Annotated in this window: 48 protein-coding genes; 36 read left to right on the plus strand and 12 right to left on the minus strand. The window is 64.5% G+C overall.

Annotated elements, in window-relative coordinates; translation table 11 throughout:
* Positions 1 to 407 precede the first annotated feature (407 nt).
* The 7 genes from A9762_RS15930 (at position 408) to A9762_RS15960 (ending at position 4,995) form a co-directional block, all read left to right on the plus strand.
* Positions 408 to 830 carry a DsrE family protein gene (locus tag A9762_RS15930; protein WP_069342998.1) on the plus strand — a complete coding sequence of 141 codons (423 nt, stop codon included), beginning with the start codon at positions 408 to 410 and terminating at the stop codon, positions 828 to 830.
* A gap of 155 nt (positions 831 to 985) precedes the next feature.
* Entirely contained in the window at positions 986 to 1,723 is a 738-nt protein-coding gene (locus A9762_RS15935; protein WP_069342999.1) for a tetratricopeptide repeat protein, read from the plus strand.
* Positions 1,724 to 1,899: 176 nt separating this feature from the next.
* Positions 1,900 to 3,111, plus strand: coding sequence for a PrgH/EprH family type III secretion apparatus protein (locus A9762_RS15940; RefSeq protein ID WP_170836254.1), 1,212 nt, complete (start codon positions 1,900 to 1,902; stop codon positions 3,109 to 3,111).
* An 18-nt stretch (positions 3,112 to 3,129) separates the two neighbouring features.
* Positions 3,130 to 3,390: a type III secretion system needle filament subunit SctF gene (gene sctF / locus A9762_RS15945; protein WP_069343001.1), complete on the plus strand. Its 261-nt coding sequence runs from the start codon at positions 3,130 to 3,132 to the stop codon at positions 3,388 to 3,390.
* Positions 3,391 to 3,461: 71 nt separating this feature from the next.
* Positions 3,462 to 3,767, plus strand: coding sequence for a type III secretion system inner rod subunit SctI (gene sctI, locus A9762_RS28565; RefSeq protein ID WP_069343002.1), 306 nt, complete (start codon positions 3,462 to 3,464; stop codon positions 3,765 to 3,767).
* Positions 3,764 to 4,531 (plus strand): EscJ/YscJ/HrcJ family type III secretion inner membrane ring protein, encoded by a 768-nt coding sequence (locus A9762_RS15955; protein WP_069343003.1) that lies wholly within the window; start codon positions 3,764 to 3,766, stop codon positions 4,529 to 4,531. The genes sctI and A9762_RS15955 overlap by 4 nt, the downstream gene beginning before the upstream one ends.
* 2 nt (positions 4,532 to 4,533) lie before the next feature.
* Positions 4,534 to 4,995 carry a hypothetical protein gene (locus A9762_RS15960; RefSeq protein WP_069343004.1) on the plus strand — a complete coding sequence of 154 codons (462 nt, stop codon included), beginning with the start codon at positions 4,534 to 4,536 and terminating at the stop codon, positions 4,993 to 4,995.
* On the opposite strand, the gene A9762_RS15965 is transcribed toward A9762_RS15960, so the two are convergent.
* The 7 genes from A9762_RS15965 to A9762_RS15995 all read right to left on the minus strand — a co-directional run bounded on the left by A9762_RS15965 (position 4,932) and on the right by A9762_RS15995 (position 13,871).
* Positions 4,932 to 6,188: a hypothetical protein gene (locus tag A9762_RS15965; RefSeq protein WP_069343005.1), complete on the minus strand. Its 1,257-nt coding sequence runs from the start codon at positions 6,186 to 6,188 to the stop codon at positions 4,932 to 4,934. The two genes, A9762_RS15960 and A9762_RS15965, sit on opposite strands and share 64 nt — an antisense overlap.
* Positions 6,189 to 6,359: 171 nt before the next feature.
* On the minus strand, positions 6,360 to 7,418 hold the full coding sequence (locus A9762_RS15970; RefSeq protein WP_069343006.1) for a hypothetical protein: 1,059 nt from the start codon (positions 7,416 to 7,418) through the stop codon (positions 6,360 to 6,362).
* A 264-nt stretch (positions 7,419 to 7,682) separates the two neighbouring features.
* The gene (rodA, locus tag A9762_RS15975; RefSeq protein WP_069343049.1) at positions 7,683 to 8,831 is read right to left on the minus strand and encodes a rod shape-determining protein RodA; all 1,149 of its coding nucleotides are present in this window, start codon (positions 8,829 to 8,831) and stop codon (positions 7,683 to 7,685) included.
* The gene (gene mrdA / locus A9762_RS15980) at positions 8,831 to 11,107 is read right to left on the minus strand and encodes a penicillin-binding protein 2 (RefSeq protein ID WP_083253979.1); all 2,277 of its coding nucleotides are present in this window, start codon (positions 11,105 to 11,107) and stop codon (positions 8,831 to 8,833) included. Before mrdA ends, rodA begins: the two co-directional genes overlap by 1 nt.
* A gap of 45 nt (positions 11,108 to 11,152) precedes the next feature.
* Positions 11,153 to 11,665: a rod shape-determining protein MreD gene (gene mreD, locus A9762_RS15985; protein WP_039394706.1), complete on the minus strand. Its 513-nt coding sequence runs from the start codon at positions 11,663 to 11,665 to the stop codon at positions 11,153 to 11,155.
* A 9-nt stretch (positions 11,666 to 11,674) separates the two neighbouring features.
* Positions 11,675 to 12,643, minus strand: coding sequence for a rod shape-determining protein MreC (gene mreC, locus A9762_RS15990; protein WP_069343007.1), 969 nt, complete (start codon positions 12,641 to 12,643; stop codon positions 11,675 to 11,677).
* A gap of 184 nt (positions 12,644 to 12,827) precedes the next feature.
* On the minus strand, positions 12,828 to 13,871 hold the full coding sequence (locus A9762_RS15995) for a rod shape-determining protein (protein WP_010805637.1): 1,044 nt from the start codon (positions 13,869 to 13,871) through the stop codon (positions 12,828 to 12,830).
* 551 nt (positions 13,872 to 14,422) lie between these two features.
* On the opposite strand from A9762_RS15995, the gene gatC reads away from it, so the two are divergent.
* The 14 genes from gatC (at position 14,423) to A9762_RS16065 (ending at position 33,405) form a co-directional block, all read left to right on the plus strand.
* Positions 14,423 to 14,722, plus strand: a complete 300-nt coding sequence (gene gatC, locus A9762_RS16000; protein ID WP_069343008.1) for an Asp-tRNA(Asn)/Glu-tRNA(Gln) amidotransferase subunit GatC — start codon at positions 14,423 to 14,425, stop codon at positions 14,720 to 14,722.
* A gap of 200 nt (positions 14,723 to 14,922) precedes the next feature.
* Complete coding sequence (gene gatA, locus A9762_RS16005) at positions 14,923 to 16,413, plus strand: Asp-tRNA(Asn)/Glu-tRNA(Gln) amidotransferase subunit GatA (RefSeq protein WP_139133254.1); 1,491 nt, start codon at positions 14,923 to 14,925, stop codon at positions 16,411 to 16,413.
* Between the two features lie 119 nt (positions 16,414 to 16,532).
* The gene (locus tag A9762_RS16010) at positions 16,533 to 16,961 is read left to right on the plus strand and encodes a hypothetical protein (RefSeq protein ID WP_240493592.1); all 429 of its coding nucleotides are present in this window, start codon (positions 16,533 to 16,535) and stop codon (positions 16,959 to 16,961) included.
* Between the two features lie 193 nt (positions 16,962 to 17,154).
* Complete coding sequence (gene gatB, locus A9762_RS16015) at positions 17,155 to 18,627, plus strand: Asp-tRNA(Asn)/Glu-tRNA(Gln) amidotransferase subunit GatB (RefSeq protein ID WP_069343009.1); 1,473 nt, start codon at positions 17,155 to 17,157, stop codon at positions 18,625 to 18,627.
* Positions 18,628 to 18,924: 297 nt separating this feature from the next.
* Positions 18,925 to 19,731: a polyphosphate kinase 2 family protein gene (locus A9762_RS16020; protein ID WP_069343010.1), complete on the plus strand. Its 807-nt coding sequence runs from the start codon at positions 18,925 to 18,927 to the stop codon at positions 19,729 to 19,731.
* A gap of 170 nt (positions 19,732 to 19,901) precedes the next feature.
* Complete coding sequence (locus tag A9762_RS16025; RefSeq protein ID WP_083253987.1) at positions 19,902 to 21,167, plus strand: efflux RND transporter periplasmic adaptor subunit; 1,266 nt, start codon at positions 19,902 to 19,904, stop codon at positions 21,165 to 21,167.
* Positions 21,164 to 24,331 carry an efflux RND transporter permease subunit gene (locus tag A9762_RS16030; protein WP_069343011.1) on the plus strand — a complete coding sequence of 1,056 codons (3,168 nt, stop codon included), beginning with the start codon at positions 21,164 to 21,166 and terminating at the stop codon, positions 24,329 to 24,331. Before A9762_RS16025 ends, A9762_RS16030 begins: the two co-directional genes overlap by 4 nt.
* Positions 24,332 to 24,807: 476 nt before the next feature.
* The gene (locus tag A9762_RS16035) at positions 24,808 to 25,428 is read left to right on the plus strand and encodes a type 4 pilus major pilin (RefSeq protein ID WP_069343012.1); all 621 of its coding nucleotides are present in this window, start codon (positions 24,808 to 24,810) and stop codon (positions 25,426 to 25,428) included.
* Between the two features lie 39 nt (positions 25,429 to 25,467).
* On the plus strand, positions 25,468 to 26,058 hold the full coding sequence (locus A9762_RS16040) for a toxin co-regulated pilus biosynthesis Q family protein (protein WP_083253980.1): 591 nt from the start codon (positions 25,468 to 25,470) through the stop codon (positions 26,056 to 26,058).
* 48 nt (positions 26,059 to 26,106) lie between these two features.
* Complete coding sequence (locus tag A9762_RS16045) at positions 26,107 to 27,852, plus strand: secretin N-terminal domain-containing protein (protein WP_083253981.1); 1,746 nt, start codon at positions 26,107 to 26,109, stop codon at positions 27,850 to 27,852.
* Between the two features lies 1 nt (position 27,853).
* Positions 27,854 to 29,209, plus strand: coding sequence for a type 4b pilus protein PilO2 (locus A9762_RS16050; RefSeq protein WP_069343015.1), 1,356 nt, complete (start codon positions 27,854 to 27,856; stop codon positions 29,207 to 29,209).
* 446 nt (positions 29,210 to 29,655) lie between these two features.
* Positions 29,656 to 31,380 (plus strand): GspE/PulE family protein, encoded by a 1,725-nt coding sequence (locus A9762_RS16055; RefSeq protein WP_069343016.1) that lies wholly within the window; start codon positions 29,656 to 29,658, stop codon positions 31,378 to 31,380.
* Between the two features lie 40 nt (positions 31,381 to 31,420).
* Complete coding sequence (locus tag A9762_RS16060) at positions 31,421 to 32,512, plus strand: type II secretion system F family protein (RefSeq protein WP_069343017.1); 1,092 nt, start codon at positions 31,421 to 31,423, stop codon at positions 32,510 to 32,512.
* A 2-nt stretch (positions 32,513 to 32,514) separates the two neighbouring features.
* Positions 32,515 to 33,405: an A24 family peptidase gene (locus tag A9762_RS16065; RefSeq protein ID WP_240493590.1), complete on the plus strand. Its 891-nt coding sequence runs from the start codon at positions 32,515 to 32,517 to the stop codon at positions 33,403 to 33,405.
* Here A9762_RS16065 and A9762_RS16070 read toward each other — a convergent pair.
* Positions 33,376 to 35,121 (minus strand): GMC family oxidoreductase, encoded by a 1,746-nt coding sequence (locus A9762_RS16070; protein WP_371443055.1) that lies wholly within the window; start codon positions 35,119 to 35,121, stop codon positions 33,376 to 33,378. The two genes, A9762_RS16065 and A9762_RS16070, sit on opposite strands and share 30 nt — an antisense overlap.
* Before the next feature lie 404 nt (positions 35,122 to 35,525).
* On the opposite strand from A9762_RS16070, the gene A9762_RS16075 reads away from it, so the two are divergent.
* Complete coding sequence (locus A9762_RS16075) at positions 35,526 to 37,190, plus strand: isovaleryl-CoA dehydrogenase (protein WP_069343018.1); 1,665 nt, start codon at positions 35,526 to 35,528, stop codon at positions 37,188 to 37,190.
* Between the two features lie 253 nt (positions 37,191 to 37,443).
* The gene (locus A9762_RS16080) at positions 37,444 to 38,844 is read left to right on the plus strand and encodes a coniferyl aldehyde dehydrogenase (protein ID WP_069343054.1); all 1,401 of its coding nucleotides are present in this window, start codon (positions 37,444 to 37,446) and stop codon (positions 38,842 to 38,844) included.
* A gap of 137 nt (positions 38,845 to 38,981) precedes the next feature.
* Here the strand turns inward: A9762_RS16080 and metK are convergent, their stop codons facing one another.
* The gene (gene metK / locus A9762_RS16085) at positions 38,982 to 40,160 is read right to left on the minus strand and encodes a methionine adenosyltransferase (RefSeq protein WP_069343019.1); all 1,179 of its coding nucleotides are present in this window, start codon (positions 40,158 to 40,160) and stop codon (positions 38,982 to 38,984) included.
* Between the two features lie 188 nt (positions 40,161 to 40,348).
* Here metK and A9762_RS16090 point away from each other — a divergent pair, with 188 nt between their 5' ends.
* From A9762_RS16090 to A9762_RS16110, 5 genes are all read left to right on the plus strand, one after another.
* Entirely contained in the window at positions 40,349 to 41,245 is an 897-nt protein-coding gene (locus A9762_RS16090) for a lipid A biosynthesis lauroyl acyltransferase (RefSeq protein WP_069343020.1), read from the plus strand.
* Positions 41,246 to 41,288: 43 nt separating this feature from the next.
* Positions 41,289 to 42,140 (plus strand): diaminopimelate epimerase, encoded by an 852-nt coding sequence (gene dapF, locus A9762_RS16095; protein WP_069343055.1) that lies wholly within the window; start codon positions 41,289 to 41,291, stop codon positions 42,138 to 42,140.
* A 163-nt stretch (positions 42,141 to 42,303) separates the two neighbouring features.
* Positions 42,304 to 42,972, plus strand: coding sequence for a DUF484 family protein (locus A9762_RS16100; protein WP_069343021.1), 669 nt, complete (start codon positions 42,304 to 42,306; stop codon positions 42,970 to 42,972).
* Between the two features lie 134 nt (positions 42,973 to 43,106).
* Positions 43,107 to 44,012, plus strand: a complete 906-nt coding sequence (gene xerC / locus A9762_RS16105) for a tyrosine recombinase XerC (protein ID WP_069343056.1) — start codon at positions 43,107 to 43,109, stop codon at positions 44,010 to 44,012.
* A gap of 199 nt (positions 44,013 to 44,211) precedes the next feature.
* Positions 44,212 to 45,426, plus strand: a complete 1,215-nt coding sequence (locus A9762_RS16110; RefSeq protein WP_069343022.1) for a class I SAM-dependent rRNA methyltransferase — start codon at positions 44,212 to 44,214, stop codon at positions 45,424 to 45,426.
* A 36-nt stretch (positions 45,427 to 45,462) separates the two neighbouring features.
* Here the strand turns inward: A9762_RS16110 and A9762_RS16115 are convergent, their stop codons facing one another.
* Positions 45,463 to 46,338, minus strand: a complete 876-nt coding sequence (locus A9762_RS16115; protein WP_069343023.1) for a DMT family transporter — start codon at positions 46,336 to 46,338, stop codon at positions 45,463 to 45,465.
* 249 nt (positions 46,339 to 46,587) lie between these two features.
* On the opposite strand from A9762_RS16115, the gene A9762_RS16120 reads away from it, so the two are divergent.
* The 7 genes from A9762_RS16120 (at position 46,588) to hslU (ending at position 54,696) form a co-directional block, all read left to right on the plus strand.
* Complete coding sequence (locus tag A9762_RS16120; RefSeq protein WP_069343024.1) at positions 46,588 to 47,082, plus strand: Fur family transcriptional regulator; 495 nt, start codon at positions 46,588 to 46,590, stop codon at positions 47,080 to 47,082.
* Positions 47,083 to 47,237: 155 nt separating this feature from the next.
* Complete coding sequence (locus A9762_RS16125; protein ID WP_069343025.1) at positions 47,238 to 48,317, plus strand: GTP-binding protein; 1,080 nt, start codon at positions 47,238 to 47,240, stop codon at positions 48,315 to 48,317.
* A 390-nt stretch (positions 48,318 to 48,707) separates the two neighbouring features.
* Positions 48,708 to 49,127 carry an RNA polymerase-binding protein DksA gene (gene dksA / locus A9762_RS16130; RefSeq protein WP_069343057.1) on the plus strand — a complete coding sequence of 140 codons (420 nt, stop codon included), beginning with the start codon at positions 48,708 to 48,710 and terminating at the stop codon, positions 49,125 to 49,127.
* A 222-nt stretch (positions 49,128 to 49,349) separates the two neighbouring features.
* On the plus strand, positions 49,350 to 49,847 hold the full coding sequence (locus A9762_RS16135; protein ID WP_069343026.1) for a hypothetical protein: 498 nt from the start codon (positions 49,350 to 49,352) through the stop codon (positions 49,845 to 49,847).
* Between the two features lie 194 nt (positions 49,848 to 50,041).
* Positions 50,042 to 52,306, plus strand: a complete 2,265-nt coding sequence (locus A9762_RS16140) for a TonB-dependent receptor (RefSeq protein ID WP_240493591.1) — start codon at positions 50,042 to 50,044, stop codon at positions 52,304 to 52,306.
* 327 nt (positions 52,307 to 52,633) lie between these two features.
* A complete protein-coding gene (hslV, locus tag A9762_RS16145) occupies positions 52,634 to 53,185 on the plus strand; it encodes an ATP-dependent protease subunit HslV (RefSeq protein WP_069343027.1) in 552 nt (183 codons plus the stop codon).
* Positions 53,186 to 53,337: 152 nt separating this feature from the next.
* Positions 53,338 to 54,696, plus strand: a complete 1,359-nt coding sequence (hslU, locus tag A9762_RS16150) for an ATP-dependent protease ATPase subunit HslU (protein ID WP_069343028.1) — start codon at positions 53,338 to 53,340, stop codon at positions 54,694 to 54,696.
* A 176-nt stretch (positions 54,697 to 54,872) separates the two neighbouring features.
* On the opposite strand, the gene A9762_RS16155 is transcribed toward hslU, so the two are convergent.
* Both A9762_RS16155 and A9762_RS16160 read right to left on the minus strand, forming a co-directional pair.
* Positions 54,873 to 55,415, minus strand: coding sequence for a response regulator transcription factor (locus tag A9762_RS16155; protein ID WP_039407290.1), 543 nt, complete (start codon positions 55,413 to 55,415; stop codon positions 54,873 to 54,875).
* Positions 55,412 to 56,680 carry an ATP-binding protein gene (locus A9762_RS16160; protein WP_069343029.1) on the minus strand — a complete coding sequence of 423 codons (1,269 nt, stop codon included), beginning with the start codon at positions 56,678 to 56,680 and terminating at the stop codon, positions 55,412 to 55,414. The genes A9762_RS16155 and A9762_RS16160 overlap by 4 nt, the downstream gene beginning before the upstream one ends.
* A 231-nt stretch (positions 56,681 to 56,911) precedes the next feature.
* On the opposite strand from A9762_RS16160, the gene A9762_RS16165 reads away from it, so the two are divergent.
* Complete coding sequence (locus A9762_RS16165; protein ID WP_069343030.1) at positions 56,912 to 57,412, plus strand: copper chaperone PCu(A)C; 501 nt, start codon at positions 56,912 to 56,914, stop codon at positions 57,410 to 57,412.
* Positions 57,413 to 57,671 lie beyond the last annotated feature (259 nt).

Genomic DNA, 57,671 nt, shown 5'->3' on the forward strand with positions numbered 1-57,671 from the left:
GGACGCCCTGGTCGTCCTTGTGGCGATCCACCCCCGCCATACGCCCCCCCAGGCTGCGAGCCTGAGGAACTGCCGTCGTGTGCGCCCCCGCCGTATGTGGCTCCCGACATGGCACAGGTGAACGGCTGGATGCTGCCGTCGCCCCCGCCGCGCTATTCGCGACCATCGCTCGACTGGTATCTACGCGTAGGGCATCCACGCTCGGATGTCTGAAACGATGCGTTTGCCCCGCATGGGGTCGACGCAGACCGTGGGAGGTTGACCCGGGCCGGCGGCGCTTTCGGGGCAGGAGACGGCAACGCAGCACGCTCGGCCGGACGACGCGCTATGATGCGGCTGGCGTGACATCACCGCTCCATCCGTCGATCCGAGACGAGACACCCGATAACACGAAGGGGGACCTACCTATGAAGACGCTGCTGCGCGGCCTGCTGACCGCATTCCTGTTCACCGTTTTCGCCGTACCGGCGACGTCGGCATTCGCGGAAGACAAGGTCGTGTATCACATCAACGACGCGGAGCATCAGGCGCTGGCCGGTCTGCGCAACATCCGCAACCAGCTCGATACCGTGCCGGACACCAAGATCGTGGTCGTGGCGCATTCGCAGGGGGTCGACTTCCTGATGGAGAGCTACAAGGACGCGGCGACAGTCGGGCCGCTCATCTCGGCGCTTCACGCGCGTGGCGTCAAGTTCGAGGTGTGTGAGATCACGCTCAAGCAGCGCAATCTGAAGAAGGACCAGTTCGTGCTCGACGCCGACTTCACGCCGTCGGGCGTGGTGGAACTCACGCGTCTGCAACAAAAGGGCTACGCCTACATCAAGCCGTAAGCCCGGCACTTGCTGTGCATCGAAACCCCGGCCCGCGCCGGGGTTTTTGCATTTTGGGAGATGGGCGTGGCGTTCCGGGCATGGCCATGCCCGGTCCCGGCAAGGCCTTTTTGTTTGGCGCACAATAGGCGCAAGCCCGTTCCCGGAGATGTTCCATGCGACACGTCGTCCTACCGTCTTCCGCCCTGCGCCGGTTGCTCGCCGGTACCGCCCTCGTGCTCACCGGGGTGGCGTGCGCACCGATCCCTTACGCCGTGGCCGCCGCGCAGGCGCCGGCACAGGCGCTGACCGATCAGGCCGTCCATCACTACGAAGCCGGACAGCAGACACAGGCGCTTGAGGAGTTCCGCCGGGCGGCCGAACAGGGCAACCGGCTTGCGCAATTCGATTACGCCATGATGCTGCTCAACGGCGAAGGCGTGAATGCCGACCCGGACGGCGCGGTGCACTGGCTGGAACGGGCCGCCAGCGCGGGCATGACGCAAGCGCAGTACGTCTACGCCAAGATGTTCGACGACGGTTACGTCGTCGGCAAATCGATCCCGCAGGCGAACCTCTGGTACGAGAAGGCGGCGAAGCAGGGCCATGTACAGGCGCAGGCGGCTATCGCCAACGAGTACTTCATCGGACGCGGCGTTCCGAAGGACTACAAGACGGCGTTCAGCTGGTACGAGAAAGCCGCGCGCGGCGGCGATCTGCCGTCGCAGTACATCGTGGCGAGCTACTACGAACGCGGCTACGGCGTCGTCACGCCCGACCTCGAGCGCGCCCGCCTGTGGTACGGGAAGGCGGCTGCCCAGGGCGATGTCGCAGCACAGGGCAAGCTCGACGCCATGAACCGCGAGCGCGCCCAACGCACCGCACCCGACAGCAGCCAGGCACCGGTGAAGTAGCCTAACGGCCGCTGCAAATCATGATCACCCTCATTTCTATTGCGAAGAATCCCATCATGAATCGCCGATAGCCGGTCGGTATTCTCAACCTCAACGAATTCATTGTTGAGGAGCGCGAACGACGAACATTGCCAGGGCCGATGGAAGCGCCGGCATTGCACGCTCGCGAAGAGATGATGGAAGCAGACACCCGCCCCGCAGAGACCGACAGCCACGCGAGCGGCGCCGTGTTGCGTCTGCTGACGGGGCCGATGCGTGGCTGCGAGTTCTCCCTCTCGTCTGGCATCACGCTCTTCATCGTCGGTCCGAGCGACCCCGCCTTCGATCGCGGTTGGCAAACGGAAATGCCGCCCAACGCCATCTACGTTCCCATGGATGGCGACGGTGGCGACAACTTCGAAGTGCTGGTCGACGACGCCGGACGCGAGGGGCTGTTCATTCGTGTCCTCAACGAAGGGGCGGGCGCCGAAGTTGCCATCGACGCCACGCAGATCGCGCGTATGGGCGACGTGCGTGTCGGGGTGAAGCGCATCGACGAAGCCTGGTCCGACGACGTGCAGCGCAGCCTGTGCGCCGATGCGCGTCTGGACGACACCATCCATCCCGCAGCACGACAACGCCGTCGCTGGACACGCGCACTCGTGTCGTGCGCCGCGCTCTTGCTCCTCATCGGCGGCGTCTACTACTACCGGCAGTCGGAGCCACAGCGGCAGGCACAGGGCGTCTCGGAGTACCTCGAATCGCTCGGCGGACGTGCCACCGTCTTGCCCGGTAACGACGGCCGCATCTACGTGCTGACCGAAGATCGCGAAGAGCGCAATGCGTTGTCGCGCGCGCTGGGTGCCGATGTCGTCAAGCGCGAGCGGCTGGTGCTCATGGCGCTGGACGAAGAGAACGCGCGCATCACGCAGTGGATCGATGCGTCGCGCACCGACGTGCTGTATTTCAAGCTCTCGCTCGAAGATCCCGCGACGCCGGAGTTGTGGATCAACCGCAGGCAAAGCGGCATTTCCGAGATGGAGATGACCCGCTTCCGGGCGGCGCTGCTCGAGAAGATTCCCTATGCCCGGCGCGTGAGCATCACGCTGCACGACGAAAACGAGGCGAGCGGCGAAGCCGAAGACGCGCTCAAGCGCCAGATGGTGCCGTTCTTGCGCACCGATACGCCCGAAGGCGTGACGTTTCACATCAGCTCCGAACTTGACGACGTGCAGTTGCGCCGGCTGTACGGCTTCATGCAGACCTTCGAGAAGCGCTGGGGCAAGCGTCTCGTGCACTTCAACATCGATTTGAAAGACGACTGGACCGCGCAGCAATCGTATGCCTACGGCTCAGCTTCGTATGTGAAAGAAGGGCCACATCAGTGGCGATTCATCAACAGGCAATAACTCCGGAGACTTAGCGATATGGCCGACATCATTCCGAGCATCAGAAGTAGTAATGAGACGTACCTCGAGGAAACCTCCACCGGCTTCAACGGACCCGTGGACGCCCTGAAGCAGCGCATGGAAGACGCCCTGCAAAAGGTCAAGGACGATCCGACGGATTCGGCGTCGATGGCCTCATTTCAGGCGGCCATGGCGGCGTACACGTCGTTGCGTGCGGGACAGTCGAGCACCATCAAGTCGCTCAAGGATGCCGTGCAAGGGGTCGTTTCCAAGTTCTGACGACGCGGTCGTTGCTGCGCTGTCGTTGCCGCTGTCGTTGCCGTTATCGCCTGCCATTTCACGAGGTTGCCATGCTATTCGATCCATCGTTGTCGTCCATCCTGGCGTTGCAAAAGACGACGCCCCCCGTGCTCGCGGCCGAACCCGGCGTGGGCGAATCGCTGGAGTCGCGCTTCATGAACGCACTGGCGAACACCTCAGCAGAGTTCGAGGCCAAACGTGGCGACATCGTCAGTGCGGCAACGAACTTCGATCCCACCAGCGCGGAGAGTGCGATCGCGTTGCAGATGCGGCTCGCGGACTACGGCGTCGGTGTGTCGATGGTGGCGACGGCAGCACGCAAGACGGTCGGCGCCGTGGAGGCGTTACTGCGGTGAAACTCCGGAACGTCTTCCCTCTCGTCGTCGTGGTGCTTCTGACGGGCTGTCGCAAGTCCGAGACGCTGCTCAGCGCGCTCGACCAGCAGCAGGCCAACGAAGTGGCCGCGGTGCTGCTGCGCCACGATATCGAGACGCAGAAGATCGACGCAGGGAAGGCGGGATACACGATTACCGTCGACGCGGCAGATTTTCCGCAGGCGGTCGACTGGCTCAAGACCTACGATCTGCCACCGCGCCCGCGCATGGAGATTGCGCAGATGTTCCCGCCCGATTCGCTCGTGGCGTCGCCGCGCGCGGAACGCGCGCGACTCTACTCCGCCATCGAGCAGCGTCTGGAGCAGTCCGTTCGGCTGATGCAGGGCGTGCTCGCCGCGCGCGTGCACGTGAGTTATGACGTGGACGGTCAGAACGGGGAGCCGACGAAGACCAGTCCGCACATCTCGGCCGTGGTGGTGTACCAGAGCGGTGCGAACGGCACGGAACTGATCAACGACATCCGGCGATTTCTCAAGAACAGCGTGGACGATCTGCGCTACGAGAACATCTCCGTCGTGCTGTCGCAGCAACCGGCAACGCTCGGTGCGCGCGCGCCCATGCCGCTTGCGATGCCGCGCGCCGACGAGCGTCCGGTCTGGCCTTATCTGGCGATAGGCGGCGCGGCGCTATTCCTCCTGGCGGTCGCCGCGCTGGGGGCGCGCATGCGGGCGTCGCGCGCAGGGTGGCCACGACGGGCCAACGCGCCCGAGACGAAGGAGGGCTGACCATGTCGCTCAAGCCCACGCCCGGTCTGCACGAATCGCAGAGCGCCATCGCCGTGTGCTGGCGCACGATGATGTTCGACCCGGTGTCGTACATCCATGCGGCACGCTTCGTGTATCCGGCGCAGTTTGCGTCGCCGCGCCAGCGCGCCGTCATCAACGAGATGCTCATCGCAGGCTTCCGGCTCGACAGTCGTTGGCCGTTCGACCAGATCGGCATCGTGGAGCGGCCGTGGGTGCTGAACTGGCGATTGCTGCCCCAGGTGGCCTATCTGATGGGCTGTCAGGCACGCAAGGCGAGCCTGTGCCGGCGTGCGGCGCTGCTGCGGCTTCCCGAGTGGGCGTATGCGTATGCCAAGTTGCCCGTGCTCGACGCCACCCTGCACGCCGTGCGTCGCGCACGCTATCGATGCATCAACAAGGGCTTTCGCAAGTCGTCGGCAAATGCACCGATCACGTCCAGTTGATGATTGGTGCCAATGAGTTGCGGCGCGCCCGTGAGTCTGATGTCGGTGATGATCTCCTCTACGCTGAGATGTTCGTGTGCAGTGCGCGACATGGCGAAAGCCGCCAGCAGCACCCCTGCGATGCCCTCCGGGTCGTCGAACACGATGACGGGACAACCGACGGGCAGAGGGCTGTTGTGCTTCGCGCCGGCATCGTCGGGCGAGGGCATGTGGCGTAACGCGTTTTCAATGAATTGCAGGGTCTGCGTGACGTACAGACGATCGGACGACACCTCCGATGCGTGCCGGTAAGGCGCGTGTAGCACCGAGAACGTGACCTCGGTCTCGGACGAGCGAAGCGACGTGGAATACACGCTGAAATCGGTCACAAAGGTGGCCGCCGTGCTGGTGGTGACGTGTCGCCGACTCATGCGGATGGCCCCTTCGTGACGCTCGGCGCCGTGCGGCTCGCATTGCGCTGTGACGTGCACGACTACCGCCGGGCGCAGGCGCATCAGCAGCGCGAGGAAGCCTTCGACGGCACCGGACTGTGGCGTCTGGCACAGCACGGCGAGCGGTTGTCCGTCCACGTGGATGACGCTGGCCGGCAACAGCGTGCCATCGGGGCCATGCAGTGCCGTTTGTCGTGCGGCCCAGAGCTTGCGCTGCCGGCTCGTCGACAGCTCGCGGTGGTAGTGCTCGAGAAAGGGCGGGCTACGTTCCGTGATCAGCTTGTAGTGACCGGTCACGTTCTGCGCCGAGCCCATGCGCTGCTTGAGTTCGCACAGCGCGTCCTGTGTGCGTCCGCGCTCGAAGATGTCGACGGCGCACGTGTCGGGATTGCCGCGCCAGTCGAGCTGACGCTTGATACCTTGCAGCAGGCGGTTCTTGACACAAGTTGTGGCGTTGCGCAGCAGCCAGACGATCACAAAAGGCTGGTCGAGGCGCATGGCGCGCACGCCCGGACGCGAGGACTCGGGCCCTTTCGCCGGTGCGTTCGGATGCGAGGTGAGCGCCATATCGCGGGCACGACGCCACAAATGCGGATGCCGGTATGCACTCCATCCGATGAGCAGAACGAGATAGCCGTCGCGGTTCACGCCGACCGTCGTGCGGGCGGGATCGACCGCATGCCGGCAGATCAGACGATGGAGCTGTTCGGCCTCCTGGTTGGTCATGGTGGCGGCGTTGATCTGGGTGTGGATCGATGCCATGCGTTGAAATGCCTCCCGAGTCCAGAACGTTCGAAAGACAATGGTCATGTCCACTGCGTGATGCCGCTTGCAGGTTTGGCTCATCGTATACGTGCGACCCCGGCGCGGCCGTGAGACCGACGCTGGGTGTTACCTGACGTCCCTTGGCGGGGCACTCAGGCGGGGCACGGATCAACCCATTCTTCGAGTTCTGAGCATGGTCTGGATCAAGGCGTCATTTGCCCGACCGGACGCGCGCAACTCCTCGAGGATGCTCGATGCGCTGGAGGGCTGCGATGCGCTTTCCGCACGTTCCTCGTCCGGCGTCTTCGGCAGGGGTTTCGACATCAGCACGGTGTCCAGCGAATCCCGGCTTCTGGCAAAGGGCGGCGATTCCGACGCCCCTGACACGTTCGAGTCTTCCGATGCGGAGCGGCTGAAGATCGGTCGGTTCCCCGGCGGGAAATCGAAGATAAAGGCACGCGGTGGTTTGGGCGGTGCGCCCGTGGGCGAGGTAGTTCGCGGCTTTGGTACCGGTCGGGAGATGGTGGCGCTGTCCGGGACAAAATCCTCATGCATCTCGCGCGACTTGTCGACGCTTGCGACAAACGCGTCGCGATCCTGCTTGGGCGGGAGGGGGGGCGAGGGATCGTCAGCCGCCATCATGGCGTCGAACTCGCGTCGCAACTGTGCGGCCTGATGTTGCACACGATGATAGTTTTCCGAGGCGTCGGTATCGTAACCGTCGTCCGAGTCCCACCCGACGTCGCTGCCGCTGGGTGTCGGGAGGTTACCGTTGAGCATCGCGCTCAGCAGATAAGCGGGCAACTGGCGTCTCGACTGCTCTGGCGTCACGAGGCGTGAGGCCTCCAAGGGATGCGTCTCCGGTGTTGCGGATGACGTGCCGTTCGTCGGCTGCCCCGAATGCCTCGGCTGACCGGGCAACGACAGCCTCGTCAGTAAGGCCTGCACGGGCGCCCGGTCTGTGCGCAGATCCTTGAACTTGAACGCATCGATGATGGAACGTGGCGGCTGCGTGGACAGGTCATGCTGCTTGAGCAGACTTTGGGCGCGCTTGCACTGATGCGGGTGCAGTAAGAACGCTCTGCCTTTGAAGGTCACGAGTTGACCGTCTTTGGTGATGCCGATGCGTTTGCCCTCGGCGCCGAGCGCATTCGTGATCTGCTCCATGGGAAACGATGAGGTCACCGGTGATGAAGCCATGGATTGCAGCGTAGGGAGCATGCTCATTGCGAAGTCCTCCTTCGATGGTGTGCATGACGCTTACCGGACTCCGTCCTCCGATGACTGCGGCGAACTCGGCGAACGCACATGCGTGTCGTTTGAGCCTCGTTTTTATCGGATTCGGCCTGAGCGGAATCCCACCTTTCGCTCATTGAAATAGGCAAAAGCTTCGACTGAACGAAAAAACGGCAGGGCGATTGCCCTGCCGCTTTCGTGATGTCGTGATGTCGTGATGCCGATGGCGCGCGTTGGCGTGGCCGCTGCGATTCGCTAACTCTGCATGAGGCGCTTCTCGCGCGCCACGCTCATGAGAATGCCGACCCCGAGACCCAGCGTGACGAGCGCGGTGCCGCCGTAGCTCATGAACGGCAGCGGCACACCGACGACCGGCAGAATGCCGCTCACCATGCCCATGTTCACGAACGCGTAAGTGAAGAAGATCATGGTGACGGCCCCCGCGAGCAGGCGGCCGAACAGGGTCGCGCCGCTGGCGGCGATCATCAGCCCGCGCGCGACCAGCAGCAGATACAGCACGATCAGCACGCCTTCGCCGATCAGGCCGAACTCTTCTGCGAACACCGCGAAGATGAAGTCGGTATGCTTTTCCGGGATGAATTCGAGGTGAGCCTGCGTCCCTTTGAGCCAGCCCTTGCCGGTGGTGCCGCCCGAACCGATGGCGATCACCGACTGAATCGTGTGGAACCCCTTGCCGAGCGGATCGGAGGTCGGGTCCAGCAGCGTGCACACGCGGTGCTTCTGGTAATCGTGCAGGATGTGCCACTCGACGTCCGGCTGGCAAATCTTGTCTTCGAGCGCGAGGATCGTGCCGATGCCGATCACGCCGGCAATGAGCACCGGCAGAATCAGCTTCCACGACAGCCCGGCCAGATAGATGACGTAGAGGCCGGCGGCGGCCACCAGCAAACCGGTGCCGAGGTCGGGCTGCTTCGCGATCAGGCCCACGGGAATGCCCAGCAGGGCGATCGCGGCGAGATAGTCGAACCAGCGGATGTTGCCTTCACGCTTCTGGAAGTACCAGGCCAGCATGAGCGGCATGGCGATCTTCATGATCTCGGACGGCTGAATGACCATGCCGACGTTCAGCCAGCGCTTCGCGCCTTTTTTCGTCAGACCGAACATCGCCACCGCAATGAGCAACGCAACGCCTGCCGTGTAGAGCGGCACGGCGAACTTCATCAGCGTCTGCGTCGGCAACATGGCCAGCACCCACATCAGAATGAACGTCAGCACGATGTTGCGGATCTGGTCTTCCACACGGCCCGGCACGTCGATACTGGCGCTGTAGAGCGTGACCAGTCCCACGCACAGCAACAGGAAGACGATGAGCGCAAGCGGCTTGTCGAAGGCGGCGAACAGGCGTTTGACCTGCTCTTTCCACGTATGTTTGTCGAGCGCCATCATGGCGTTCCTCCTTGCGGGCTTCGTGCTCCCTGACCCTGAGCACGGATAGCGGCGCGATGGCGGGCCTCGTCGGCGACGGTCGGACTGACGGCCGGTTTGTTGGGCGGTGATGGAGGGGGAGACTGCGGCGAGGGTTTTGCCGGGTCGGCCGTCGCGGCAGAGGCTTTGCCCGGGACTGCCCGCGCCGTACCGACGGGCGCTGCCGACGTACCCGACGCCACGCGCGGCACCAGCGTGGTGGTGGGCGCGGTCGCCGTAGCGACGTTGCGGTCAAGCTCGGCGGCGCTGGCGGGCGGCGCGTCCGGCGTTGCGGAGACGGCCGACGCCGCCCCGGCACCCGAAGCCGCCGCCTGCAACGCGGCCGCTTCCGCAGCGCGTTCCTTCGGTTCGGTAATGAGGTAGTAATCGAGCAGGCTGCGCGCGACCGGTGCGGCCTGCGCACCGCCCCAACCGGCGTTCTCGACGATCAGCGCGATGGCGATCTTCGGGTCGTCGGCCGGTGCGAAGGCGATGAACAGCGCGTGGTCGCGCTTGAACTCGGGAATCGCGTTGTGGTTGTACTTCTCGTTCTTGCCGAGCGAGTACACCTGCGCGGTCCCCGTCTTGCCGCCGGCGTCGTACGGTGCACCGGCGAATGCCTGACGTCCCGTGCCCTCCTTGATGACGCCGACCATCGCACGTTTGACGAAGTCGATGTCCGCCTGCTTGTACGGCAGACGTGCGCTCTCGTGCGGCACGGTGAGCTGACGCGAGTGCGAGACCGGATCCTCGACCGCCTTCACCAGGTGAGGCTTCATCACCACGCCGTTGTTGGCGAGCGTGGCCGTGGCGTGGGCGAGTTGCAGAATCGTGAACGAGTTGTAGCCCTGACCGATACCCAGGCTGATCGTCTCGCCGTCGTACCACTTCTGCTGGGCCGGCTTCTTGTACGCCTTTCGCTTCCACTCGGTGGACGGCAGAATGCCGCGCGCCTCGCCTTCGATGTCGATGCCCGTCAACTGGCCGAAGCCGAGCGGCGCCATGAAGTCGTGGATCGCGTTCACGCCGAGATCGTGCGCGAGCATGTAGTAATACGTGTCGTTCGAGACCACGATCGAGCGGTACATGTCGATCCAGCCCTGACCGTTACGCACGTCGTTGCGGAACGTGTGGTTGCCCAGCGTGAACGAGCCCGTGTCCTGGAAGCCCCAGTTCGTCGTGCGCTTACCGAGTTCGAGCCCTGCGAGCGCCATGAACGGCTTGTACGTCGAGCCGATCGGATAGGTGCCGCGCAGCGGTCGATTGAGCAGCGGGCGGTCGGGCGAGTTATTCAGGGCGTCCCAGTTCTGCTGGTCGATGCCTTCGACGAACAGGTTCGGATCGAAGCTCGGCGCCGACACGAAGGCCAGCACGTCGCCCGTCTTCGGTTCGATGGCCACGACCGCGCCACGACGCCCCGCAAACGCCTGTTCGGCCACTTGCTGGAGCTTGATGTCGATGGACAGCACGAGGTTGTCGCCGGGGGTGGCCGGGGTGCGCGAGATCGTGCGCACCGGACGACCGCCGGCCGTCACTTCGATTTCCTCGAAACCGGTGATGCCGTGAAGCTGCGTTTCGTAGCTTTGCTCGACGCCGATCTTGCCGATGTAATCGGTGCCCTTGTAGTTGTTGGCATCGCGCCGGATGTCGTACTTCGCGCTGTCGCTGTCGTTCTCTTCGCTCATCGCGTCGATACGCTGACGGTCGCGCTGCGAGATCCGGCCGATGTAGCCGATCACGTGCGCGGCCGTCTCGCCGAGCGGATATTGACGGAACAGGCGCGCGTGCACGTCGACCCCCGGAAACCGGAAGCGCTGGGCGGTGAAGCGTGCGACTTCTTCATCCGTCAGTCGTGTGCGGATCGGCAGGCTCTCGAAGCTCTTGCTGTCGTCCATCAGCTTCTTGAAGCGGGCGCGATCGCGGGGCGTGATCTCGATCACGTCGGACAGATCGGTGACCAGATCTTCGAGCGGGCGACCGATCTTCGACGGCGTGATTTCGAGCGTGTAAGCGGAATAGTTGCGCGCCAGTACCACGCCGTTGCGATCCATGATCACGCCGCGATTGGGCACGATGGGGGCGAGCGAGACGCGGTTTTCGTCGGCTTGCAGGGCGTACTGGTTATGACGGAAGACTTGCAGATAGACGAAGCGCACCGCGAGCAGGCTGAAGCAGATCAGCACGAAAAGCGCGGCCGCCGTTACCCGCAGGTGAAACGTCTGTAGCTGTTGCTGGGGATTCTTGAACTCGGTCATGCTGGCATGGTGGGGCGCTTAGGTGCGATCCGACGGCAGTCGCCGTCAGATCGGACGCGTATCGTCGCGGTCGACGGCGCGTTTCTGGGGCGCCAGCAGCAAGATACTGATCACCGGCCAGAGCACGGCTTCCACGAAGCTGGCGGCGAGCGGCCACCAACCCGGAAACGCGGCACCTGTGGCCAGGCGAATGATGAACGGCACGACGTGCGCGAGCAGCAGCAGCGGCAGCACCGTCAGTGCCTGACCGAGCAGCGTGAAGAACAGCACGCGGCGGTGAATCATGATCGCGCCGTACGACAGCAGCGTGTAGGCGAGGGCGTGTTCGCCGAGCAGACCGGCGTTGTGCACGTCCATCAGCAACCCGACGAGAAACGCGACGCCCATGCCGACCTTGCGCGGCTGGTGGATGTTCCAGAACATCAGCACCAGCGCGACGAAGTCGGGCATGGCCGGGGCGTGTCCCCACGGCATGAGGTTCACCAGAAACGCCACCACGAGACTGAGCGCGATGAAGTACGGATTGACCGGCAGCAGGATGTATTGCGGTCGTGGCATGTGAGTTCCTTAATGACCCTTGCGGGCGCCCGGCGCGAGTTTCGGATCGGCGCGCGTGCCGCCCTTCGGCGCGGGCTTGCTGCCGCTGGCCGACGGATCGGAGGCGCGCGCGAGATCGGCGGCGGCGTCCGGATGCAGGGCGAGCGGCGTGGTGTATTGCAGGACCAGCACCTGACGCTGGCTGCGCAGATTCGCTACCGGCTGGCACAGGATGCGGGCGAAGGCGGTGTCCGAGACACGGTCGACCTTGGTGATGCGCGCCACCGGCAAGCCGGCGGGGTAGACGCCGTCCAGACCGCTGGTGGCAATCTCGTCGCCGACCTTCACGTCGGCCGAGAGCGGAATGAAGCGCAGGTCGAGCACGTCGCCGCGCAGCCCGCCGTAGATCACGCTGTGCACGCCGCTGCGGGTGACCTGCACCGGCACGGCCTGTTCCTTGTCGGTGAGCAGCGTGACTTCGCTTTGCATCAGGAAGACGCGCGAGACCTGACCGAGCAGGCCCTGTTCGGTGACGACGGGCGCACCGAGCTTGACGCCGTGCTTCGTGCCGCGATCGATGACCACACGCTGCGTGAACGGATCGCGCGTGTCGTATTCGATTTCTGCGGGAATGCTGGGTACGGACAGACGCTCGCGCAAGGCCAGCATCTGACGCAGATGTTCGTTCTCGGCCACGAGCTGGTTGTTGCGCTGGGCCTGAACGGAGAGTTCGAGATTACGCTCGCGCAGCGTGCCGTTTTCGGACGAGAGCTGCGATTCGGTCGAGAAGAACCCTGCCACGCCGAGAATGGCGTCGCGCGGCAACAGCATCATGCGTTGCACAGGATAGAGCGCGGTGCCGACAACGGCGCGCACCCGTTCCAGCGTGTTGTAGTGCGAGTCGACCACGAGCAGGCCGATGGCGAGCGCGACGAAACAGATCAGCCGGGCCAACGCCGACGGTCCCTGTTTGAACAGTGGCGGCGGACTGTACTGCATGGTGGGCCCTTCAGGGAAGCACGCGCAGCGAGACGCCGCGGTGCGCGAGTAGTGTCAGTCGGGCGCGACGCAGGGGCGCGAGGCCCGACTCCGTGCGCGAGGTCGTGCGGCGTGGCTGGCCGTCCCGGGCGAGGGGTGGAAGGGAATATCCCACCGCGCCGGACGACGAACCACGCACGTTGGCTTACTCGTAGGAGAAGATGCTGCCGAGCTTGTCCATACGCTCGAGCGCCATGCCCGAGCCGCGCACCACGCAGGTGAGCGGGTCTTCGGCGACGAGCACCGGCAGGCCGGTTTCTTCGGCAAGCAGACGGTCCAGATCGCGCAACAGCGCGCCACCGCCCGTGAGCATCATGCCGCGCTCGGCGATGTCTGCACCCAGTTCCGGCGGGGTCTGTTCAAGGGCGATCTTCACCGACGACACGATCTGGTTGAGCGGATCGGTCAGAGCTTCGAGGATTTCGTTGCTGGAGATGGTGAAGGCGCGCGGAATCCCTTCCGAGAGGTTACGGCCCTTGACTTCCATTTCCTTGACTTCGGAACCCGGGAAGGCCGAGCCGATTTCCTTCTTGATCGCTTCAGCGGTCTGTTCGCCGATGAGCATGCCGTAGTTGCGGCGGATGTAGTTGACGATCGCTTCGTCGAACTTGTCGCCGCCCACGCGCACCGAACCCTTGTAGACGATACCGCCCAGCGAGATCACGCCGACTTCGGTCGTGCCGCCGCCGATGTCGACGACCATCGAGCCCGTGGCTTCCGAGACCGGCAGGCCGGCACCGATGGCAGCGGCCATCGGCTCTTCGATCAGATACACCTGCGAGGCGCCGGCACCGTGTGCGGCTTCCTTGATGGCGCGACGCTCGACCTGGGTCGAACCGCACGGCACGCAAATGATGATGCGCGGCGACGGCGAGAACAGGCGCGACTCGTGAGCCATCTTGATGAACTGCTTGATCATCTGCTCGGTCACGGTGAAGTCGGCGATCACGCCGTCCTTCATCGGACGAATGGCTTCGATGTTGCCCGGGACCTTGCCGAGCATTTGCTTGGCTTCTTTACCGACGGCCTGAATCGTCTTCTTGCCGCTCGGGCCACCTTCCTGACGGATGGCGACCACCGAGGGTTCGTCGAGAACGACGCCCTTGCCGCGCATGTAGATCAGGGTGTTGGCCGTGCCCAGGTCGATGGCCAGGTCGTTGGAGAAATAGCTGCGAAGAAAACCGAACATGCAAAATCCTGTGTTTGCGTGAGGCCGCCCAATGCGAATTTGACTGGGACGGCTGCCTGTCGTCTGGGTTCCGGCCTGTTCGCAAAAAAATCGCCAGGCGCCACGCGGCGGCTCGCGAAACGTGCGGACAAACCGAGGAATGCGGTACTGGGCAGGAGGCGGGGCTGCCGTCAAAAATTCGTCGCGTCAGGGTCTTCCAATGGACTGCGCGATCGTCTGTCGCGCCCCCCGGACTGGCCGTGGCCCACCTGCGCGACAGCGGCGGAGGGTGCAAAAACACGCTCCGACGCAAATTTAATGCGCAATGATACCTTATAATTTCGCAGGTTTTGCAGGAAAAACGAGCACGTTGACGCCACATTCGACCCCCGCGGCAGTTTCGCCCGGACCCTTGCGGCATGGCGTGTCGGCCCTCCTGCGCGGCGCGGTGCACGGAGTAAAACGACGGACGGGTTCGGTCTCGTGCGCACATTCTCCGCACTCTGTCCCTAATTTTGGCGACAGACATGCATCCGGCTGCTCTCCAATGCGCATTTTTTCGGGATTTCTTCATGGCTTTGAATCTCTCCGACGTCAAACGCATCGCTCATCTCGCACGTCTCGAGCTGGCCGATGACGAGGCGGCTCACATGGAAAAGGAGCTCAACGGCTTCTTCGCGCTCGTCGAACAGATGCAGTCGGTCGACACGAATGGCGTTGCCCCGCTCGCGCACCCGATCGAACAGATTCAGGAAGTCGCTCAGCGCCTGCGCACCGACGCGGTGACCGAGCAGGTCGACCGCGAGGCGAATCAGCGCCCGGCGCCGGCCGTGCAGGACGGTCTCTACCTCGTGCCGAAGGTCATCGAGTGAGTCCGGCGTCGCGTGCGTGACGCCCCGCCAGCCCGGCGCCGCGCGACGCATCGCCCACGGTCCTTCGCTGCGGTTGTCGTACCGCACGGTCGAGACCGATGTGACCGCTTTCGTCATGACCGCCTGATTCGGTCGCCCTTGCGGTCGATTTTGCGATTTTTCATGCCGTTTTTCATGCGCTACCCAGTACAGCAGCCATCATGGAACAAGATCTGATTCACCTTCAGGATTTGCGCGCCGCGCTCGACGCCAAGCGCGTCTCGAGCGTCGAGCTGACGCAGCACTATCTGGACCGCATCGCCGGTGCCGCCGATCTGAACGCCTTCGTGCACGTCAATGCCGAGGCGAGCCTCGCGCAGGCCCGTGCCGCTGACGCGCGCATTGCCGCCGGCGACGGCGCCAACCAGCCGTTGCTCGGCATTCCCGTGGCGCACAAGGACGTGTTCGTCACGCGTGGCTGGCACAGCACCGCCGGCTCGCGCATGCTCAAGGGCTACGAGAGCCCGTTCGATGCGGCCGTCGTCGAGCGTCTGTCGAACGCCGGCATGGTCACGCTGGGCAAGACCAACATGGACGAGTTCGCCATGGGCTCGTCGAACGAAAACTCTTACTACGGTCCCGTGAAGAACCCCTGGGACAAGCTGGCTGTGCCGGGCGGATCGTCGGGTGGTTCGGCGGCGGCGGTGGCGGCGCGTCTCGCGCCGGTCGCGACCGGCACCGACACCGGCGGCTCGATCCGTCAGCCGGCCGCCTTCTGCGGTGTGACCGGCATCAAGCCGACGTATGGCCGCGTGTCGCGTTACGGCATGATCGCGTTCGCTTCGTCGCTCGATCAGGGCGGCCCGTTCGGTCACAGCGCGGCGGATTGCGCGTGGCTGCTTAACGGCATGGCCGGTTTCGACGCCCGCGATTCGACCAGTCTTGAGCGTGCAGACGAAGACTTCGCGCGCGGTCTGGGCAAGCCGCTCGACGGCGCCACGGCCGACAAGCCGCTGGCCGGCCTGCGCATCGGTCTGCCCGCCGAGTACTTCGGTGAAGGGCTCGACGCCGACGTGCGCGAATCCATCGACAACGCGCTGGCCGAGTTCGAGAAACTCGGCGCGGTGCGCGTGCCGGTGTCGCTGCCGAAGACGGAACTGTCGATCCCCGTGTACTACGTGCTGGCTCCGGCGGAAGCCTCGTCGAACCTGTCGCGTTTCGACGGCGTGCGCTTCGGCCACCGCGCGGCCGAATATCGCGATCTGCTCGACATGTACAAGAAGTCGCGCGCCGAAGGCTTCGGTACCGAGGTCAAGCGCCGCATTCTCGTGGGCACGTACGTGCTCTCGCACGGTTACTACGACGCCTACTACTTGCAGGCGCAGAAGATCCGCCGTCTGATCGCGCAGGACTTCCAGAACGCGTTTGCCCAGTGCGACGTCATCATGGGGCCGGTGGCGCCGTCGGTGGCGTGGAACCTCGGCGAGAAGAGCGCCGACCCGGTGCAGATGTATCTGGCCGACATCTACACGCTGTCGGTGAGCCTCGCCGGTCTGCCGGGCATGAGTCTGCCGGTCGGCCCGGGGCGCAACGCGCGTCCGGTCGGGCTGCAAATGATCGGCAACTACTTCGACGAAGCCCGCCTGCTGCAAGTGGCCGACGCGTTCCAGCGTGCGACCGACTGGCACAAGCGCGCACCGACGGGCGTCTGATCATGGACCGCCAGCGCGTTCAGCACGACACGCTCTCGCACGCCGCCGTCTCCACGGACGGCTCGCGCGACTCACGCGATACCGCGCCGACCTACCGTCGGTTGATGTCTCGCGCCTTGATGCTCGCCGGCATGGTGCTCACGCTCGCGTCGTGCTCCCTGCCGTTCTCGCGTCCCACGCCGATCGCTTACCGCGAAATCAATCTGTCGGGCTATTGCTCGCAGACGGATGAAGACGGCTTTCGCGAACAGGCGACGCTCAAGGTGCAGGGCAATCAGGTGCAGTCGCTGGACTGGCGTCTGTGGGTGGGCAGCCGTGGCAGTTGCCACTTCAATCTGGCGGATTTTCACCAGACGAAGTGGCGTCCGAGCATCGAGCTGCAAGCCAACAGCGGTAGCTGCAAGCTGCTGATCTGGCAGGACCCGGGTAACGTGACCATCGGGCATGCCAATTGCGAGGCGTACTGCTCGGCGGGCATCTACGAGAACGCGTGGCCGGTGAGCTTCGATCCGCAGTCGGGCGTTTGCGCTCGGGATACGCGCCGGTAAGCGCATATCGGCATATCGATGCGTATCGACCGACGTCGGACGGATATCGGGCTGGCATCGACGAACAGGAACAGACCGGGACGTCGCCTACGTGGCACGACCGGCAGCTAAGGCAAGGCCAGAGGCCATGCCGACACGTTGAGAAGGCAGGGCCATCGCGCCGTGCCGACAAGTTGAGACAAGGGTGAACCTTATGCAATGGGAAGTCGTTATTGGTCTGGAGACGCACGCACAGCTCTCCACCGCTTCCAAGATTTTCTCGGGCGCGTCGACGCAGTTCGGCGCAGCCCCCAACACGCAGGCCTGCCCGGTGGATCTGGCGCTGCCCGGCGTGCTGCCCGTGCTCAATCGCGGCGCCGTCGAGCGTGCGATCGAGTTCGGCCTGGCCATTGGCGCGACGATCGCACCGCGCAGCATCTTCGCGCGCAAGAATTACTTCTATCCGGATCTGCCCAAGGGCTATCAGATCAGCCAGTACGAGATCCCGGTGGTGCAGGGCGGCGCGCTGAAGATTCAGGTCGAAGCCGATGCCCGCACCGGCCGTGAAGCCTACGAGAAGGTCGTGACGCTCACGCGGGCTCACCTCGAAGAAGACGCAGGCAAGTCGCTGCACGAAGACTTCGCCGGCATGACCGGCATCGACCTGAACCGCGCCGGTACGCCGCTGCTGGAAATCGTGACGGAGCCTGAAATGCGCAGCGCGGCCGAGGCCGTGGCTTATGCGAAGGCACTGCACGGTCTGGTCGTCTGGCTCGGCATCTGCGACGGCAACATGCAGGAGGGCTCGTTCCGTTGCGACGCCAACGTGTCCGTGCGTCCGGTCGGTCAGAAGGCATTCGGCACGCGTGCCGAAATCAAGAACCTGAACTCGTTCCGCTTCCTCGAAGAGGCGATCCAGTACGAAGTGCGCCGTCAGATCGAACTGATCGAAGACGGCGGCACCGTGGTGCAGGAAACGCGTCTGTACGATCCGGACAAGAAGGAAACGCGTTCGATGCGCAGCAAGGAAGACGCGCACGACTACCGTTACTTCCCGGACCCGGATCTGATGCCGCTCGCGATCGACGCCGAATGGATCGAGCGCGTGCGTGCCGCCCTGCCGGAACTGCCGGCCGGCATGCAGGCCCGCTTCGTCGAGTCGTACGGTCTGTCGGATTACGACGCCGCCGTGCTCACGCAGTCGAAGGCGCAAGCCGCTTACTTCGAAGCCGTGGTCGCCAAGGCAGGCAAGGCCAGCGCCAAGCCCGCCGCGAACTGGATCATGGGCGAACTGTCGTCGCTGCTCAATCGCGAAGACATCGCCATCGACGCCAGCCCGGTCTCGAGCGCCCAGCTCGCCGGTCTGCTCGCGCGCATTGCCGACAACACGATTTCGAACAAGATCGCCAAGGAAGTCTTCCAGCTGATGTGGGAAGAGCGCGCCAGCGACGAAGGCGCCGCCGATCGCATCATCGAGGCGAAGGGTCTCAAGCAGATCACCGACACGGGCGCGATCGAGAAGATCATCGACGAAGTGCTGGCCGCCAACGCCAAGTCCGTCGAGGAGTTCCGTGCGGGCAAGGAGAAGGCGTTCAACGCGCTGGTCGGACAGGCGATGAAGGCCACGAAGGGCAAGGCCAACCCGGCGCAGGTCAACGAGCTGCTCAAGAAGAAGCTCGGTGCCTGATTCGGTGGCCGATGACGGGGGCCGGTCGCGATAGCTGCCGGTCACCGACAGACGCCAAAGGCGCGGTAGCCGAAGTTCGGCGCCGCGCCTTTTGTTTTGCGTCGGAAATTTCTTGATGGGGGCCTTCGCATTTGTGCGTTTTCCCAGAGCGTCGAGCATTTGCACGGATCCCGAAGCGCCCCTTGTCCGCCCCCCGCGCCGTTATCTCCCGGGGCGATTCGCTAATGCCGAGCGCTTTTTTTGTGCCGTACGCAAATTGCGCCATACTCCGAGTTGGTTTTCACGCAGGAGTCGGCGATGTTCGAGAAATACCGCGTCCCCCTTGGCAAGAAGCTGGACCTCTCGGCCTTCGATCCGGCCGACAAGCCGTTTTCCGGCGACAGTAAGGACGACGACAAGGCGCGTCTGACGGAACTCGCACTCAAGCTCGACGAGTTGCAGACGATCCTGCACGCCAACAGCCGCCATCGCGTGCTGCTCGTGCTCCAGGGCATGGACACCAGCGGCAAGGACGGCACCATTCGTGCCGTGTTCCAGAACGTCGATCCGCTCGGGATTCGCGTGGCCAATTTCAAGTCGCCCACGCCGATAGAGCTGGCGCGCGACTTCCTCTGGCGGGTGCACATGGTGGTGCCCGCAGCGGGCGAACTGGCGATCTTCAATCGCAGCCATTACGAAGACGTGCTCATCACGCGCGTGCACGACTGGATCGACGCCGACGAGTGCAAGCGCCGCTACACGCATATCAACAACTTCGAGCGGCTGCTCGCGGACAACAACACGCACATCATCAAGTGCTTCCTGCATATTTCGGCCGACGAGCAGCGCAAACGGCTTCAGGAACGCATCGACGATCCGGACAAACACTGGAAATTCGAGCTGGGCGACCTCAAGGAACGCAGCTTCTGGCCGCAATACACAAAGGCCTACGAGGCGGCCCTGTCGGCAACGTCGACGGAATATGCGCCGTGGTATATCGTGCCTTCCGACTCAAAACGTCACCGTAATCTGATGGTGGCAGAGTTGCTGGTGCAGGCGCTGACGGAACTGAATCTGTCCTATCCGCCTGCCAGACCCGAGTTGACGGGCATGAAGGTGGAGTGAAGCACGACATGAAGTGACGTGTCGCCGCGTGTAGAGATTGGTAACGACTTGAATGGACGTGAACGGCCGTGGCAACGATCCACGGTTGTTTTATCAGTAGAAACAGACGCGACCGGGCGAGCGGGGGCTTGGCCGGTGAGTTGGCGTCGCATGGGGAAACGGGGAAGAAGATGAGTGACGAGAACGCCCGCCGGCCGGTGCCGGGGGACGCGGCTGCCCGTGGGCAGGAGAGTGCAGCCAAACCGCTCGGCCATACCGCGCCGGGGTCGGGGCGCCGCCGCTGGGTGGTGGGTTTGCTGGCGATCGTGGTGATCGCAGGCGCGTTCGTGTGGCTGCGATCACGCGGTGCACAGGCGCCGGTCAAGACGGCCGCCGCGCCGTCGGTCACGGCCGCGACGGTCGAGGTGCGCGACGTGCCGGTGCGGCTCATCGCCAACGGCACGGTCACCGCCCGCCAGACCATCGACGTCCGCCCGCAGATCTCCAGCACGATCCGGCAGGTCCACATCAAGGAAGGGGACTTCGTCAAAGCCGGGCAACTGCTGTTCTCGCTCGATGCGCGCATGGACGAGGCCAACCTCAAGAAGGTGCAGGCGCAGCTGGCCAAGGACGAAGCCGATCTCGCCAACGCCCGTCGCACGCTGGCGCGTACCAAGCAATTGATTGCCGAGCACTTCGTCTCGCAAAGCGCGCTCGATACGGCGCAAAGCGGCGTGGACAGCCTTACCGCGCAAGTCGCCGCTGACCGCGCCGCGATTGCCGCGAGTCAGGTGGCCGTCGACTACAACCAGATCCGCGCGGGCATCGATGGCCGCACCGGCGCGATCAACGTGCATCCGGGCAGTCTCGTGACGCCGGGCGGCGCGGCGCTCGTGAGCATCACCCAGCTCGATCCCATCGACATCAGCTTCACGTTGCCCGAAGGCGCACTGGCCGAATTGCAGGCCGCGCGTGCCGGTGGTCCCGTCGCGGTCACCGCGACGCTCGGCACGACGGGCGTGAACGTCACCGGTCAGCTCAGCTTCATCGACAACGCCGTCGATTCCCAGACAGGCACGATCCGTCTGAAGGCGGCCTACGACAATCGCGACGCGAAGCTCTGGCCCGGCATGTACCTCAACGTCGCGGTGATCGGCCGAGTGCTCAAACAGGCCAGCGTGGTGCCGCCGCAGGCGGTGCAGACCGGCCCGGACGGCAAGTTCGTCTACGTGATCGGCAACGACGGCAAGGTCAGCGCGAAGCCGGTGAAGGTCGGCTACGTGGAAGCGAAGCTCGCGGTCGTCGAGGGTGTGGCCGCCGGGGCGAAGGTCGTGCAGGAAGGCGCGGAGAACCTGCGTCCGGGCAACACGGTGACGGTCGTGGCGTCGCGTGACGCCGCGAACGGCGCTACGGTCGCGTCCGCAGGTGATAAGGGCGATAGCGGGAAGGCCCCATGAACCTCTCAGAACTCTGTATCCGCCGGCCGGTCATGACGATCCTGCTGTGCGTGGCGGCCGTGGTTGCTGGCCTGATCGCGTACGGCCAGATTCCGATTTCCGCCCTGCCCAGCTATAACTCGCCGGTCATTCAGGTCACGGCCACGTTGCCGGGCGCGAGTCCGGAGACGATGGCCGCCTCGGTGGCCGCGCCGATGGAGAAGCAGTTCTCGACCATTGCCGGTGTGGCGGTCATCAGTTCGACCAATACGCAGGGCACCACGTCGATCATCATCGAATTCGACAGCGACCGCGATATCGACGCGGCGGCGGTCGACGTGCAGGCGGCGCTGTTCCGCGCGCAGCGCAAGCTGCCGGTGGAGATGACCACGCCGCCGTCGTACCGCAAGGTCAATCCGGCCGATGCGCCGATTCTGTTCCTCGCGATGAACTCGCCGTCGATGTCGCTCGCCGAACTCGACGACTACGCAGAAAACCTCGTCTCCCCCACGCTGTCCACGCTGCCCGGTGTGGCGCAGGTGCTGATCTTCGGGCAGAAGCGCTTCGCTGTGCGTGTGAAGGCGCGCCCCGATGCGCTCGCCGCGCGCAAGCTCACGCTCGACGACGTGGCGCGCGCGCTTGCGTCGGCCAACGCCAACAGCCCCGTGGGCACGCTCGACGGCAGCCGTCAGACGCTGACCATCGAAGCCAACCGGCAGATGACGAAGGCCGAGCAGTTCGCGAACCTCATCATCGCCAGCGTGAACGGCAACCCCGTGTACCTGCGCGACGTGGCCGACGTGCAGGACAGCGTCGAGTCCGTAAAGACGGGGAGCTGGGTCAACGGCGAGCGCTCGATCGTACTCGCGGTGCTGCGTCAGCCCAATGCGAACACGGTGGCGACGGTCGATCAGGTGAAGGCGGCACTGCCGCGTCTCGCGGAGCAAATGCCGCAGTCGATTCAGGTCAAGCTGCTCAACGACCGCTCGGTGTCGATCCGCGAGTCCATCGACGACGTGCAGTTCACGCTCGCGCTCACGGTGATTCTCGTCACGCTCGTGATCTTCCTGTTCCTGCGACGGCTGGCCGCCACGCTCATTCCGGTGATGTCGCTGCCGGTGTCGCTGATCGGCACCGTCGCGCTCATGAAGGGCATGGGCTACTCCATCGACAACATCTCGCTGCTGGGTATCACGCTCGCCGTGGGGCTGGTGGTCGACGACGCCATCGTGATGCTCGAAAACATCGTGCGTCACATCGAGAACGGCGTGCCGCCGCTGCGCGCCGCGCTCGTCGGCTCGCGCGAGATGGGTTTCACGATTCTCTCGATCTCGATTTCGCTGGTCGCCGTCTTCATCCCCATCTTCTTCATGCCGGGCGTGATCGGGCTGATGTTCCACGAGTTCGCCGTGGTGGTGTCGCTGGCGATTCTGGTGTCGGCTGCGGTGTCGCTCACGCTGATTCCGATGCTGTGCAGCCGCTATCTCAAGCACGAGCAGGACGAAGGCATGGGGCTGCGCGCCACGCAATGGTTCGAGGACGGCTTCGTGTGGGTGCAGAACGCCTACGTACGCAGCGTCGACTGGTGTCTGGCGCATCGCAAGTGGGTGATGGGGGCCGCAGGGGCGACGTTCATCGCCACGGGCGTGCTGTTCGCCACGATTCCGAAGGGCTTCTTCCCGAGCGAAGACATCGGTCAGGTGCAGGTGACGGCCGAGGGCGCGCAGGACATCTCGTTCACGGCAATGTCGGCGTTGCTGCGTCAGGCGGGCGACATCATCCGTGCGAACCCGGCGGTCGAGACCGTGATCGTGTCGGCCAGCGACAGCAATCAGGGCCGCATGTTCATCAACCTGAAACCGCACGGCCAGCGTGCGCACATGAGCGAGGTGCTCGAAGCGTTGCGGCGCGAGGTGAAGCAGGTGCCGGGGCTGAACGTCTACTTCAATCCGGTGCAGAACCTGCAACTGGGCGGCAAGCAGAGCAAGAGCCGTTACCAGTATGTGATGCAGAGCGTGAAGCCGGGCGAGATGCAGTTGTGGTCCGATCGTCTCATGACGATGATGCGCGCCGATCCGATCTTCCGCGACGTGACGACCGACGCACAGATGAAGGGCCTGCAAGCGCAACTCACCATCGACCGCGACAAGGCGAACACGCTGGGCGTGGCGATCGGCGACATTCGCAGTGCGCTCTACAGTGCGTTCGGGGAGCGTCAGGTCTCGACCATCTACACGCCGAGCGACAGCTATCAGGTGATCTTGCAGGCGGACGATAACGACCGCCGCGACGAAGGCGCGTTCGACAAGATCTATGTGCGTGGCAAGGGCGGGGCGCTGGTGCCGCTCTCGGCCGTAGCGACGGTCGAGCGCAAGATGGGGCCGGTTTCCGTGAACCATCAGGGCCAGTTGCAGGCGGTGACCCTGTCGTTCAACCTCGCGCCGGGTGCCGCGCTGGGCGATGCGTCGCAAAAGATCGTGGGCTTCCAGCATCAACTGGGCTTCCCGCCGAGCATCATCACGAGCTGGGGCGGCGACGCGGCCGCGTTCCAGAAATCGCAGGCCAGTCAGGTCGTGCTGCTCGTCGGCGCATTGCTGGTGATCTACGTGCTGCTCGGCGTGCTGTACGAGAGCTACATCCATCCGATCACGATTCTGGCGGGTCTGCCGTCGGCTGCGGTGGGCGCGCTCATCACGCTGCGTCTGTTCGGCATGGACCTCTCGCTCATCGCGGTGATCGGCATTCTCATGCTGATCGGTATCGTGAAGAAGAACGCCATCATGATGATCGACTTCGCGCTCGACGCGCAGCGCAACGGTGGCATGACACCGACGCAGGCGATTCGCCAGGCGTGCGCGCTGCGCTTTCGCCCCATCATGATGACCACGCTGGCGGCGCTCATGGGGGCCTTGCCCATCGCGCTCGGCCTCGGTGCGGGCGCTGAGCTGCGACAGCCGCTCGGTCTCGCGGTGGTGGGCGGGTTGCTGTTCTCGCAGGTGATCACGCTCTACATCACGCCCGTCATCTATCTCTATCTCGACCGCTTCGCCGGTAAGGGCCCGCTCGTGCTGCCCGGCGACAAGGCGGCGAACGACGGCGGCGAGCGTCGCGATGACGCAGGCGGGGCTCACGGCATGGAGCGCACCGCAGGCGTCGATGGACTCAAAACCGGTCACGTGCACTAAGCGGTGACTGTCTGCTCGCGCGGCATGTCCCCCGGCATGTCGCGCGTCTGAATGCCCCCCATCACAAGCGCATCCGCATCTGTCATCCGGAAGCCATGTCCTATGGCTTGTGAATCGGCTGATTCCTGACATTTCCGTGCGCCTTCAAGTGCCCTTGGATTGCGTTTAGTCGCATTCCTATTTTTGCGTTGAAGCAACCGTCGGCGTCCTGCCGTCCGGTTTCCAGACCCCGTCTTGCTCTGCCCTGCATTTCGCGATGTATTTCGCGACTGTCGACGCGCGTCCGTAGGTATCGGAAATGGCGCACCAATGGGCGATTTCTTGCTTGCGTCGAATGTCAATTTGCGAAAGACGTGCGCCGCACGCGACAACGCGAAGGCGCGCATTGGGGCATAAATCGCCCCTGTCGTCGCAAGCGAGGTCTCTCGCATCGCGGCGTCGTGACTTCCCATTCCTTCAAAACAACGGACTGACAAATGAACGTACGTACAGACGCGAGCGCAATCGCGCAACTCAAGAACAAGGTGGCCTTACGGATGAGCAAACGCCGTCAACGCGGGGTGACGCTGGTGGAGCTTTCGGTCGCTGTGGCGGTGATGGGGCTGATCATGGCCGGGGCGATGGTCGGTGTGCCGCGCCTGATGAATAACGTGAAGCTGTCGCAGGAGATGAAGGACTGGCAGATGTCGGCGCTGGCGGTGCAAAACGCCGTGGCGTCGGGTGCGCTGCCCGTGACGACCACGCCGCAGCAGATTCTGAATCTGGCCATCGCCGAGCCGTTCAATCGCTCGGCACCCGACAAGCTGCTCAATCGATTCGGCGGTGCGATCACGATCGAAGCGGTCGACGGCGCCAACTTTCCATCGAGTGGCGTCAAAGTGAAGTCGACCGGCTATCCGAGCGCGCAGTGCCAGGAGTTCGCCAACAAGATGCAAGGGCTGTTCGCCACCCTCAGCATCAACGGCACCACGATCAAAGACAAAGCCAAGGCATTGGACATGACCGAGATCCCGACGGCGTGTACCAAAACGGCAGGGGCCGGCGGCAACCAGGTGGACGCGGCGCAGGCCGACATGGAATTCACCATTGCCGGATGAACAGCATTCACGGGGATCTGAATTGAAGGCGGACAAGACATGACCCATCCAGGAATGCGTGTGGCATCGGTCGCTTTGCTGTTCGTGGCAGCGCTGCCGTTGGCCCGTGCGTCGAGCGCGCCACAGACCGACGTCACGTGGATGTTCGCGAGCCACAAGCCGTTGATGCACTCGGTCGGCGCTCGTGAGCCGGTAGACCCTGGCCCCGTGCCCGTTACCGCTCCGCTCGCTGCCGCTGCCGACGTACCGCCTGAAGCGCTGCGTCGGCAAGGTGTGGACGACGCACGGCGGCACGTGCAGGCGGCGTCAGTCCCGGTGCCGGCGCCGCTTGCGCCCACGCAGGTTCCGCCGGATCAGCCATCCCCGTCGAGCGCAGCGTTCGAACTTGCGCTGCAACCGTCGGACGGCCGCGTCTCGCAGGCCGTCCGACGCTACGCCGAACGCCATGGCTGGCAGTTGGCGTGGGAGATCGATCGCGACTTCCCCATCGAATATCCCGCCACGTTTCGCGGCGATTTCCTCGGCGTCGTCGAGCAGATCGTGCGTTCGCTGCAAAACACCGATGCGCCGATACGCGTGAAGGTCTACGAGGCCAATCGCGTGTTGCGTGTCGTGCACGCCACACAATAACCGGCGCCATGCTTCGCGCATGGCCACCGACATCGGAATCAGTCATCCATGAGAATGCGACTCGGCGTGTTGTGCGCCATCACGTTACTGACAGCGTGCGGCACGCCGGGCATGCTGTCGAAAACCGACGAGAATGTCACGCAGGCGCGCGAGACGGCACGCGTGGCGTCGGAGACCCATGCCGCACCTCCCATCGGCGCCATCGAACATGTCGAAGGTGCGTGGCTCTCCCGCAAGTCCGTCGCCGTCAACGCGACGGTCGCCCTGCCGGATTTCTTCAAGCGCGAGGTGCGTTTCTCGACGGGCACGCCGTTGCCGATGTCGGTGCTCCTCACGCAAGTCGCCAGAGGTAACGGCCTCACGATTCGTCTGGCCTCGGACGTGGGATGCGACACCGGCACCCCCGGTGGCCGTGGCGGTCCCGCGCTCACCCGCACGTTCCAGCTCAACTGCACGGACACCGGCGAGCCCGCGGTACCGCTGCAATATCACGGCTCGCTCTCCGGTCTGCTCGATACCATCGCGCATCGCTCCGGCACCCACTGGACGTATCGCGACGGCGTGGTGCAGTTCGCGCGCTTCGTCACGCGCACCTTCCAGATCAAGATGATGCCCGGCAGTTCGACGTACACGGCGTCTGTGGGCAAGGCCTCGAAGATGAAGGCCGACCGTGGCGCATCCGGGGGCAGTGGCGGGACGTCGGCGGGGGGCGTCGATCTGAACTTCAACGCCGACGCCAACGTCTCCGTCGAGTCGGAGCTCGACTACTGGACGGATCTCGTGAAGGCCGTCACCGACATGTTGTCGCCGGGCGGGCGCGTGACGCCGTCGGTCGTCACCAGTTCGCTGGTCGTGACCGATACGGCCGACGTGATGTCGCGCGTCGCGCAATACATCGATTCGGAGAACGCCGTGCTCGGGCGTCAGGTCAAGCTGCGCGTGCAGGTGTACTCCGTCACGCTGGACGAGAACTCGGCGGCGGGCATCGACTGGGATCTCGTCTACCGCTCGGCGAGCGGTTTCGTCGCCGGGCTGAGCGGCCCGGCGATGGGCGGCGCCCTCATGGCGCGCAAGGGCGGCCTGAGCGTCAGCAAGATTCCCAACGGTCGACTCGCTGGTTCTGCTGCGTTCATCAAGGCGCTCAGCAAGCAGGGGCGGGTGAGCACGGTGATCGATACCACGGTCGTCACGCTGAACAACCAGCCCGCACCGGTCGCCGTCACGCAGAATCGCGGTTTCATCGCGCAGACCAAGATGACGCCGGGCAACTACGGCGGGCAGACCGTGGTGACGGCGGAGCAGTCGGTGCTGACCACGGGTTTCGTGATGAATCTGCTGCCCACGCTGATGGACAACCGCAGCGTGATGTTGCAGGTGCAGATCGACATGTCCGACCTAAAGAAGCTCGACAAGATCAACCTGCGCACCGGCAAGGAAGCGCCCAGCGGCAGCGATTCGGGCAGAGGCAGCGGCGGGCCGGACTTCAAGGCGGACGTCGACGGCAAGGGGGCGAGTTTCGAGGTCGGCGGCAAAGATGGCGAGCACGGTGGCGGTGGCGATGGCGGCTTCGGGGCGGGCACGTTCATGCAGTTGCCCATTACGGCGTCGGTCCAGACGATGCAGCGCGCTTCGCTGAAGTCGGGCGACACGCTGGTGCTGAGCGGCTTTCGTCGCAAGGACGACAACACCGAGCGCGACGGTATCTTCAACTACGAAGGCGGTACGAAGGAGGCGAATCAGCACGTCAACGAAGTCGTGATCCTGATCTCGCCGGAACTGACCGAGGGCGTGTGACATGGCACGCGCACTGTCCAATCACCTCGTTGTCGGCGCGCAGTGGGAGACGTTGATCGGCCTCGAGAAGGAGATGGCCGAGATTCGCAGTCTTGCCCGCAGCCGCGACGCCTCTCACTTCGCGGTGACGGACGACGGCGCGGGCACGCGTACCGTCGGACTGATCGCGTTGTCCGAGGCCGACGCCGCAGACGCCACCCACGGGTACGCACTGGCCGCCGTGCTCGGTTCGCTCGTCGACGCGCCGAACGTCGCGTTCATCCATCCCGATCCGGACGATCCCGCCAGAGCGCTGTTCGTGACATTGCGCGATCACCGTCCCGAACTCGATCTGGAACTGCCTGCGTCGGCGTTGAAGCAACGTCTGGAGCAATGGACGGCGGAGGTCGGCGGACCGGTGAAGGTGGCCGGGGTGATGCGCATGGACCTGCCGCACGCGGACGTCGTTCTCACGCTCGACGATATCGCCGCTGCGGCGCTGCGCGAGGGGGTGGCGCAGGCGCGGTTGAAGCCGGTGCGCAGCGGATTACCCGGAATACCCGCGCGCCAGATGAAGATCGTCGCCGCGCTGATGGCGATGCTGGTCGTGGTTGGCGGCGCGGGGTATTGGGGATGGACGTGGTACGAGGACATGCAGCGCGAGAAGCTCGCCGCTGCGAATCGCGTCGATCCCGTCGATGCCTACAAGGCGGCGCTCAAGCGCGCGCTAGCGGCGGAATCGTTCTCGACGGGCGCGTCGTATGCGCGGCATCTGCAACGCACGATTACGCGTCTGCCGGCGAACGCGGGCGGTTGGCGTCCGGCGAGCATCGACTGCAAGGCGCGGCGCTGCGAGATCGAATGGCGGCGTCGCGAGGGCGGCACCTTCGATCTGCTGCTCTCTCAGCGTCCCGCGGCGCAGATCGTCGACCTCGATCACGCGAGGGAGGTCGTCACGTTACCCGAAGATGACGCGACGTCGGCCCGCACGGTGGCTGCATCGGTCGGCGCGACATCCCCGCACGATGCCTCGGAGGCGATCGAAGACGACGGCGATGCTCGCGTAACTCCCATCCCACGCAATCAATTTCTGCGCACGGCCGGCGCCCGTCTGCAAGCGCTCGGCGACTACGGCATGGACATCGCGCTGACGATGCCCACGCCGCTGGTGCCCGTGCCGCCGGGCGTGGCCACGCGCCCCGACGTACCGCTGCCGATCTCGAAAGGCGAATGGAAGATGGCGGGGCATCTGGCGTTCTACGACTCCGTCGCGGGCTTGATGATGCGTGCGGGCAACATGTCGCTGGGCGAGTTGAAGATCGTGGTGGACGACGGCAAGCCCGTCTTCTCTGCACAAGGAACCTACTATGTTCATTAAGTTTGTCCGCCGTGCCGTGTTGACGATGGCGGCATTGATTCCGGCAACGGCGCACGCAGAGGAGACGATCGACGCCTTTGCCCGCGCCCATCTCAAGGCGTCGCAGGAAGCGCAGGACGCAAAGCAGGCCGAGTCCAAAGCCGCGGGTGCGGGCAACGCACGCGGGCGTGCCGACACGAAGCCTCTGCCGACCGGCGAGCCGCCTGAGCTGCTGTTCATCTACGGCGTGGAAAACGCGACGGTGGCCTATCTGCGCGTCGACGGCCGCTTCGGACGCAACGTGACCCGGGGCGACAACGTCGGCGAGTGGAAGGTCGTCGACATCGGGGACGATTTCGTCGACCTTCAACAAGGGGCGAAGCGCAAGCGGCTGTTGTTGCCCAATGCCTTCGGGATTGCGCCATCGTCCGCTACGCAAACGAGTCAGCGTATGCCGAGGGCATCTCATGGCGAACGTTACCGAGCGGTTTCGCGCCGTTCTGGCGCGCTTCGGGCATCGCGCCAGAACACGTGCCGTGGTGCATCCCATCGCCGATCTGCGCGAATCGGACATTCAGACCCTCGGCTGGCGCCAGGACCTGGGCATCACGCTGGCCGGTGCGGAGCACGGCTCGCTCGTGCTGGTCGCCATGAAGCCGCGTCTCTACCTGGTGCTGCTCGAACACAACACGTTCGTGCGCACGCAAGGCTCGGACTTGCTCGATCGCTTCGACCGCGCGGTGCGGGCAAAGCATCGTCTTGATCTCGAAGGCATCTACGTGGGCACGACCGAGGAGATTCTACTGATGCAGTCGCGTCTGCAACAGCAGGGCGACGACAGCGATCGGTCCGGCGAACAACGCACCGGGGCGTATCGCAATTTCGATCTGATCATCGAGCGCGCGATCGAGGCGGGGGCATCGGACATCCACTTCGAGTTTCGTGAAGGGCGTCAGGTGCAGGTGCGCATGCGTATTCACGGCAAGTTGCGCATGACGGCGGACAGCGATCGTCTCGCGCGCGACTATCACGCCATGCTCGATGCCGTGTCTGCGGCTTATAACTCACGTGCCGATCCGAGTAGCCGCAGCCATAACCACTTCGACGAAGCACAGCATCAAAGTTGCTCGATCCCGCTTACGCTTCGCCAGCGCAAGTATCAGTTGCGTTTCCAGAGCGTGAAGGAGAATCGCGGTGTGGATGTCGTGCTGCGTCTGCTGATCAACGAAGCGACGGATGGTGACGTGCTAACGCTCACGCAGCTCGGTTACTCCGACGATCAGGTCGAGATTCTCGAAGACGCCGTGCATCGCAGCCCGGGGCTCACGATCATCGCAGGCGAGACCGGCTCCGGCAAGTCGACGACGTTGCGCACGCTGATGACCTACGAGCGCGATTCGGGCAAGAAATTCTTCTCCATCGAGGATCCGGTCGAATACATCCAGCCCCACATGACGCAGATTCCGATTCAGCGCCGTGCGGAGGACGGACCCAGCGACTCGCCGTTCGGCGCCGCCGCCAAGGTGCTGTTGCGGGGCGATCCGGACAAGCTGATGCCCGGGGAGATTCGCGATGCGGAGACCGGTTCGTTTGCCAAATCGATGACGGAGACGGGTCATCAGGTGCTGTCGACGGTGCACGCGTCGAGCGCGTTCGGTATCGTGACGCGTCTGGTCAGCGAGGAGATCGGCATGCCGCTCGCCGCCGTCACTTCGCCGAACTTTCTGACGGCCATCGTCTATCAGAAGCTGCTGCCGGTGCTGTGCGCGCATTGCAAGCGTCCCGCCCCCGAGGCGCTCGACGCGGCCACGCTGTCGGTGATCGGCACGCTCGGTATCGATACGTCCAGGGTCTGTGTCGAAGGCCCCGGCTGCGAGCGGTGTCGCGGGCGCGGCACCGGTGGGCAGACCGTCGTGGCGGAGGTGTGCGAGCTGACCGACGAGCTGCTCGACTTGCTGCGCGAAGGGCATTACTGGGAAGCCGAACGTCATTGGCGCGCATGCCATGACGGCGACCTGACCAGTCCTCACATGACCGGCAAATCCGCGATGGAGCACGCGATGTTCAAGATGTCGCAAGGCCTGGTCGATCCGCACGACGTCGAAGCCGCGTTCTGCAAGCTCAAAAAATTTCATTTCCGTCAGACGACGTCGCTCGTCGCACCTTCCCAGCGGCGTCTCGCCAGCGTGTGACGTTGCACTGATGCCCGCCTGACGTTCTGCACCCACTGCCATGATCGAAGCTGCCAACCGCCTGCTCGCCAAACTCTCTCCCGCGCGTGACCCCTATCCCGGATTGACGAAAGCCAAGCGCCGGTTTCGCAAGACCCGCGCCAAGTTCTACAGCGACTTCGCCGACGCCATCGAAGACGGCGCCAATCCGTTCGAACTGTTCTCGCGACGCTATGCCCGCGCCAAGGAGCGTCGCAATCCGATGGCGCCGCTCTACGCCGTATGGCGTGACCGCGCGAGTTCGAAGAATCTGCAAAAGTCGTGGGCGGGCACGATTCCCGAGGAAGACCTCGTCGTGATCGCCGCCGGCGAGAAGGGCGATCTGCCCGGCACGCTGCGTTTTCTCGCGCGCGTGGTCACGCTCCAGCAGCAAACCCGCGCGGCCATCGCCGGTGCGGTGGCGTTGCCGATCTTCATGTCCGTGCTGCTCGCGGCGATTCAGCTCGGCGTGGCGTACGGCATGATGCCGATCATGACGGAGATCATGCCGCCCGAGAAATTCCCGCTCGTCGGCGCAGGGCTTTACGTGATGTCCGGGTTCGTCGCGAGCTGGTGGCCGTTTCTCTACGGCGTGCCGGTCGCGCTCGTCGTCATGATGTCGCTGTCGTTCAGCCGGTGGACGGGGCCGATGCGTCGCCGTCTCGATAACTTCGGTCCGTACGCGGTGTATCGCGACGTGCGTGCGGGGGAATTTCTCGTCGCGCTGGCGGCGCTCACGAGCGCGAAGACGTCCGTGTTCGACGCCGTCTCGCTGTTGCTCGAGCGCGCGTCGCCGTGGCTGCGATGGCATCTGCTGCGCATGCGTGCGTCGCTCAAAAGCGAGCGCAGCATGATCAAGGCGATGGATACGGGCATCTTCAACGAGGAGGTGTTCGATCGTCTCGTCGAGTATTCCGGACGCACCAACTTCGACGCCGGCATTCGCAAGATCGGGTTGATGACGATCGAAGAAGTCGCAGAGCGCATCAAGACACGCTCCGCGACGCTGCGCTCGGTGCTGCTCGCGATGGTTGGCCTGACGATCATCTTCACCGTCGGCGGCATGCTGCAAATCGGTCACGCTGCCGGTGAGTACGCACAGTCGATGTTCTGACGATGACCGCGCTCGTCGATTTTCTGTGGATGGAGTTTCGTGCCTTGCCGCGCGAGGCCGTGGCGGCAGCGATGGCTGTGTTCGGGTTGTTCGTCGGCAGCTTTCTCAACGTGGTCGTCTATCGTCTGCCGCGCATGCTCGAAACGCAGTGGGCGCACGAGGTCGCGGCATGGTCGGGGCAGATGCCGCCGGTCACTCCGGTCTTCAACCTCGCATGGCCGCCGTCGCGTTGTCCGCAATGCGAGGCGCGTATCGCTGCCCATCACAATCTCCCGGTCTTCAGCTATCTGTGGTTGCGCGGTCGATGTGCCGCCTGTGGCACGGGCATCTCCATGCGCTATCCGCTCGTCGAGATGGTCGTGGGTGTGGTGTTCGCCGCCATCGCGTGGATATTCGTACCCACACACCAGTACGTGCCCATGCTCGCGTGGTGCGGCTTCGGTGCGACGGTGCTCGCGCTGGCGCTCATCGACATGGACACCCGGCTGCTGCCGGACTGGCTGACGCTGCCGCTGCTGTGGAGCGGTCTGCTGTGCAGCGTGATGCAGGTCACGTTGCCTGTCGACGAGGCGGTGCTCGGCGCAGCGCTGGGATACGGCGTGATGTGGACGATTGCGGTGGTGTACCGCGCACTCACGCAGCACGATGGCCTCGGCGGTGGCGACGCCAAGCTCGTCGCCGCGTGCGGGGCATGGCTCGGATGGATCGGGGTGCCGCTGATGCTGGCCTTCGGTGCCGTGGCCGCGACGCTCGCCTTCGCCATCTTCGGCATGGTGCGCGGCCGCGCGTTGCGCGAGCCGCTGCCGTTCGGTCCCTGGCTGGTGCTGGGGGCGCTGGCGAGTTTGTTGTGGGGCGAGCCGTTCCTAGACCTGTGGTTGCGCACGCGCGGCTGAGAGACTCGGTTCGGCGGAGGATTGCGCTCGCGCTTCCGTTAGCGGCGCCTCTGCCCGATGCTCGTCATCGGCACGTGCCCCGGTCCCGGGCGTCATCGACGAGGAGGACAGGGAAGCCGACGATGCAGAAGCGCTCGCCAGCATCAGATCCGCGGCCTTCTCACCGATCATCATCGATGGCGCATTGGTGTTGCCGCCGATGAGCGTCGGCATGATCGATGCATCCACCACACGCAGTCCCTCGACACCCCGCACGCGCAGTTCCGGATCCACCACCGATGCCGCATCGCTGCCCATCCGGCAAGTGCCCACCGGATGGTAGATGGTGTCGGCGCGCGCCCGGATCAACGCTGTGAGCGCTTCATCCGATTCGATCCCGCGACTGTGCAACTCGTGTCCGCCGAACTTTGCGAGCGACGGCGCGGCGAGTATGCGCCGTATCACGCGCGCGCCGCGCAGCAAGGTGTCGACATCCGCTTGCGCTTGCAGGAATGCGGGGTCGATGAGCGGCGCATCGCGCATGTCGGACGACGCGAGCGTGACACGTCCCCGGCTCTTGGGGCGCAGCACGCAGGCGTGCAACGAGAGGCCACGTCGCAGATGCAGACGTCGGTTGTGGTTGTCGCAAATGCCCACGAGAAAGTGCATCTGCAAGTCCGGTCGTGCGAGTGACGGATCGCTCTTCAGGAACCCGCCGGCCTCGGCTACATTGCTCGCGAACAGCCCGCGCCGGTCGCGCAGATAGTCGATCCCCTGCATGAGCAGATGCCACAACCCCGCCGGTGTGTAGCCGACGAGGTCGCGCTGGGCGACGTACTTGTTGATGATGAAGTCGATGTGGTCCTGCAAGTTTTCGCCAACGCCCGGTGCATCGACACGCACTTCCAGACCGTGCGCGCGCAGTTGTTCGGCCGGGCCGATGCCCGAGCACATCAACAACTGCGGCGAGTTGAAAGCGCCGGCGCTCAGCACGATTTCTGCACGTGCGCGGATGGTTTGAAGCGCGCCCTGACGTTGCAGCTTGATGCCCGTCGCACGCTTGCCGTCGAAGACGATGCGCTGCACGAGCGCGTCGGTGATCACATGCAGATTCGGGCGCGACTTGCCGTGCAGATAAGCGCGTGCGGCGTTCCATCGCTGGCCGTCTTTCTGCGTCACCTGATAGACGCCCGCGCCTTCGTAATGCTCGCCGTTGAAATCGTCGGTGACCGGAAATCCGGCTTCGCGCGCAGCGTCGACATAGTGCTGCGAGAACGGATTGACGGTGCGCAGATCCGCCACGTTGAGTGGCCCGCCCGTGCCATGCCACGCGTTCGCACCGCGTTCGTTGTTTTCGTTGCGACGGAAGTAGGGCAGCACGTCGTCCCATCCCCAGCCGGTACAACCGGCCTGTGCCCAGTCGTTGTAATCGTCGGGATGTCCGCGTGTGTAGATCATCGCGTTGATCGAACTGGAGCCGCCGAGTCCGCGTCCGCGTGGCTGATAGCCCTGACGTCCGCCAAGGCCCGCTTGCGGCACAGTGCGATAGCCGTAGTTGCGGCGCGACGCGAACGGCACCAGGGCGGCAAGACCGAGCGGCAGGCGCACCAGAAAGCTGTTGTCCGGCGGACCGGCTTCGATGAGCGCAATCGTGCTGCCCGGCAAGCCGTCGGCCAGACGCGCGGCGAGCGCGCAACCGGCCGAACCGCCGCCGACAATGACGTAGTCATAGTCCATGCTGTCATCCTCCCTTGGATGGCACTGCATTCACTGTGATGTTGCGGTGTTTTCGAATGCGTCCGCTGCGTCAGCTGTTTCGGCTTGTCGTTCTTGGCGATGCCGATGTCTCGTTCTTATCCTTCTTTGTGCACGCCCCGACTTCGTTGTGTCCCGAAGGGTGTCGGTGGCAGTGACTTTGCAGCGGCACTCATTGTAGGCAGACATTGCCCGCGTTCGGGGGTGAAGTGAAGCATTCCTCTAATTTGGATGACTTCGCGGACGTGGGCGCTATGATGAAATGATCGCCTTTAGGTAACCGTCCCATGCTTGGCATCGTGACGTTACCCGACCGGTGGACAGCCGGTACCCATGACGGCAGATGCGTGCCCAGCGGGCGACCGGACAAGAACACGGAGACACGGATGACCGAAGCCTGGCAGACGCACGACGTCACCAATCAGGTGCCGCCGCTCACGGATTACAACCTCTACGCGACCGACGCCGCCTTGCAGGCTGCCGTCGCCGCGTTCGATGCCGACTGGCATGCGAAGACGTTGCATCGGCAGGGCGCGCGTCTGGGCGAGGCGGAAGTGCAGCAATGGGCGCAGGACGCCAATCGTCATGAACCCGAGCTGCAATCCTTCGATTCGCGAGGCAATCGCGTCGACCGTGTCGAGTTTCACCCCGCATGGCATTCGCTCATGGCGCTTTTGCGCGGTGCACAACTGCAATCGCTGCCATGGGCGCATCCGCGCGGCGGGGCGTTCGCCGCGCGTACGGCATCGTACTTTTTGCATGCGCAGAACGAGGCCGGTGCGTTGTGCCCCACGACGATGACGTTCGCGAGCATTCCCGTGCTCGCCAAGGAAGCGTCGCTTTTCCCCACGATCAAGGACAAGCTGCTCGCACCGCAACACGATCCGCGCGATGTGCCGCTCGCGCAGAAGCACGCCATCCTCATCGGCATGGGGATGACGGAAAAGCAGGGCGGCTCGGACGTGCGCACGAACACCACGACCGCGACCGATGGCGGGGACGGCACGTTCTCGCTCGTCGGTCATAAGTGGTTCTTCTCCGCGCCACAGTGCGACGCGCATCTGGTGCTCGCGCGCGAGAGCGACAGCGATGCGCTGTCCTGCTTCTTCGTGCCGCGCTATGCCCCCGACGGACGCAAGAACGCGGTGCAGGTGCAGCGTCTCAAGGACAAGCTCGGCAATCGTTCCAACGCCAGCAGCGAAGTCGAGTTTCAAGGGGCATACGGCACGCGTGTGGGCGCACCGGGACGCGGCGTGCCAACGATCATCGAGATGGCGACGTACACGCGACTCGACTGCGTGATCGGCAGTGCGGCGATGATGCGCACGGGCGTCGTGCAGGCGATTCATCATGCGCGGCATCGCACGGCGTTCGGCGCGAAGCTCGTCGATCAGGATCTGATGACGACGGTGCTCGCGGATCTCGCGCTGGAGTCGGAAGCCGCGACGTGGCTGGCGATGCGGCTCGCGCAGGCCTTCGACGCAAGTGCTGTCGATGACGACACACCGGTGCAACGCGCATGGCGACGGATCGTGTTGCCCGCAGCGAAGTTCTGGGTGTGCAAGCGCGCCCTGGAGTTTGCCGGGGAATGCATGGAAGTGTGGGGCGGCAACGGCTACGTCGAGACGGGGCCGCTCGCGCGGTTATATCGCGAGGCGCCCGTGAATTCGATCTGGGAGGGTTCCGGCAACGTGATGTGCCTCGACGTGCTGCGCGCCATCAGTCGAGAGCCGGACGTCGCGCAAAGCTGGTTCCAGTGGCTGACCGAGCGCACCGCGTCGCATGCGACGTTGCGCGCAGCGCTGGCGCAGTTACACGGCTGGCTCGCCGAGGACCCGGCGACGCATGCGGTGCGTGCGCGCGCGATCGCGCAACAGATCGTGTTGCTTGCGCAGGCGGCGTTGCTGCTGGAACACGCACCGTCCGAACTGGCTCACGGGTTCATCGAGAGCCGGTTTTCGAATGCGGGGGGACGCGTGTACGGCGTGATGCCGCAGACGCTCGCCACCGGTGTGCAGCGCGCATGGCTCGACAGAGCATTTCTCGCGTGAGGGGCAGGGCCTGACGCACAAACACTGCGCACGCCACGCGTGCATGACGTGCGCATAACGTCTGCATGATGCACTTTTCATAACGACAACATATCGACGGCGACCGCCGGTGCATTCACGCACCGGGGCTTGCAGGGAGGAGAACGGCATGGGACACAAGGACGAGCCGGGCGGGCTTCACAACGAGCTCAATCACGGACTTCACGACGGGCTTCATGCCGCGCAGGCGTTGCATACGTCGCAGGACGACGACATGGCGCGTGCGCTGCTGTTGCCACGCTTCGACGCGATGCGTCGCGCACATGACGCCGCACCGCACGTCGACTGGTCGACGCGCAAGCGTCACCTGACGGCGCTGCAAGCGATGTTGCACAAGTATCGCGAGCCGTTCGCGAATGCCATCGACGCCGATTTCAACGGGCGCTCAGCGCAGGAAACCGACATGCTCGAACTGTTTCCGTCGCTCGGCAACCTGAAGCATGCGCTGTCGCATACGCGTCGCTGGATGCGTGGTTCGCAGGGCTGGGCGAATCTCTGGCTGCTGCCCGCGCGGCGTTCGGTGGTGCCGCAGCCGTTGGGCGTCGTGGGCGTGATCGTGCCGTGGAACTACCCACTGTTTCTCGCCGTCGGACCGCTTACCGATGCGTTGGCAGCGGGCAATCGCGTGATGATCAAGGTGTCCGAAGTCACGCCGCGATTCGCGGAAGTCTTCGCGTCGGCCATCGCGCAAACGTTCCCGCCGGAGTGGGTGACGGTCGTCACCGGCGATGCGCAGGTCGCGCGCGCCTTTTCGACGCTCGCGTTCGACCATCTGCTGTTCACGGGGGCGACGTCTATCGGCCATCACGTCATGCGCGCGGCGAGCGAGCATCTCACGCCGGTCACGCTTGAGCTTGGCGGCAAGTCGCCCGCCATCATCGGGCCCGGTGCGCGTTGGGAGCACGCCGTGGAGCGCATCATGCTCGGCAAGCTCCTCAACGCCGGGCAGACGTGCGTGGCCCCTGACTACGTGCTCGTGCCGCGCGAGAAGCTCGACACGTTCGTGACGACGGCACGGCAGGTGGCCGCCCGCATGTATCCTGATGCGGTCCATAACCCGCAGTACACGAGCATCGTCTCGGCGCGTCACTTCGAGCGGTTGTCGGGGCTGGCGAACGAAGCAGCGGCGCAGGGCGCGACGTCGCATGCGCTGTTCGACACGCCGGCGGAGGCCGCACGCCGACGTCTGCCGCCGGTCGTGCTGACGGGGGTGCACGACGGCATGCGCGTGATGCGCGAAGAGATCTTCGGCCCGTTATTGCCCGTGGTGCCGTATGACGATCTGGACGCGGCGATTGCGTACGTGAACGAGCGTCCGCGACCGCTCGCGTTGTACGTCTTCGATACCGACAATACCCGTATCGACCACGTGGTCGACGGCACGATTTCGGGCGGCGTCACCATCAACGACACGCTGCTGCATGTGGCCGAGCACTCGTTGCCGTTCGGCGGCGTGGGGCCGTCGGGCATGGGCGGGTACCACGGCGAGGCGGGGTTCCGCACGTTCTCCAAGGAGAAGCCGATCTTCCGTCAGGCGCGATGGAACGGCGCGGGGCTGCTCAACCCGCCGTACGGCAAAGTGTTCGCCGCCATGATCCGGCAGTTGATTCGCTGATCGCCGGATTCGTCAGCCGCGCACTGAGGCGCCCTCAAAAACAAAACCCCCGCCGGTTCGACCCGGACGGGGGTTTTGTTTGTCTGAGGCCGGTTCACACCGGCTTCAGACGTGATGCGGCGTGCCTTGGCGCGGTATCAGGCCACGGCGCGCAGACCGGCGTCGGCCAGCAGGGCGTCGGCGCGATCGGTGGCTTCCCACGAGAATTCCGGCTCTTCGCGGCCGAAGTGGCCGTAAGCAGCGGTCTTCTCATAGATCGGACGCAGCAGGTCGAGCATCTGGATGATGCCCTTCGGACGCAGGTCGAAATGCTTCTCGACCAGCTCGGCGATGCGCTGATCGCTGATCTTGCCCGTGCCGAACGTGTTGACCATGACCGACGTCGGACGTGCCACGCCGATGGCGTACGAGACCTGGATCACGCACTTCGAGGCCAGACCGGCGGCCACGATGTTCTTCGCGACGTAACGGCCGGCGTAAGCTGCCGAGCGGTCGACCTTCGACGGATCCTTGCCCGAGAACGCGCCGCCGCCGTGCGGTGCGGCACCGCCGTACGTGTCGACGATGATCTTGCGGCCCGTGAGGCCGGCGTCGCCCTGCGGGCCACCGATCACGAAACGGCCGGTCGGGTTCACCAGGAACTTGATGTCGCCCTTGATCAGTTCGGCCGGCAGCACCGGCTTGATGACTTCTTCGATGACGGCTTCGCGCAGCGCTTCCAGACCGATGTCCGGCGCGTGTTGCGTCGAGAGCACCACGGTGTCGATGCTGTGCGGACGACCGTTTTCGTACTTGATGGTGACCTGCGACTTGGCATCCGGACGCAGCCAGGGCAGACGACCGTCGCGGCGCACTTGCGACTGGCGCTCGACCAGACGGTGCGACAGGTAGATCGGCAGCGGCATGAGTTCCGGCGTTTCATCGCACGCGTAGCCGAACATCAGGCCCTGGTCGCCGGCGCCCTGATCGAGGTTGTCGTCATGCGCACGGTCCACACCCTGCGCGATGTCCGGCGACTGGCGGTCGTACGCCACCAGCACGGCGCAACCCTTGTAGTCGATACCGTAGTCGGTGTTGTCGTAACCGATGCGACGGATCGTTTCGCGTGCGACTTGCTGATAGTCGACCGTGGCGGTCGTGGTGATTTCACCTGCGAGCACGACGAGGCCCGTGTTGCAAAGCGTTTCCGCAGCAACGCGCGCGTACTTGTCTTGCGTCAGGATAGCGTCGAGAACGGCATCCGAGATCTGGTCGGCAACTTTGTCCGGGTGACCTTCGGAGACGGATTCGGAGGTAAAGAGATAGTCGTTCGCCACTTCTGGCTCCTCTAACGATATTTGGCGACTCACGTTGCCGTCATCGGAGGGGAAGCGGCGACGCTTTAGCGGAAAATTGGTCGAATGCGCTGCCTCAGTCGGGTTGCCCATTCGAATCGCCCCGCAAGTTGTCAGTTAACTCGGCGATGTCGCTTATTATACGCCCCTGAAGAAATCCTGCTTGCGACATGTCAACCACTCCCAAGAAATCGCTCGGGTACTACCTCAGCGTGGGTCTGCTGCGCGGACTCAACCTGCTGCCCTATAGCTGGGTCGCCCGTTTTGGCGCGGGGATCGGCCATGTGCTGTACTCGATTCCCAGCTCCCGGAAGCGGGTGGTGCACACCAATCTGCGCCTGTGTTTCCCCCACTGGGACGACGCTACCCGCGAGCGCGTCGCCCGGGCGTCCTTCGTCCATGCGATCCGGAGCTATGCCGAGCGCAGCTTTCAGTGGTTTGGCAGCGGCAAGAAGCTGGAGCGGCTCATCGAACTCGACTCCGCCGTGGACCTGCGCGCGCCGGATATGCCGCCGACCATTCTGTTGGGCTTCCATTTCGTGGGCATCGAAGCGGCGTCCGTCTTCATCAATTACTCGCTGCATCGGCCTTGCGCGTCGCTGTACACCCCGATGTCCAACCCGGCGTTCGATGCCATGGCCCGTGAGCAGCGCGGCCGCTTCGACGCCGAGATGATCCCGCGTGGCGACAGCGCCCGTGACGTGTTGCGCATGTTCCGCAAGAAAAAACCCGTCATGCTGGCCGCCGACATGGACTACGGCGCGCGAAACTCCACGTTCGTGCCGTTTTTTGGCGTGCAAACCTGCACGCTGACGTCGGTTTCGCGGCTGGCCGAAGTCGGCCGCGCCCAGATTCTGCCGTTCATCGGCGAGGTGCTGCCGAATTTCAAGGGCTACCGGCTCAAGGTGTTCCCGATCTGGGAGAACTATCCGAGCGGTGACCCGGATGCAGACGCCCGTCGCATGAACGCGTTCCTCGAAGAACAGATTCTCAAGATGCCGGAACAGTATTACTGGGTTCACAAGCGCTTCAAGACGCGCCCCGAGGGCGAACCGGGCGTCTATTGACCGGCACCGGATGCGCGTCGACCTTCTCCACTACAATAGCGGCATGAAGCTCAAATTCACCAAGATGCAAGGCGCCGGGAACGACTTCGTCGTGATCGACGGCATCTCGCAGACCATCGATTTCACGCCGGAACAGTGGCGTGCGCTCGCCGACCGTCATTTTGGCGTCGGCGCGGACCAGCTTTTGCTCGTCGAACGTGCGACGCTGCCGGGCGTGGACTTCCGCTACCGCATCTTCAACGCCGACGGCGGCGAGGTCGAGCATTGCGGCAACGGTGCGCGCTGCTTCGTCAAGTTCGTGCGCGACACTGGCCTGACTGACAAGCAGACGGTGCGTGTCGAGGTGCAGCAGGGCGTGATCACGCTCACGATGCGCGAAGACGGTAGATCGGACGTGGATATGGGCGCACCGATTCTCACGCCGTCCGACGTGCCGTTCGATGCCACCGGGCTCGAAGGCCGCCGCGAGGGCGACGACACGCTCTGGCCGCTCGACGTGGGCGGCAAGACCACGTGGATTTCCGTCGTGTCGATGGGCAACCCACACGCCGTGCAGGTCGTCGAGAACGTCGATACCGCGCCGGTCGAGACGGACGGGCCGCTCGTCGAGCGTCACCCCCGCTTCCCGCGCCGTGTGAACGCCGGATTCCTGCAAGTGGTGAGCCAGCACGAGGCGCGTTTGCGCGTGTACGAGCGCGGCGCCGGCGAAACGCTCGCCTGCGGCACCGGGGCTTGTGCGGCAGCGGTCGCGGGCATCCGTCGCGGCTTGCTCAAGGCGCCCGTCGCCATCGAGACGCACGGTGGCACGCTCACCATCGACTGGGACGGCGCAAGCGGTCCGGTCATCATGACAGGGCCGGCTGCCACGGTCTTCGAAGGCACGATCGAAGTCTGAGACGGCAGCAGGACGCAGCGCAACGGCCTGCGCGCCCCGGAAGGTCATGAGGCGCAGGGCTTAGGTTACAGACGGATTCTGATTTAGCGACCCAGGCGGCCGCAGGCGCTCCTTGTGTTCGAGGGGCGGCCGGCGGCAGTTGACGAACAGCAGACGGACATTCATGAACGACCGAGATATTGCGGAATACCTGATCGCGCATCCCGACTTCTTCGAGCGCCACGCCGAATTGCTGGCCGGCGTGCGGCTCACCAGCCCGCACGGCCAGCGGGCGGTGTCGTTGCAGGAGCGTCAGATCGAGATGCAGCGGGAGAAGACCAAGCAGATCGAGCGGCGCCTGGCCGAATTGATGCGCTATGGCCATGAAAACGACGATATCTCGGGCAAATTGCACCGCTGGACTCTCGGTCTGCTCGGCGAGCGTGATCCGCATGCGCTGCCCGATGCGATTGCCCGTGGCCTGCGCGACGTCTTCAACGTGCCGTTTGCCGCCGTGCGCCTGTGGAACGTGGCCGCGCCGTATCAACCGGCCGAGTTCGCCCGCAGTGTCAGCGAAGAGGTGAAGATCTTCGCATCGAGCCTCGCAACGCCGTATTGCGGCGCCAATACCGGTTTCGAAGCCGTGACGTGGCTGGGCGCGCCGAGCGATCCCGCCTCGGTGGCATTGCTCGCGTTGCGCGACCCGCAAGTGACCGACGGGCCGGTCTTCGGCCTGCTGGTGATGGGTTCGGACGACGCCCGACGCTTCCACGAAGGCATGGCGACCGATTTCCTCACGCAAATCGGCGAGCTGGCCGGGGCCGCCCTGGGCAAGCTGCGCGCCGACGACTGATGTCCTCCGGACGCCGGGCCGGGCGCAACGTCAGGGGTGCTTCGGTGCCTTCGGTCTCATCCGATACCCCGACCGGGACGGACGATCGCGATGCTACCGTTGGCACCGACGACGCCACGCCGCTCGAACCGGGCATCCGCACCTACCTCACATCTCTCGCCAGCGAGCGCAAGCTCGCTGCGCTCACGCTGGAAAACTACACGCGCGACCTGCGGCAATTGCAGCGTCTGGCGAGTGGTCGTGCGCTCGAATCGCTGCAACACGGCGACATTCGCCGCTTCGTCATGAAGCTGCACGCCGAGGGGCTGGTCGGGCGGTCGATTGCCCGCAAGCTCTCTGCCTGGCGCGGTTACTTCGCCTGGCTCGCACAACGCACGACGCTGGCCGCCAACCCTGTCGAGGGCGTGCGCGCGCCGAAACAACCCAAACCGTTACCCAAGGCGCTCTCGCCCGATCAGGCGTCGGCGCTCGTCGAGTTTGCGACGGGCACGTCTGCCGAGGCGGTCCGCAACCGGGCGATGTTCGAGCTGCTGTATTCGTCCGGCTTGCGTCTGTCCGAACTGACGGGACTCGACCATCGGTATGTCGAGGCGGACGGCTACCGGTCGGCAAGCTGGCTGGATCTCGCCGAGCGCGAGGTCGTCGTGACGGGTAAGGGCAACAAGCGGCGTCGCGTGCCCGTGGGCGAGAAGGCGGTGCAGGCGCTGGCCGAGTGGCTGGAGATGCGTGCGCCGCTGGCGACGACCGAGCCCCACGCGCTGTTTCTCTCGGCGCGCGGCAAGCGTATCGGGGGACGGGCCGTGCAGCAGGGGCTGGAGCGTCACGCGCTTGCCGCCGGGCTGCCGACGCACGTCCATCCGCACATGCTGCGGCACTCGTTCGCCACGCACGTGCTTCAGTCGTCGGGCGATCTGCGCGCGGTGCAGGAGATGCTCGGTCACAGCAACATCTCGACGACGCAGATCTACACGAAGCTCGACTTCCAGCATCTGGCGAAAGTCTACGATCAGGCGCACCCGCGCTCGCGCAAGAAGACCTGAGCGGGCTGCCGGGACCGGAGTCGGTGTAGAATCGCGTCCTTCCCCGCAAGTCCCGAACGCTGTCCTGAAAGCTGTCGCAGTGGGTCTCCCCAGCCGGTTGCCCCAGGCGCCGACCCGGACACGCTGCGCGTAACGCTCAGGCGCTCCTCGCGACGCGAGACTTGCCCTCACCCCGAATGCAACCGTTGGTCCGTCCCGCATGAATACCTTGACCCTCAAGCCCGGCAAAGAAAAGTCCTTGCTGCGCCGCCATCCCTGGATCTACGCCACCGCCGTGGCGCGTGTGGACGGCAACCCGGCATCCGGTGCGACGGTCGTGGTGCGTGCCGCCGACGGCCGCTTCCTCGCGCGCGCCGCGTTCAGCCCGGTGTCGGCCATTCGCGCCCGCGTCTGGACGTTCAACGAAAACGAGCCGGTCGATCACGCGTTCTTCAAGCGCCGTGTGTCGGCAGCGCTCGCGTATCGCGAAGAGATGGTGCACGACACGGGCGCGACGCGTCTGATCTTCGGTGAGGCCGACGGTCTGCCGGGGCTGATCGTCGACCGTTATCAGTCCGCGCCGGGCCAGCCCGTCACCGATCAGCTCGTCTGCCAGTTCATGGCGGCGGGCGTGGAAGCCTGGAAGGAAGCCATCACGAAAGCGCTGGTCGGCGCGACCGGCTGCCCGAACGTCTATGAACGCTCCGACGCCGCCGTGCGCGAGCGCGAAGGCCTGCCGAGCCTTACCGGTGTGCTGGCCGGCGACGAACCGCCCGAGGCACCGGAATCACTCACCACGCATGAGAACGGGGTGAAGTATTACGTCGACGTGCGCAACGGTCACAAGACGGGCTTCTACGTCGACCAGCGCGATAACCGTCGTCTCGTGCAGCAGCAGGCCAAGGGCCGCGACGTGCTCAACTGCTTCTGCTATACCGGCGGGTTCTCGCTGGCGGCGCTGGCGGGGGGCGCACAGAGCGTGCTGTCCATCGACTCCTCGGGCGATGCGCTGGCCATCGGCGCACGCAACGTGGCGCTCAACGGCTTTGACGCTGCCCGCGCCGAATGGCTCGATGCGGACGTCTTCAAGACCCTGCGCGCCTTGCGCGAAGAAGGCCGCACGTTCGACATGATCGTGCTCGATCCGCCGAAGTTCGCGCCGTCGGCGCATCACGTCGACCGCGCAGCGCGCGCCTACAAGGACATCAATATGGCGGGCTTCAAGCTGCTGCGTCCGGGCGGTCAGTTGCTGACGTACTCGTGCTCGGGCGCCATCGATGCCGACCTGTTCCAGAAGATCGTGGCCGGTGCGGCCGTGGATGCCGGTGTCGACGCCCGTATCCTGCGCCGCCTCTCGGCAGGCATGGATCACCCGATGCTCACGCAATTCCCGGAAGGCGAATACCTCAAGGGGCTTTGGTTGCAGCGTATGTAAGTGTTCGCTCGGTGTGTGTCGCGTATCAGCTCAGCATCAGCCCAGCGTCAGACCGACCACACCCAAAGCGATCAGGACGGCGCCGCCCACGCGCCGGCGAACCTCGCCTTCTCCCAGCACCCGCACGCCGAGCAACGCGGCGATCATCATCGACATCTCCCGGGCCGGGGCGACGTGCGACACCGGCGCGTACTTGAGCGCGGTCAGGATCAGGAAGTAGGAAATCGGCGAAATCGTGGAAATCACCGCGATCTTGCGCCAGTTGGCTTGCCAGAGCACCGCGATACGGGACGGGCGCGAGAATGCCGCCGGTGCCGAAAGCACGACCCGCAGCACGTTCTCCAGGTAGTAATAGACGAGCGGCGCGAGCATCATGGTGCGGATCGCGTAGGCGTCCGCCAGCGTATATGACGCGATGAACGCCCCCGTCAGCACCCCCCAGCCTGCGCCCGCGTGCATGCTCCCGCGCCGCAACAGTCGCTCGCCGCCGGCGATCACCAGCACGCCGCCGACTACCAGCACGATGCCACCGACGGCCAGCCAGCCCGGCCGCTCCCCCAGCAGCACGATCGCGCCGATCGAGGAGAGCAAGGGGCCGGTGCCGCGCGCGAGCGGGTAGACCACGGACAGATCGCCCACGCGATAACCGCGCTGCAAGACCAGCGTGTAGCCGTAATGGAGCAGGGCGCTCACCGCAATGACGCCCCAGCCGAGCGGGGACGGCCAGCCGATGTCCGTGGCGCTCACGAAATACAGCGCGAGCGGCGTGTACAGGACGACCGTGACGAGTGCGTAGAGGAAGACCAACTGCGGGCCACCGCCTTCACGGGTGTCGATCCGTTTGGCGACGAAATTCCAGGTGGCATGCAAGAGCGCGGCGGTGACGACGAGGGCGAGGGCGGTGAGCGACATGACGAAGGGGGTTTTTGTGTCAATTGTATGACGCATTGCCCGTTCACTTCCGGTCACCTGCCGCAAATGGGAGTCCGGAAGGGGCCTGATTTCCCGGATGCGGGCCAATGTGCCCCGGAATCCTCGGTTTGCCCTCGGGTTGCCCTGTTAACATGCCCGACACAGGGCCGCTTTCGTCGCTATCCTTCGTCGAAAGTCCACTTTTGCAACTCGGTTGCAGCGCTGACGGCGCTGTGCTTAAATCGATTCATGAGCCTTACTCAATTACAACCGTATCTGGAAGCCGCCCGCGCGAGCTTGCAGGAGCAATCGGGCCGCGTGACCTCGGGGCGTGTACGTGTGCTGGCGTTGCTGCTCAAGGCTGGCCGGCCCCTCACCCATCAGGAAGTGCTGGCCGACCTGGCGACCGACGCCGACCCGCTCGACCGGGTCACGGCCTACCGCGTGCTCGACTGGCTGGTCGCGCAGGGCTGGGCCATCAAGCAGGCGGGGGACGACCGCATCTTCCGCTTCGTCATGGCCGAGCATGTCGACCCCGCGCGTGCCAATGCGCCGCGCCCGCATACGCAGCACGGTCATTTCCGCTGTGTACGCTGCCACCGAACCTTCTGTCTTGACGATTGGCCGCAGCATCCCCAATTGAGTGAGCGCGAACTCAAGCGTCTGCCCAAGGGGTTTGTCGGCGAACAGGTCGAGCTGCTGATTCACGGCACCTGCGCCCAGTGCGCCGGCGCGACCAACTGAGTCACTTCCCGGCACCCTTTCGTCACCTCGGGTACAGTGAGTGACATTGGGGTGCTGCGGAGCCTATGTCCGCACCCATTTGCGCGTTTTTCACGCATTTCCGGATGGCCGCTGGCGCGCCCGGGAGTGCCGCTTCATAACAGGACCTTGCATTCATGACTCCCGTCACTATCCTGACCGGCTTTCTCGGCAGCGGTAAAACCACGCTGCTCAAGCGCATCCTGACCGAAGCGCACGGCATGAAGATTGCCGTCATCGAAAACGAGTTCGGCGAAGAGAACATCGATAACGACATCCTCGTGCAGGACAACGCCGAGCAGATCGTCCAGATGAGCAATGGCTGCATCTGCTGCACGATCCGTGGCGATCTCGTGCAGGCGCTCTCCGACCTGAACAGCCAGCGCGATGCCGGCTCGATCAAGTTCGACCGCGTGGTCATCGAAACGACCGGCCTGGCGAACCCGGGGCCGGTGGCGCAGACCTTCTTCATCGACGACGAAGTGGCCGACACCTACCGTCTGGATGCCATCATCACGCTGGTCGACGCCAAGCACGGCCAGCAGCAGCTCGATCAGCACGAAGTGGTGCAGCGTCAGGTCGGGTTTGCCGACCGCCTGTTCATCACCAAGGCCGATCTGGTCACGCCCGAAGCGCTGGACGATCTGAAGCATCGTCTCGCGCACATGAACCCGCGCGCGCCGCAGCAGGTCGTCGACTTCGGTCAGGCCGACCTGAAGCAGATCTTCGACATTCACGGCTTCAATCTGAACGACAAGCTCGACATCGATCCGGACTTCCTCGCCGCCGACGAGCATGCGCACGACCACGGTCACGACCATGACCACGATCATTCGCATTGCGATCACGATCATGGCAAGTGCGACCACGAAGGGCACGATCACGGGCACCACCATCACCATCATCACGCCCACCACGACGACGCCATCAAGTCGTTCGTCTTCCGCAGCGAGAAACAATTCGATCCGGCCAAGCTGGAGGATTTCCTCGGGAGCATCCTGCAGGTGTACGGCGAACGCTTATTGCGTTATAAAGGCGTATTAAACATGCGCGGTATCGACCGCCGGGTCGTGTTCCAGGGCGTTCACCAGATGATGGGTAGCGACGTGGGCACGAAGTGGCAACCCGGTGAGACGCCGAACACCAAGATGGTGTTCATTGGCGCAGAACTGCCGAAAGACATCATCCTGCAAGGGCTGGAACGCTGTCTGGTCTGAGCGGAATTGCCGAATCGGGTGACGGGAAAGCCCTTAATCGGGACTGTCGAACGATTCGGTTACAATACCTGCCCACTGGGGCTGCCGCCAGCGAGCTGACGCGGCACTCTGGGGGGTAGGCAGGGGAGCACCGTCATGGCCACCGCCTCTCGCAAGACTGCCACCGCACGCCCCACGCGCCGGTCTGAACCGGCGCCGGAAGCGGGCGCCAAGCGTGCTCCAGCAGGCAAATCGAAGACGGGCGACGAGGCCGCCGCCAAGAAGGGGCCGCCCAAATCGTCCGGCAGGAAAGTAACCCAAGAAGCCGCCCGCGGCATTGCCGGTAAGCAAGACGTGCCACCCGCTACAGGGGCATCGCCGGATCATCCGAAAGAGACGCCACAGAAACCCATGAGCAAGCAACGACTTTTGACCGAGGCCGAAATTCTGAAGATGTCCGACAAGGACTATATGAATCAGGCTCAACTCGACTTCTTCAAGAATCGTCTGGAAGAACTGCAGGCCGAAATTCTGCGTAACGCCGGTCAGACGACCGAGAATCTGCGGGAAACCATCCTCGTGCCGGATCCGGCCGATCGCGCCACGATCGAAGAGGAGCACGCTCTGGAGCTGCGCACCCGCGATCGCGAACGCAAGCTCCTGAAGAAGGTGCAACAGTCGCTGGCTCGCATCGAGTCGGGCGACTACGGCTGGTGCGAAGAAACCGGTGAGCCGATTGGCGTGCCGCGTCTGCTCGCCCGCCCGACGGCCACGCTCTCGCTCGAAGCTCAGGAGCGTCGCGAACTGCGTCAGAAGCTGTTCGGCGACTGATAAGACGACGGGCCCGATACCGCGCGGTGGCGGCAATCGGGTACCTCGGTCGATCGAAGGCATGTCTTCCCGACATGCCTTTTTTCTTTTCTTTTTTGACGCCGACCGGCCGGCCACCGATCGACCCGGTCCGGATTGTCGTCTGCGCGCAACGCCTCGCCGGTCTCGCCGTGCGCGCCGCTTTATGGCAAAATTGCAACTCAGTTGCAATTTAAGCCTCCCATGCCGTCCATCGATTCCGCTTCCCGCTCATGGCGCGCGCGTTCGCGTGCGCCGTTGGGGCGTGGGCGCAGCGGCTGGATTGCATGGCTCATCGCCGCGTTGCTCTGCGTGCAGATGTGGGGGTTGCAGCACGAGATCGCGCACGCACGCGAGCTGGCCGGCATCGGGCAGCCAGCGTCGGCCCACGGCGTTGCCGGCACGAACGCCGCAGGTCTTTCTCATGATGTCGATGCGGATGCCGACGACGACTCGGACGCCGCGATTGCCGCCGACTGGTCCGTGCAATCCGCGCGCACGACGCACACCAGCTTCGGCACCCATCACCATCACTGCCATCTCTTCGAAGGGGCGACGCTCGCGGCTGCGATGGCCGTGGCGATGCTCCAATGGACAGGCGGTGCCGACACGGCGCAGGCGCCCCTGCGTGCCAACGGACGCAGCCATGCGAGCGCCGTCCTTCTTCCCTTCGATTCCCGCGCGCCACCGGTCGCGGTCTGACGCTTCAACGTCTCCGACGTTTTCCACGCATCTTCGCCCGCACTGACTTCGACGTCCGCAGCGCTCCGGTGTCTTTCCGGCCCGCTCTGTCGGCGTGTTGCCGTGCGCGCGTTCGTGCCGATTCACGGGCATCCGGGCACCGTTCGAGGACGGGTGCGCCCGCGCTCATCAGACCGACAAGAATCAAGACCGATATGGCCACTCCCTCTTCCGTCGCCGCCCGCGCGACGCGCTCGCTGCACTCATTCGCCGACGACTTCCCTGCGGATGTCACGCCTGCCCACGTGGCCCATCGCCGTCGTGCGTTGCCGACACTCGCGCCGTTGCCGCTTGCGGCTGCGCTCACGTTTGCTGCATTCGGCACCTTCGTACTGGCGAGCCCGTCGGCGCTGGCCGCTGAAACGTCGACGTCGTCGCCCGCATCATCGGCACCGTCAGGCGCTGTCGACACGACGACCGCTACCGCTGCACCGGCAACACCCGCATCAAACCGCGCGGCTGCGACTGCACAGGGCGACGCCGCGCTGCCGGTCACCTTCGTGACGGGCAACCCGCTCGGGCGCGCCGCTGCCGACCTCGCTGCGCCCATCACCGAGCTGGACGGTCGCGCGCTGGCATTGCGTCGCGCCACCACGCTCGGCGAGACGCTCGACGGCCTGCCGGGCGTGTCGGCCACATCGTATGGACCGAACGTCAGCCGTCCGATCATTCGTGGTCTCGACGGCGACCGCATTCGCGTACTGCAAAACGGCACCGCCTCGCTCGACGCCTCGTCGCTCTCGTACGACCACGCCGTGGCGCAGGATCCGCTGAGCATCGAGCGCGTTGAGATCGTGCGCGGCCCGGCGGCGCTGCTCTACGGCGGCAATGCCGTCGGCGGTGTGGTCAACACCATCGATAACCGCATTCCGCGCGAGTCGCTCACGGGCATTTCCGGGGCGACGGACTTCAGCTACGGCGGCGCCAATCGCGAGCGCGCCGGTGCCGCGCAACTCGAATTCGGCAACGGCCAGTTCGCCTTCCATGTCGACGGCTTCGCACGCAAGAGCGCCGACCTGCGCATTCCCGGCTTCGCACGTTCGGCGCAGCAACGCGCGCGCGACGATGCCGATACGCCGCAACCGTCGGGCACGCTGCCCAACAGTAACGGACAGACGAGCGGCGCCGCAGCCGGTGCCTCATGGACGTGGGCCGACGGCTACGCCGGGCTGTCGTACTCCGGCTACGACTCCGATTACGGCACCGTCGCCGAAGCAAACACGCGCATCCGCCTGCGTCAGCAGCGTCTCGCCCTGGCGAGCGAGGTGCGCAACCTGAGCGGCCCGTTCACGGCGTTCAAGTTCAACTTCGGCTACACCGACTACGAACACAAGGAAATCGAGAACGGCGCGACGGGCACGACCTTCAAGAACCACGGCTACGAAGGACGCTTCGAAGCGCGTCACGCGAAGATCGGACCGCTCGAAGGCGCGGTGGGCGTGCAGTTCTCGCAGAACACCTTCTCGGCACTCGGCGAGGAAGCGTTCGTGCCGAAGAGCGACACCACCAACGTGGCGCTGTTCGCGCTCGAAGAGTGGGCCGTCAATCAGGCGGTGAAGCTCTCGTTCGGCGCGCGCATCGAGCATTCGAGCGTGAAGCCGAGCGCCGGCGGCAACGCGCGTTTCGACAATCTGCCGTCGCGTAACTTCACGCCGGCCAGCGTTTCCGCTGGTGCGGTATTCGCACTGGCGCCGGCGTGGTCCGTGGCGTTGAACACGGCCTACACGGAGCGCGCCCCGACCTTCTACGAGCTGTACGCCAACGGTCCGCACCTTGCGACGGGTGTCTTCGAGATCGGCGATCCGCAGGCCAAGATGGAAAAGGCGTTCTCGACGGACCTGTCGCTGCGCTACGAGAACGGCCCGAACAAGGGCAGCGTCGGGGTGTTCTACAGTCGCTTCACCAACTTCATTGCGCTGAACAACACCGGACTGACGGTCGACGGTGAGGAGAAGCCGTTGCCGGTCTATCAGTACGCCGGGGTGCCGGCCGATCTTTACGGCTTCGAAGCCGAGGGCCGCGCGCGAGTCTGGCAGGGCTACGGCAATCTCGACGTCGAGCTGCGCGGCGATTACACCATCGGTCGCAATCGCGACACGGGCGAGCCGCTGCCGCGTATCGCGCCGTTGCGTCTGACGGCGGCGCTGGTCTACGGCCTCGGTCACTGGGGCGCACGTCTCGAAATGGTCCACGCGAGCAATCAGGCACGCGTGCCTGCGAACGATCTGACGACCAGCGGCTACACCACGCTCGGTGCTGCGCTCACGTATCAGTTCAAGGCGGGCGGCGCGCAGTGGCTGGCCTATCTGAAGGGCGAGAACCTGACCAATCAGGAAGTGCGTCTGGCAAGTTCGGTCCTGCGCGACATTGCGCCGCAGGGCGGCCGTGCGGTTCGCGTGGGATTGCGCACCACGTTCTGAGCGTTCAGACATCGCTGTAACACGTCAAATACGCCGCAAAATCGAAGCAATTTCCGAGAAATCGCTTCGCATCCTTCGATTCGCGCGGTGCAACGCCGCGCGAATCTCACGATCCATGCCGCATCTTCGGGCATCGGCCGATCGTCGATGGCGCGTCTCGTACGACGCCGTCGACGCCTCTTGATATTCTTTCGATTGCCCTAAACTACAGTCACGTCTCGCCCGGCAGGGCGCGCCCGCATCGTCTTTCTCACAGATGGATGCGATGCGCGCGGCATCCGGGCCAATCGTTACGGGGCGCACGTCGCCCCCCGAAAAGGAACAGGCATGGAGCAATATCACGGCACCACTATCGTCTCCGTTCGGCGCGGCGATCAGGTCGCGCTTGGCGGTGACGGACAGGTCACGCTCGGCAACATCGTGATGAAGGGGACGGCGCGCAAGGTCCGCACGATCTATGACGGCAAGGTCATGGTCGGCTTCGCCGGCGCCACGGCAGACGCCTTCTCGCTGCTCGACCGATTCGAGGCGAAGCTTCAGAAGCATCAGGGGCATCTCACGCGCTCGGCCGTCGAACTCGCGAAGGACTGGCGCACGGACCGCATGCTGCGCCGTCTCGAAGCGATGATGATCGTCGCCGACGAGCAGACCACGCTGGTCATCACCGGCAACGGCGATGTGCTCGATCCGGAAGGCGGCGTGGCGGCCATTGGCTCGGGTGGCTCTTACGCCCAGGCCGCGGCGCGTGCACTGGTCGAGAACACCGACCTCACGCCGGCGGAGATCGTCAAGAAGGCGCTGACGATCGCGGGCGAAATGTGCATCTACACGAACGACAATCACATCATCGAATCGCTGCCGCCGAAGGCAGCGAAGTAATCACACGAACATCGACGAACAACGACGGATGACGCACGCACCGCAGCAGGTGGACTCCTGCGGTGCGATAGCCGACCGGCGGCTGATCGGCACCACGACAGCTGTCCGGCCGGGCGTCACCTTCCTTGCGAACCCCTAATCTGGCGAACGTCATGACCCATATGACCCCCTCCGAGATCGTTTCCGAACTCGACAAACACATCATCGGCCAGCACAAGGCCAAGAAAGCTGTCGCGGTGGCATTGCGCAACCGCTGGCGCCGTCAGCAGGTGGCCGAACCCCTGCGTCAGGAAATCACGCCGAAGAACATTCTGATGATCGGCCCGACGGGCGTGGGCAAGACCGAGATCGCTCGCCGTCTGGCCAAGCTGGCCGACGCGCCGTTCATCAAGGTCGAAGCGACGAAGTTCACGGAAGTCGGCTATGTCGGCCGCGACGTGGACAGCATCGTGCGCGATCTCGCGGAAATCGCGATCAAGCAGACGCGTGAAGCCGAGATGAAGAAGGTGCGTACCAACGCCGAGGATCGTGCCGAGGATCGCATTCTCGATCTGTTGCTGCCGACGGGCCGCGAATCGTCGCGCGACATTCGTTTCGGTTCGGCGTCGCACGACGCTGAGCCGAGCGGTGAGGACAACGCGACGCGTCAGACCTTCCGCAAGCGTCTGCGCGAAGGCGCGCTCGACGACAAGGAAATCGAACTCGAAGTCGAAATTCCGGCACAGGGCATGGAAATCATGGGCCCGCCGGGAATGGAAGAGATGACCGAGCAGATCAAGGGCATGTTCGCGAATCTGGGCAACCAGAAGAAGAAGCGTCAGAAGCTCAAGATCAAGGACGCGCTCAAGATCCTGACCGACGAAGAAGCGTCGAAGATGCTCAACGACGAAGAGGTCAAGCAACTGGCGTTGCGTAACGTCGAGCAGAACGGCATTGTGTTCCTCGACGAAATCGACAAGATCGCCACGCGCAGCGAAGTGGGCGGCGGCGACGTGTCGCGTCAGGGCGTGCAGCGCGATCTGCTGCCGCTGGTCGAAGGCACGACCGTAAGCACGAAGTTCGGCATGATCAAGACGGATCACATTCTGTTCATCGCGAGCGGTGCGTTCCATCTGGCCAAGCCGAGCGATCTGATTCCGGAGCTGCAAGGCCGCTTCCCGATTCGCGTCGAACTCGAATCGCTGTCGGTCGAAGATTTCGAAGCGATTCTCACGCAGACGGACGCAAGCCTCGTCAAGCAGTATCAGGCGTTGCTGGCTACGGAAGACGTGACGCTCGAATTCGCACCGGACGGCATCAAGCGTCTCGCGGAAATCGCGTTCTCGGTCAACGAAAAGACGGAGAACATCGGCGCACGCCGTCTGTACACCGTCATCGAAAAGTTGCTCGAAGACATTTCGTACAGCGCGGGCAAGCAGTCCAGCGAAGTCGTGACGATCAACGCCGACTACGTGAATCGCTTCCTGGAAGAAGTGGCGCAGAACGAAGATCTGTCGCGCTACGTGCTGTAAGGCGGACTGCGAGCTTCGCGACATCGCGCAAGCTCAGCAAACAACACCCCGACGTTGGCCGTTGTGCCGGCGTTGGGGTGTTTTTTTGTGGGGCCGCGTCATGCGATTGCGTCACGCGATTGTGACGTTGCCCCGTGGTGCCGATCACGATAGGAGCGGCAGCATCAGCCAGCGGCTTACTGCTTGACCGGTCGCTTGAGCAGTTTGCGCTGCAACGTGCGGCGATGCATGTTCAGCGCCCGCGCCGTGGCGGAAATGTTGCCGTTGTGCTCGGCGAGCACGCGTTGAATGTGTTCCCACTCCAGTCGGGCGACCGAGAGCGGCGACGGGTTTTCGATGGCTTCGTCCGCCTGTGTTTCGCTGGCATCGCTGCGCAACGACGCGAGAATCGTGTCGGCGTTGGCCGGTTTGGCGAGATAGTTGTCGGCGCCGTCCTTGACCGCCTGTACGGCTGTGGCGATGCTCGCGTAGCCGGTGAGCACCAGCATGCGGGCCTTCGGTTGCAGCGCCCGCAGCGGTGCGATGAGCGGCAGTCCCGAGTCGTGTCCGAGATGCAGGTCGACCGAGATCAGGTCGAACTGACGCGTGCGTGCGGCAAGTAGCGCGGCTGCGCTGTCACCGGCGATCTGCACGTCGTAACCGCGACGCGTCAGCGCACGCGCGAGCGTTTCGGCAAAGACGACGTCGTCGTCGATGAGAAGAAAGTGGGAGGCGTTCATGTCTGACTCCGCGAACCGAAGAAGAAGGTGGCCAGCGGCAGGCGCAATTCGGCGCGCGTGCCTTGCGGCGTGTTAGGGGTGAGCGCGATGTCGCCGCCGAGACGCTGCGCGCTGGCGAAGGCGAGATACAGCCCCATGCCGTGCCCGCCATGGGTGCTCATGACAGGGGAGTTGCCCAGACGGGTGCGAAGTTCGGCCGTCATGCCGGGACCTTCGTCGCAAACGGTGAAGCGCACGTCCTCGGCACCGGCGATCACATCGAGGGTGACCGACGATGGGCTGAAGTACGCCGCATTGTCGAGCAGGATGGTGAGGATCTGGCCGACCTGCACGGTGTCTTCGATGCGCGCCGTCAACTCGGGCGGCACACGCAACTGGAACTGCACCTGCGGATGGCGCAAGCGCCATTGCGTGGTGAACGCGGGCAGCCATTCGGCCAGCGGCTGACGCACCGGTGCCGCCGCGCGCGTCTGCACGTGACCGATGGCGCTCTTGCAGAGTGCGATCTGTTGTTCGAGCGTCTGAAGGTCCGGCTCGAACGGTTTCAGCGCGCTGTTCCCCAGACTTTCGCTGCGCAACTCGCCGACCACGACAGCCATCGTCGACAGCGGCGTGCCGAGTTCGTGCGCCACGCTCGCGGCCTGTGCGCCGAGCGCAGCCATCCGTTCGTCACGCAGCAGCCGCTGTTCGGCGCGGGCGAGTTGGGCATCGCGGGCACGCAGCGCACGCGACATGCGCGACACGAACCACGCAATCACGAGCACGCTGACCACGAAGTTCACCCACATCCCGGCAAGGTGCAGACGCAGCAGGTTGCCCGGATCGGCGAGATCGAGCGGCACGTACTGGAAGTTCAGTGCGCCGTAGGCCACGAGCGAGAGCAGCGCGAGCTGCGAGGCGTTGCGCCACGGCAGCACGGCCGCCGCAATGGCCAGCCCGGGCAGGAACAGGGAGACGAACGGGTTGGTCGCACCGCCGGAGAAGAACAGCAGCGCGGTGAGCGCGGCCAGATCGACGAGCAACTGGCTCATCAGATCGAGATCGGTACGGCGCTTGGCTCGCTCGACACCGCGTCGCGCACGTATCCAGGTGAGTACGTTGAACAGCACTTCGAGCGCGACGATGGTGAGCATCGGCTCCAGCGGCAAGCGCACGCCGAGCCAGAGTTGGGCGACGCCGATGGTGGCGAGCTGGCCGACGATGGCCAGACAGCGCAACCAGAAAAGCTGGACGACGTTGGTCCGCTCGATGGGAAAATGAGTCATACGATAAGTGTACCAAGTCCGGGTCACGGGCCATCCGGCGTCGCGAGGCGCTGCGACACTCTGCCGCAGCGCCGTGATGCCCGGTATCGCAATGCCCGCGCACGCGTTCGGCGGCGCGCGACTACAATGGCCGTTCACGTTTTGCGCGACCGGTGGTCGCGCGATGTCTTCGTCGAAAAGACAGACATGAACCGACGATATTCAGTCCGTCGACAACAAAAAGGAGTTTGCATGAAGCACAAGCTTTTGGTGGCGGTCGCATTCAGTCTCGGTTTGGGCGCGGTGTCCGCCATGGCCCAGACTGCCAAGGTCGATGTCTCCGACGCATGGGCGCGCGGCACCGTTCCCGGCCAGACATCGTCCGCTGTCTACATGACGCTGCAAGCGCATCAGCCGACCACGCTCCTGAGCGTGAGCACGCCGGCGGCGGCCAATGCCGAAGTCCACGAAATGAAGCTCGAAGGCACGCTCATGAAAATGCGCGCGCTGCCCAAGGGCCTGCCGCTCGACGCGAACAAGCCGGTGGAACTCAAGCCGGGCAGCTATCACATCATGCTCACCGACTTGAAGGCGCCGCTCAAGAAGGGCGACACCGTGCCTGTGACGCTGAAGTTCGAGACGGCCGATCATAAGACGTCCGAGCAGCAGGTGCAGGCCACCGTGCGCGATCTGACGGCTGCCGCCCCGGCCGGTGGCGGCATGGCCGGTATGGCGCACGGCGAGCATAAGTAAGTCCTGATTCGTCGTCCCAGTACGGTCGTCGCTCGCGCCGGGTCGTCTGCCCGGCGTGGCGCACCGTCAGGGTGGCGCTTTGCCGGATACTGCCGACGGCTTCAGGCAAGGTCGCCCGGATCGGCGGCTGTTCCGTCGATCGCGACTCCCGCAGCGAGCAATGCCTCGCGCAGACAGGTGGGGCAGAGGCAGGCGCCGACATTCAGGCGTGCCGATGCGGGCAGGCGTGGCCAGTCGAGGCACCAGCACTGCACGTCGC

Source organism: Pandoraea sp. ISTKB (assembly GCF_001721285.1).
Classification (GTDB): domain Bacteria; phylum Pseudomonadota; class Gammaproteobacteria; order Burkholderiales; family Burkholderiaceae; genus Pandoraea; species Pandoraea capi.

Bases quoted from the DNA above. Each gene is read 5' to 3' on its own strand.
- A9762_RS16045 (WP_083253981.1), top strand. From the start codon at position 26,107: ATGAGAATGCGACTCGGCGTGTTGTGCGCCATCACGTTACTGACAGCG.
- hslV (WP_069343027.1), top strand. From the start codon at position 52,634: ATGGAGCAATATCACGGCACCACTATCGTCTCCGTTCGGCGCGGCGAT.
- A9762_RS15940 (WP_170836254.1), top strand. From the start codon at position 1,900: ATGGAAGCAGACACCCGCCCCGCAGAGACCGACAGCCACGCGAGCGGC.
- A9762_RS16075 (WP_069343018.1), top strand. From the start codon at position 35,526: ATGACCGAAGCCTGGCAGACGCACGACGTCACCAATCAGGTGCCGCCG.
- A9762_RS16020 (WP_069343010.1), top strand. From the start codon at position 18,925: ATGTTCGAGAAATACCGCGTCCCCCTTGGCAAGAAGCTGGACCTCTCG.
- A9762_RS15960 (WP_069343004.1), top strand. From the start codon at position 4,534: ATGTCGCTCAAGCCCACGCCCGGTCTGCACGAATCGCAGAGCGCCATC.
- A9762_RS16025 (WP_083253987.1), top strand. From the start codon at position 19,902: ATGAGTGACGAGAACGCCCGCCGGCCGGTGCCGGGGGACGCGGCTGCC.
- A9762_RS16070 (WP_371443055.1), bottom strand. From the start codon at position 35,121: ATGGACTATGACTACGTCATTGTCGGCGGCGGTTCGGCCGGTTGCGCG.
- A9762_RS15995 (WP_010805637.1), bottom strand. From the start codon at position 13,871: ATGTTCGGTTTTCTTCGCAGCTATTTCTCCAACGACCTGGCCATCGAC.
- A9762_RS16115 (WP_069343023.1), bottom strand. From the start codon at position 46,338: ATGTCGCTCACCGCCCTCGCCCTCGTCGTCACCGCCGCGCTCTTGCAT.
- A9762_RS16100 (WP_069343021.1), top strand. From the start codon at position 42,304: ATGAACGACCGAGATATTGCGGAATACCTGATCGCGCATCCCGACTTC.
- A9762_RS16125 (WP_069343025.1), top strand. From the start codon at position 47,238: ATGACTCCCGTCACTATCCTGACCGGCTTTCTCGGCAGCGGTAAAACC.
- A9762_RS16055 (WP_069343016.1), top strand. From the start codon at position 29,656: ATGGCGAACGTTACCGAGCGGTTTCGCGCCGTTCTGGCGCGCTTCGGG.
- dapF (WP_069343055.1), top strand. From the start codon at position 41,289: ATGAAGCTCAAATTCACCAAGATGCAAGGCGCCGGGAACGACTTCGTC.
- A9762_RS15970 (WP_069343006.1), bottom strand. From the start codon at position 7,418: ATGAGCATGCTCCCTACGCTGCAATCCATGGCTTCATCACCGGTGACC.
- A9762_RS16110 (WP_069343022.1), top strand. From the start codon at position 44,212: ATGAATACCTTGACCCTCAAGCCCGGCAAAGAAAAGTCCTTGCTGCGC.
- A9762_RS16120 (WP_069343024.1), top strand. From the start codon at position 46,588: ATGAGCCTTACTCAATTACAACCGTATCTGGAAGCCGCCCGCGCGAGC.
- A9762_RS16090 (WP_069343020.1), top strand. From the start codon at position 40,349: ATGTCAACCACTCCCAAGAAATCGCTCGGGTACTACCTCAGCGTGGGT.
- sctF (WP_069343001.1), top strand. From the start codon at position 3,130: ATGGCCGACATCATTCCGAGCATCAGAAGTAGTAATGAGACGTACCTC.
- A9762_RS15935 (WP_069342999.1), top strand. From the start codon at position 986: ATGCGACACGTCGTCCTACCGTCTTCCGCCCTGCGCCGGTTGCTCGCC.
- sctI (WP_069343002.1), top strand. From the start codon at position 3,462: ATGCTATTCGATCCATCGTTGTCGTCCATCCTGGCGTTGCAAAAGACG.
- gatB (WP_069343009.1), top strand. From the start codon at position 17,155: ATGCAATGGGAAGTCGTTATTGGTCTGGAGACGCACGCACAGCTCTCC.
- mreC (WP_069343007.1), bottom strand. From the start codon at position 12,643: ATGCAGTACAGTCCGCCGCCACTGTTCAAACAGGGACCGTCGGCGTTG.
- A9762_RS16135 (WP_069343026.1), top strand. From the start codon at position 49,350: ATGCCGTCCATCGATTCCGCTTCCCGCTCATGGCGCGCGCGTTCGCGT.
- A9762_RS16065 (WP_240493590.1), top strand. From the start codon at position 32,515: ATGACCGCGCTCGTCGATTTTCTGTGGATGGAGTTTCGTGCCTTGCCG.
- A9762_RS16165 (WP_069343030.1), top strand. From the start codon at position 56,912: ATGAAGCACAAGCTTTTGGTGGCGGTCGCATTCAGTCTCGGTTTGGGC.
- A9762_RS16010 (WP_240493592.1), top strand. From the start codon at position 16,533: ATGCTCGCCGGCATGGTGCTCACGCTCGCGTCGTGCTCCCTGCCGTTC.
- mreD (WP_039394706.1), bottom strand. From the start codon at position 11,665: ATGCCACGACCGCAATACATCCTGCTGCCGGTCAATCCGTACTTCATC.
- gatA (WP_139133254.1), top strand. From the start codon at position 14,923: ATGGAACAAGATCTGATTCACCTTCAGGATTTGCGCGCCGCGCTCGAC.
- A9762_RS16155 (WP_039407290.1), bottom strand. From the start codon at position 55,415: ATGAACGCCTCCCACTTTCTTCTCATCGACGACGACGTCGTCTTTGCC.
- A9762_RS15965 (WP_069343005.1), bottom strand. From the start codon at position 6,188: ATGGCATCGATCCACACCCAGATCAACGCCGCCACCATGACCAACCAG.
- A9762_RS16040 (WP_083253980.1), top strand. From the start codon at position 25,468: ATGACCCATCCAGGAATGCGTGTGGCATCGGTCGCTTTGCTGTTCGTG.
- A9762_RS16080 (WP_069343054.1), top strand. From the start codon at position 37,444: ATGGCGCGTGCGCTGCTGTTGCCACGCTTCGACGCGATGCGTCGCGCA.
- A9762_RS16140 (WP_240493591.1), top strand. From the start codon at position 50,042: ATGGCCACTCCCTCTTCCGTCGCCGCCCGCGCGACGCGCTCGCTGCAC.
- A9762_RS16060 (WP_069343017.1), top strand. From the start codon at position 31,421: ATGATCGAAGCTGCCAACCGCCTGCTCGCCAAACTCTCTCCCGCGCGT.
- gatC (WP_069343008.1), top strand. From the start codon at position 14,423: ATGGCTTTGAATCTCTCCGACGTCAAACGCATCGCTCATCTCGCACGT.
- A9762_RS16035 (WP_069343012.1), top strand. From the start codon at position 24,808: ATGAACGTACGTACAGACGCGAGCGCAATCGCGCAACTCAAGAACAAG.
- A9762_RS15930 (WP_069342998.1), top strand. From the start codon at position 408: ATGAAGACGCTGCTGCGCGGCCTGCTGACCGCATTCCTGTTCACCGTT.
- hslU (WP_069343028.1), top strand. From the start codon at position 53,338: ATGACCCATATGACCCCCTCCGAGATCGTTTCCGAACTCGACAAACAC.
- A9762_RS16160 (WP_069343029.1), bottom strand. From the start codon at position 56,680: ATGACTCATTTTCCCATCGAGCGGACCAACGTCGTCCAGCTTTTCTGG.
- A9762_RS16030 (WP_069343011.1), top strand. From the start codon at position 21,164: ATGAACCTCTCAGAACTCTGTATCCGCCGGCCGGTCATGACGATCCTG.
- mrdA (WP_083253979.1), bottom strand. From the start codon at position 11,107: ATGACCGAGTTCAAGAATCCCCAGCAACAGCTACAGACGTTTCACCTG.
- rodA (WP_069343049.1), bottom strand. From the start codon at position 8,831: ATGGCGCTCGACAAACATACGTGGAAAGAGCAGGTCAAACGCCTGTTC.
- dksA (WP_069343057.1), top strand. From the start codon at position 48,708: ATGAGCAAGCAACGACTTTTGACCGAGGCCGAAATTCTGAAGATGTCC.
- A9762_RS16050 (WP_069343015.1), top strand. From the start codon at position 27,854: ATGGCACGCGCACTGTCCAATCACCTCGTTGTCGGCGCGCAGTGGGAG.